Source organism: Ruegeria sp. BC1 (assembly GCF_056539305.1).
Genome location: NZ_JBQFUT010000002.1, coordinates 1 through 56,526 on the forward strand (window position 1 = coordinate 1; position 56,526 = coordinate 56,526).

Sequence of the window (56,526 nt, forward strand, 5' to 3'; positions counted from 1 at the left end):
GCATCATCGCCGAACCAATGATACCAAACGCATGTTCAATACCGTGCATCTGCAGAACCTTAACAAAGGCCTCTTCAGTCGTCATTTTCATAGTGGCGATTCCTTGTATACTAGCCGCTATAGCTTTGTTTAGTTAGAGTATTTCGTCTCTCAGGTAGTAGCCGACATAGGCCATACGCTGCCCCAATCTGCGGAACGGTGTCAGGATGCCGTGACTGGGCAGAGGTGAGGTGAAGATCGGCAGATCGAAGGCTTTGTCCTTTTGCCCTGCCACCAGTTGCGCCATGCGGCGCCCGGCCTGTGCCGAGTACATTACCCCATTGCCGCCATAGCCCATGGCGTAGAACACCTTTTGTTCCGGGTCAGGCTGGAAAATGCGCGGCATCATGTCATGACTGACATCCACCCACCCCCACCAGGAGTAGTCGAGATTAATATCTTCGAGCGCCGGGAATTTACGGGCGAGCCCCTTTTTTAGCAGCTCAAGGTGCTTGTCATTCTCGGCATCGCGCCCGGTTACTGCGCTGCGGCTGCCGATCTGCATCCGGTTGTCAGGCAGCAGACGATAGTAGTGGCGCAAGGTGCGGGTATCGGTCAGCGGAGATTTGGTCTGAATCCCGCACTCGTCCAACTCGGACTGCGTCAGCGGCCGCGTGACCAATGAATTCGACAGGATCGGCATCAGGCGATGTTTCGTGCGGCTGTTCAGCCCCGGAGGGGTATACCCTGCCGTAGCCAACGCCACGGTTTTTGCCCGAACGATGCCGCCCGGTGTGCGCAGATGGTGAATCCCGTTCTTGGTTTCCCACCCCATGACCGGGCTGCCGGTGTGGATTTTCGCACCCAGCCGCCGAGCCATATTGGCGTAACCAAAGGCCAGCTTACCGGCATGAATACAGGTTCCGTCTGGCTCCCACATGGCGCCAGCTGCCTCCATGTCGCGCACGTGGCTTTCGTGCAGCTCATCACGGTAAATGATACGTGAGCCATAGCCGAACACATCGTTCAGCAGTTTGCTCTCTTTCTTGAGCGACGGCATGACCTTTTCCCGGTGAGCAATATAGTAGTGCCCACCCGGCTGAGGATCACAGTCAATGTCATCCGACGCAATCAGGTCATTAAACAGCTCAAAGGCCTCGGTCACCTCAGAGTGCATCCCCTTAGCGACGTCAACGCCCCAGCGCTCAATCCACTGAGATCGCTTCAGCCGTCCGGATGAGATCTGGGCCTGCCCGCCATTACGGGTCGAGCAGCCCCAGGCCACGGTGTTTGCCTCAAGAACCACGGCCTGAATGCCGTGTTCCTTGGCCAGATGAATGGCAGTCGACATGCCGGTATAACCCGAACCAATAATGACTACGTCCGCATCCATGTCGGCGGACACGGGGCCGTCATCCACAGGCGGAGTGCCTGCGGTTCCAATCCAGTATGTTGGCGCATGGTCACGGTTGTGACCCGGACCCGCATCAATGATCGGGTCATATTTGGGATCGTAACTGGTCTTAGGCCAGTGACGCGGGATGCTGTTGTCCACCATTCTTGTTTTTCTCCAAAGGTGCGCGCAGGGCGGCGGATCAGGCTTTGAACATAGGGCGTGTCTTGCGAAGCGCCTGCTTTACGATGATTTTTCCGTCACGAACGGTGAACAGATCGGCGCCTTCGGCTTCGATCCGCATGCCGTTTGCATCAGTGCCGGAAAAGGTCCATTCGGACACGGCACGGTCACCATGCACAAAGTGGCTGTGGTGATCCCAGTGGGCATCTTTCATTCCAGCCCAAACGCCCGAGAACGCGGCAGCGATGGCTTCTGCGCCTTCGACCTTGTTGCCGTATTTCTCGTCGCCTGCGACAGTGTAGAACACGCAGTCATCAGCAAAGTGCGTCATGACACCGTCGATGTCATGGCGATTGAACGCGTCGAACGTGTCCGCCAGGTCCTGCGCGGTCAGAATTTTGGTCATTTTGTTAGTCCTTGTCTAAGTGAGGATCACGTCTCGCCCGGATTGGGAACGATAAGTGTCGGGATTTTGGACCGCCGCAGTACTCGTTTTGCGACAGTGCCAAGGAATGTGTGCGAAAAGCCGTGGTCATGAGCCCCCAGAACGATCAGGTCACAGCCCAGCTCGACCGAGCGTCGTAGGATCACCTCGGCCGGATGGCCATCGGTCACCTCGATCGAGGTAACCTGCTCACGAATCTTGGCGTCCTCGCCTTCGAAGCGAGCCCAGAACTTAGCCTGTCGTTCAGCCAGAACCTGACGCACCATTTCGTGGCGGCGCTGGATCGCTGTCTTCCGGGTTTCCTCGTTCAGGATGAACATCTCCATCGTGATCTTAGCGTCATCCGAAATCGGCTCATTGACGTGCAACACGTGAATCTGCGCCCCGGTGGCTTGCGCAATGCTGGCAGCATTGCGCAAGGCGTGACCCGAGTTTTCAGACAGGTCCGTCGCGAACAGGATGTTTGTCACCATTTGTTTCATGTCATCATCCTTTCAGGTCAGTAGCCCAGCAGTCTTGGCAGCCATAGCGACAGCTCTGGGAAGAACGCGATGATGAAAATCGCGATGGTATTGGCTGCAGCAAAGGGCAGTGCGCGCAACGAGATCTGTTCGATCGTGATGTTCGAGATACCCGAAGCGATGAACAGGTTCTCTCCCAGCGGCGGCGTTTGGAAACCGATACCCAGCGTACAAACCATCACCACACCAAAGTGGATCGGGTCGATGCCCACCGAATATGCCACTGGCAGCATCACCGGAACCAGGATCAGGATGGTGGCCAGCGTCTCCATGAACATGCCGACAAACAGCAGGAAAAAGATGATCAGCGCCCAGATCACATAAAGGTTGTCGGTAAAGCTGAGCATAGAGTCCGCGATGATCGCCGGGATCTGATTTTCAACCAGCAGACGTCCGAACACGGTTGCTGTGAACAGGATCAGCAGTACGCGGCCAGTCAGCCATGTAGTGGCCTCGAGTGACTGGAACAGCGACTGCCATGTCAGTTCGCGGTAAATCACCACGCCAACGACCAGAGTGTAGAAGATCGCGACAATTGCGGCCTCGGTCGGCGTGAAGAAGCCGGTGTAGATACCGCCCAGGATCACCAGCGGTGCCATCAGCGACCAGAAGCCACGGTACATTTCACACCCGACATGACGGAGCGACCAGCCCTCGGCCACGCCTTTATAGCCGCGCTTTTTCGACATGAAGAAGTTCAGGATCAGCAGGCTGGTGGCGATCAGGAAGGCAGGAACGAAACCTGCGATGAACAGTTTCGAGATCGAGACCGACTGGAAGGTACCGAATTTCTCGACCGCTTCGACCGGAGGCGCCATACCGAGCGCGGCAATGCCGAAGATCACCATCGGGATAGAGGGAGGAATAATAATCCCGAGACCACCAGAGGAGGCCGTGATTGCCGAGGCATAGCCGCGCTCATATCCGCGATCGATCATTGCGGGGATCATCAGCATCCCCACCGCCGCGGTTGTTGCCGGGCCCGAGCCCGAGATCGCGCCAAAGAACAAACAGGCCATGACCGTCGCAGCCGAAATACCGCCTGTAAACGGACCGGCCAGACTTTCAGCGACGTTAATAAGGCGCTTAGAGATGCCGGCCGCCTCCATCAGTGCCCCGGCAAGAATAAAGGCTGGCAGCGCCATCAGCGGGAACGCACCCACCGAGGTAAAGGCGATCTGCACGAATTTGATCGGGTTTTCGCCCAGATACAGGAACGAGAACAGCGAGGCCACGCCCAGCGCCACCGTGATCGGCGCGCCGATGAGCAGCAACAGTAGAAACGATCCAAACAGGATTGTGACGATTTCGGATTCCATGATTACCCCTCCCTACCTCAGTTGTCTTTTGCCGCTTCGGTGGCGGCTTTGATTTCGTCCAAATCAATTTGATCGGGATCGTGGATTTCCTCGCCTTTGACGAGGCGGCGATAGTTCACCTGAATGATGCGGAAGGTCATCAGTGCAAAAGCGATGGGCAGCACCATGTAGATGTACTTCATCTCGATGCCCAAAGTCTGGGATTTCCAGAACTTGTTCATCTTGTTGAAGACAAAATCCGTCGCCAGGTAGAGGAAATAGACGTTGAAAAAGAGCCAAAAGAGATCGGCAAAGGCCTCGATGTATTTGATCGCGCCATCGGGCAGGAATTTGAACTGGAATGTGACGCGGTTATGCGCACCTTTCAGGGCGGCGTAACTGGCACCGAAGTAAACGAACCAGACGAACATGTAGACCGAGAGTTCCTCGATCCAGCTGATCGAAAAGCCAAAGACTTCGCGCGCGACGATCTGTACGAACAAAAGGCAGACGAAACCGGATAGCAATATCCGGCATATTACACTTTCTATATTGTCCAGAAACTTCCAGAACATAAGGTTTCCCTCCTCCCTGAGATGAGAAGAGCGCCGAAGCGCTCTTCCCCGTATCGCTCTGTGGCGATTATTGCTGCACGGGTTCGCGGCCGATGGCCTCGAGAACAGTGTTCAGCTTTTCGACGCCACCGATCGACTCGTAGAACTGCGGCCATACGGCACCAGTTGCCAGTTCGATGAATTCGGCTTCGTCATTCTCGGGGTCGATGATCTCCATACCTTTGGCGGTCAGTTCTTCTTTGATCGCAGCCTCAGAGTCGCGCAGGAATTGGGCCGACGCCAGAGTGGCCTCTTGCCCTGCTTCCAAAATCATCTGCTGTTCTTCTGCGGACAGGTCCTGGAAAACAGCTTCCGAGATAATCAGGGGCTCGATCGAGAAGATGTAACGCAGGTTGGTTACGTGGTCCTGAACCTCGTAGAACTTCATTGCGTTGATTGTCAGGTACGGGTTGTCCTGACCGTCGACGACTTTGGTTTGAAGACCAGTGAAGGTTTCCGACCAGGCCATTGGGGTCGGGTTGATGCCCCACGCCTTGTAGGTTTCGATCATGATTTCGTTCTTGGGAACGCGGATAATCAGATCCTGCAGATCGGCTACCGAGCTGACAGGCTTTTTCGAGTTGGTAAGGCGACGGAAACCCGTATAGGTCCAGCCGATGATGCGAACACCAGCATCACGGATGGTGTTCTCCACCAGTTCCTGACCAATCGGGCCTTGGGTCAGTGTTTCGGCGTCTTCCAGGCTGAGGATAACATAGGGCAAGGTAAACACGCCAACGCTGGGCGAGAACGGCGTGATGTTGTTGATCGCCAAGAGAGACATGTCCAGAGTGCCGATTGCGGCCTCGTTGACAGTGTCCTGTTCAGAGCCCAACTGGCCATTCAGGAACAGGGTTGCAGTATGCTCACCGCCCGATTTTTCTTCGAGCGCTTTTACGAAAGCCAGACCCAGTGCTTCCTGCGCGCTTCCCGCACTGTCGCCTACCGCGATCTTGAAGTTTTTCGCATCTGCTGCGCCAGCTACCATCAGCGCGGCTACCGATACAGCAGCGGTAAAGGTGCCAAGCTTATTGAGAAATGACATGGATTTCCTCCCATTTGTCGTGGTTCGAGGTGCGCGCTGACCCGGGGAGATGGCCAGTCCGATTCTACCTCAGCGCGGTCAATCTAGCTTGTGAATAGTGTTTCGTTGTTGTTAAACTTTGCGCGAAAGGTTTCACAAATATCGAACTTGCGACATGAAGTTGGAAAAGCTGGCGACCCGCATCGGTGACACCGACATTCGGCTGTTACGAATCTTCAAAACCGTTGTTGAAAGCGGCGGTCTATCGGCAGCCGAGATTGAATTGAACATCGGCAAATCCACGATCTCAAAACACATCTCGGATTTGGAACTGCGCCTTGATCTGAAGCTCTGCAATCGGGGGCCCGCTGGCTTTTCGCTGACCGAGGATGGCGAAAAAGTGCTAAATGCGGCAGAAGATCTTTTGATTTCCGTTTCGCAGTTTCGAACTGAAGTTAATGAAATCAAACAGCAAATGGCCGGCAATATACGGGTGGCCCTGTTCGACCAGTGCACCACTAACCCCGAAGCCCGCTTGGCCCGCGCCATTCACAAATTCAACGAGGCCGCCCCCGCCGTTCAGATCGAACTGTCGCTCGAGCCGCCAAACGTGATTGAGACAATGGTTATTAGCGGCCAGTTGGACATTGGGATCATTGCCCTGCACAGGCCATCGGCTAGCCTTGAATACGCGCCCTTGTACGGTGAAAACATGTTTCTGTATTGCGGGCGCGAAAACCCCCTGTTCGAGCGTTCACGCGGCGATCTTGAGACTATCGATTTGCAAAAATACAATTATGCGGGCCTCAACCTGAACTCTCCCAACCTTATCGTGGGCCAACAACTGGGGTTTCGACGTGCCGCCAAGGTGCAAAGTGAACAAGCCCTGGCCATTCTGATCCTGTCTGGCCGCTATCTTGGCTTTCTTCCTGACCACCTGGCACAGGAATTTGTCCAGCAGGGCCTTATGAAAAAAGTCCTGCCCGAAAAGATACGGTACCGGACCAGATTTGCAGCAGTGTCCCGAAAACAGCCTGCGCCCACCCGCGTAGCCAAGTTGTTTCTTAACGTTCTGCGCGAAGTACACGGGGGCTCAACAGCTGCGAAATAAGCAGCGAAAAGGCGGGCGAATATTTGCCCTTGGTCAGGCCAAGGTTGCTGAAACGGCCTATCGCCGTCACAGTGCACTACAGGATTGCCAGTTTTAAGTAGCCCTGGGTGCACGCCGTTGAAACCAGCGATATCGCAAGAAACCCTCGCCAAATGGCAAAGGATTGTTGATCTGATTGCGCGCGTGGCCGACGTGCCGGCTAGCTTGGTTATGCGCACGCACCAGCCGCATCACTCGGTATATGTAACAAGCAAATCTGAAGGTAACCCATACGAAACCGGTCGCCGGTTCCGGTTAAACGAAAAGCTCTATTGTTACGGCGTCCTGCAACGCGACAGTGAATTGACCGTCGAGGATGCTACCTGTGAACCCGAGTGGCAGGACAATGACGATATGGAACACGGAATGCGTTTCTATATCGGCTACCCTCTGAAATGGCCCGATGGTTCGATATTCGGAACGATTTGCGTCCTCGACACGCGCCGCAACCGGCGCGCTCTGCTTTTTCGTGAAGGGTTGCAGGAATTCGCGCGAGTCATCGAAGCCGATCTGGAGTTGCTGATCGAAATCGAACGCCGCATTGCGCTGGAAACGGAATTGCAAGCCACATTGGACCAGTTAGAGCAACGTGTTGCAAACCGAACAGCAGATCTGGAAGAAGCGAACACAGCGCTGCGTGTCTTGCTCAATAACGTGGAAACCTCGCGCGAGGAGTATGACACCAGATTACTGCGCCAGATCAAAGCATTGGTTGTGCCCTATCTTGCAAAACTCCGCAGCAGGCTTGACAGTGATCCGACCGGGAAAGCCTATCTGGAACTGGCCGAGGAAAATCTGAAATCCATCACCTCGGAAATGAGCGGCCAGCTAACAACCGTATTTGAGGCGCTTACACCTGCGGAACAGGAAATCGCGCAAATGATCATGCGCGGCCAGACGACGAAGGATATCGCCCGCACACTGTCTCGCGAACCAAGTACGATCGAATTTCATCGCAACAACATCCGAACAAAGCTTGGCCTCAAGCGCAGTGGTCAGAACTTGCGCAGCCTCTTGCTGTCCATTCAGTAAAACATGGGGAATTTCCCCATGTTTCGCCCGTGTTTTTCCCATGCCGTGGTTTGCTGACCTGATTGCTACGCTCGTGGTGTCCGAGGCTGGCTCGGGCCATCAGACAGCAGGGAAAATATACAATGGAAAGAAAAGACCTGAATCTCAAACCAGCATTCGTGCGCGGGGATACAGACGATGACGCACCCGCCTTGTCACGCCGGTCATTTTTCATGGCCGCCGGTGCCGCCGGGTTGGGAAGTGCGACAACTCTTTTAAGCGGGACTTCAGCCCAAGCGCAGTCCACCGACTGGACACAGCCGGGCAACAACAATGGTGTGATCGAATTGCAGAAAACCACTGGCAATGCGGTCGAGGGCGCGGTTGGTGTCGACTACTACGGCCACTGCGCGATCAAGATAACATCGCCGGGTGGGGCAACGGTTCTGTTCGACCCCTGGCGGGATGACCCCTCGGGCGCATGGGGGCTGTGGTTCAAGAACGAGTTCCCCGAAACCCCGGTAGATATCTGCATGTCAACGCACACGCATTTCGACCACGACGCGATACACCGACCGGTGTCCACCATGGTTCTTGATCGCATGGTCGGCAATTTCGAGTTCGCAGATATCAAAATCACCGGGTTTGCCGACAAACATGTTTGCCGTGCTCCGGGCTGGTATGACTGGACCAACGCCCTTGCCGAATTCGGCGTACAAGCGTGTCCACCAGACAATGTCAGCCACATGGACATGGTCGTTTATCTGATCGAGACCGGAGGCATCAGGACGTTAATTTGGGGCGATAACCGCCACGACCCACCGCAGGAATTCTGGGATGCCATCGGCCAGGTGGATGTTCTGACCCTCCCCGTGGATGGGTCACAGCATATTCTGGACTACCAACAGGGCAACGACATCGTCGCCAAACTAAAGCCCAAGATCATCATCCCCACGCATTATCTGAATGAAACCACCAGCTATACACTGACAACGCTTCAGAATGCGGATGAATGGGTCAAATCTCAGAAAAGCTACAAGATGCTCGACAGTCCCAGCCTGTCACTGGAAGCCGGAGAAGTTGCGGGAATGAATCAGGAGTTCCTGTATTTCGGCCATAACGCCCATACAAGCTGATGACTTGTAAGGCGGGGCAATTGCAGCCCCGCCAATGCAAAGCAGGCCCAACGTCGGTCACATGTTCTTAGTTTCCTTTGGGCGGTGACCCGATTTAAGCGGGCGCCTCTGACGGGCGTGACGTATGTCCCCTTATCCAAGCAACATGACATTTCCCCGGACAAGTCGTCACTTACGCGGCTACGCAACTGATTTTGCAAAGAAACGGTAGGTCAGCGCAACAGCAGCCAATGCCAGTCCTGTGCCGTAACCAATCCAAACCCCATTTGGCCCAAATCCAAGTATAAAGCCCAAAGCATAACCAACAGGCAAGGCGACAACCCAGTAGGCAATCAGTGTAATGGCAACGGGGATATGATTATCCATCAAACCGCGAAACGCGCCCAGCATTGTCCCCTGCACCCCATCGGCGATCTGCATAGCCGCGATAACCAGGAACATTGATATTGCCAGCGACACAACCTCGGGGTCATCCGACAAACTGTTTGCCACTGCTCTCCGCCCCAACAGGATACCTGCGATTACGAGGGTCATCCAGCTGACGACGACCAGCAGCGATGCCAGCACAATCGATTTCAGCCGGTCACTTTCATCCGCTCCCATAGCCTGAGCCACACGTATTGAGATCGCAATCGAAACGCCCAATGGCACCATGTAAATAACGTCGCTAACCGACGAAACAATCTGATGAGCTGCAAGCGCAGCGGCGCTGAACCATCCCAGCATCAAGCCAGCGACCGCGTAAGCGGCCCCCTCGCCCAGATAACCGACCGAGATAATGAACCCTTCCCTGATCTGAACTTTCAGTTCTGACCAATCAAAACCAGTGCTTTGCGGAATGCTCCATTTCCGGCTCATGGCACCAAAAATAGCAAACGCAACGATCAGCGGCACCGTCTGGGACAGGAGGCTTGCAATTCCGGCCCCAACAAGGCCCAGCCCCGGCCAACCGGCGATGCCGTGAATCAGCACGTAATTCGCGGGGATGTTGAAACCCACGGCCAGAAACGCAAGACCAACCCCGATCCAGGGCCTGTTCATGGCGTCGAACAAGGCTTTCAACGTATAAAAAACTGTAAATGGAACCAAGAGAAGGCTCATCGCAATCCAGTAACCACCGAGCGACTTGATCACATCAGGCGGTTGGCCGATCCATGCCAGAGCAGGCTTCAGACTGACCATCAGTCCTGCACCGATAATCCCCGCGACCAGCGAAACCAACAGCCCGGCTCGCACGGCCATTAAAAGCCCTCCTTCACTCGCCTTGCCAAAGGCTTCAGCCATTCGCACACCGATTGCGGACACAAAGCCGTAAAGCGCAGAGTAAAAGATGATCAATACCGAGGCGGTTACTGAGACGGCCGCAAGCGGAAGCGTTCCCAACGGGGCCACCATCACCGTATCCACAACACCAATCAAAGCGGCCGCAGCCAATGAAATGACAATCGGGAGAGCAAGGCGCGCGAGATCACCGGCCTCGTGCATAACACTGATCCAAAGCGGGTGTGGCGGTCGCACCGTTTGAGCCTTCGTCATGCCGTGTGGCCCTTCAGCCAAAGATTTTCATTCCGTTTCGCCAGCGAATTTAGGCAGGCAGGCATCTGATGTCGTTGCCTTTGTCCTATTTCTGTTTGGGCTTTCCGTCGCTGGACGTCTGACACTATCAATACCCGTCCGTCAATGCATCCAGGTATATCGTGCTGAATAGCTTGAAAGATGCCATTCAATGGCAGTTCATATACCAAGCTCGGGTCGGACAGAACCAGTGCAAGAACCAACCTTGAACGAAGGGGACTTTGTTGGAATCCAAATAGTTCGCAGGTGCAAACTTGCTCTGGTGCGCCTTGTTCTTTTGGCGGCATTTCCGGCAACAATGCAACGACGCAGCCATTCCAGCAAACTACGGACCTGCCTTTCGTGCACCAGAATATCTACGCTGGTTGGCTGGTTAACAGCGGCGCTAAGGCAGCGCGTCGCCAGAACAATAAATTAGCTACGATCCTGGGTTGCCAAGTGCCGGGTCTGCATGCAATTTGCACCACCGAGAATCTCAGTTGACAGATTGTTCACATGGTCGAAAAAGTAATTCTTCATATTGGCACACAAAAGACCGGCAGCACCTCTATTCAGCATAGCTTGGCCAGTTATGATGATGGAAAGATTTTTATGGCCCGTTTTCCGGCCAAAAATCACGGTTTCCCACTCCACACCGCTTTTTCCGGGAATTATCAGGATTTCTACCAGTGGAAGCGCCAAGGCCTTAGCCAAAAACAGATCAAGGCCAAAAGAGACAAGTTCAGAGCCCAGTTCGACGAAGATCTAAGAAGACCAGACCGCAATGTATTAGTGGCCTCTGGGGAAAATATTGGGCTTATTGACGACGAAGGGAAAGAAGACCTCATTAGGTTCATTCAAGAACGCAATGTCAAAGTTGAGATTTTGTGCTATGTCCGCCCACCTATTCCATATGCTGCTTCGATCTTTCAGCAGTATATTCAAGGGGGTAGAGATACGGTTCCAGGCGCGATTGATCCCCAGTATCGGCGGTATTTAGATCAATTCAGCAGCCTTGTTGGTGTAGAAAACGTCCATGTAAGATCGTTTGAGCGAGCATCATTGGTCAATGGGGATGTCATTGACGATTTTTGCGCCTTTGTTGGAATAGACATCGCTAACGTCAACAAGCAGCGTGTGAATGAAGCGTTAAGCGTGTCGGCTCTTAAGTTACTATATGCATTTAATCGAATTTTCCCCTGCCAATCCTTCGACAACCCGCTTTGGCACGCCAGAGCAAAAACCATCGAAGAGCTGCGCAATCTATATCAGTCGGATAAAAAAGTTCCTTCGAACTACTTTGAGGAACTGGCCGACCTTTCCGAGTTGCAATTTCTTAAAGAAAGCTTCGGCATTGATTTTGAAGACAGCGCAACTCAAGAAACTCCTGCGGCACCACTAAATGAATGGCTTCAGGACTTTAGCGACGTCGATCTTTCCCTATTGGCCGAGAGGGTTTCTGCACCGGAGTCCAGATGCGAGGATGTGGAATGGTTGATATCGCGTTTGTTTTCAAAGATAATTTTTGACGCCAATCGGCTTTCCCAAGAACTTGAAGCAGTATCAAAAGAACGCGATTCACTTTTGCAGGATATCAATGCCAGAAAATCAAAGTTGGCAGATCATATCGACTATATTGATTTCAAAATACATGACCTATTGAGCCGAGCCCCGTTGACCACCGACAAATTCAAAAGACGGTTTAAACGAGGGGCAGAACTGCGATTTCGTAAATCGTACGGCCAAGTGGACTCTGATTAAGTTCATCCGGCCGTGCCTTTTGAACGCGGAACTACGACACAACCGCCAAAAACTCCGTGCCAAAGAAAAATTGATTGCACCCAAGGTCATCTCGGCTGAGCTGCGCTCTTCCCGATTCAGTCTTCCCCTAACCCACAAGGCGAGGCTTCGAGTGCTTCGTGTCTGCTTCAGCTCATTAATCTCTGTTGATCCGGCCGCCAACTTACGGGCGCGCATAAAACTGTTGTCGATTACACCCTGAACAAAATAACCTATGCCTAGATGGTAGTGGTTTGTTTTAGGAGGTTTCATTGCAGTTACGATGGTGGATAACTGGTGAAAGCCGAGCATTACGCCATCTGTTGCCACTGTGTGCAATGATCTTCATTTCCGGCTGCTACGAAAAAAAAGCGGACGAAACAGTTACCACCGCACCAAAGGTTGTCGTAGCCCAGGCAACGACAGGCGAGGTACCGCTTTTTCTTGAGTTGACCGGACGAACAGAGTCACCCAACACAGTGTCCGTTCGGTCGCGTGTCGATGGCCACGTTGAAGATCGCACATTCTCTGAGGGTACGGATATCGTCAAAGGCGATACCCTTTTCGTTATCGATAAACGTCCCTATGCAAGCGAACTTAGGCGCCTCGAAGGCGAGCGAGATAAAAACCAGGCCGGGTTTGAGTTCGCAACCAGAGAGAAAGAGCGTTTTTCCGCCCTGGCAAGTGACGGAACGGTCGCGCAGGAGCAGCTCGACAAATCAACCACCAACGCGGCGCAGGCCAAAGGCGATCTCGACAGCAGTCAGGGTGCTGTGGATTCGGCCCAAGTGAATCTGGATTATGCGACGGTCTCTGCCCCGATTGATGGGCGTATTGGGCGCGTCTATCAGGATGTCGGCAACGTGGTCTCGGCTAATGACACCGTCTTGGCAGAGCTGGTCCAAATGGACCCGCTGTACGTCTATGTTAGCCCAAGCGAAACGCAATTTCTGGAACTGGAAAAATACAAAACGGCGAACCCTGACCTGCCGGTGGCCATAACATTGGTTGATGGGAGCGAGCATCCACATTCGGGGGCGCTCGACTTTTCCGATCCGGGCATTGACCCAACGACCGGCACAATTGCCGTGCGCGCCGTTTTTCCCAACCCCGAAAAAACGCTGCGACCTGGTCAATATGCCAAAGTGAGTATCCAGCTTGCCGAGCAATCAGGTCAGATCACTGTACCTTCTGAAGCTATTACACAGGATCAAGCCGGTTTTTTTGTTTTTGTCGTCGACCAGAACGACAAGGCCGAAAGCCGCCGTGTATCTGTTGGCCGCAACTATGAGGGGCGCCGCATCGTAATGTCGGGGCTCAAAGACGGTGAGAAAGTGATCGTACAAGGGCAACAGCGCGTCCGATCCGGCATGGCCGTCGAGGTCAAGACGCCATCCACCGCTTCGGATGCTGGCAAGGCTGATGGCTGAATGCTGAGCCGGTTTTTCATCCTAAGGCCCGTCTTCGCTTCGGTTATCGCACTGGTCATCGTAATCGCAGGATTGATTTCGATCCCGTTGCTACCCGTTGGCGAATTCCCGGAAGTCGTCCCTCCAACAGTTGTGGTCAGCGCCACCTATACCGGCGGCAGCGCCGAAGTAGTCGAAGAGGCGGTGACCATCCCCCTAGAAGAGCAGATAAACGGCGTCCAGGGTATGGTTTACATGGCGTCGACCAGCTCCAACGACGGTACTTCGAATATAACTGTCACTTTCGAAGAAGGATACGACCTAAGCATTGCAGCCGTAGACACGCAAAATAGGGTATCCACGGCGATGGCACAGCTCCCGGATGAAGTTGTAGCTTCTGGCGTGACCGTCACAAAGGAGTCGGTTGACCTGACCATGGGCGTCAACCTTATTTCGCCAAACGGCGAGTTCGACGAAATTTTCATCTCAAACTATGCAGACATCCACATCACCGACCGCCTAAAGCGTATCCCAGGCGTTGGAACGGTGATGGTGTGGGGTGAAAGGGTCTACGCGATGCGGATCTGGCTTGATCCCGAAAAGATGGCAAGCCTGGGTCTGACCACGTCTGACGTATATGACGCGGTCACTGTGCAAAACCAGCAGGTTGCAGCCGGTGCTTTGGGAGCGCCGCCGATCGGCGACAGCCAGAAATTCCAACTGACCCTGACAGCAAAGGGTAGGCTGCAAAGCAAGGAAGAGTTTGAAGATATCGTTCTAGGCATTGGCGATGACAGTGCAGTCATCAGGCTGAAGGACGTGGCGCGCGTTGAACTGGGTGCCGAGGATTATTCTTTCAGTTCAACTCTGGACAGCAGTCCGACAGTGGGCCTTGGTGTCATGCAGCTGCCGGGTGCGAACGCCCTGCAACTGGCATCGCAAGTTCGCGAAACCATGGAGGAATTGTCCCAGGAATTCCCCGAGGGCCTTGAATACACAGTCATCTACGACACGACAAATTTCGATCGCGAAGCCATTCGGGATGTTCTTTTCACACTGGGGCAAGCAATCCTGCTTGTTGTTTTTGTCATTGTCATCTTCCTGCCCAACCTGCGCGCAGCGCTTATTCCGGTGATAACAATCCCAGTCTGTCTAATCGGCACCTTCGCGTTGATGTTGGCTCTGGGCTTTTCCATCAATCTCCTGACTTTGTTCGGCCTCGTACTGGCGGTCGGGCTGGTTGTTGATGACGCGATCGTCGTGGTCGAGAATGTGTCGAGGCACATTGAGAACGGTGAGACGGATGCAAAGGTCGCGGCCCGCCGTGCGATGGAAGAAGTCACCAGCCCGATTGTCGCCACCTCGCTGGTTCTCATGGCGGTTTTCATACCGGTTGCTTTGATGCCAGGGTTGACGGGAAAGCTATACCAGCAGTTCGCTCTGACGATTGCGTCAGCCGTTGCTATCTCAGCTATCAACGCCCTGACGCTCAGCCCGGCCCTGTGCGGTCTACTGCTGGGTGGAGCGCGTCCAAAAGCCAAAATAATCCAGAAATTCGACACTGGGTTCGCTTGGTTCACCAAGCGTTACGAGGCTGTTGTTGGCTGGTGCATTCGGGTTTGGCAACCAGTGGCACTGGGCTTCGCAGCATTGTTGGCGGGAACGGTCTACATGTTCACCGTCGTGCCCGCAGGGTTCATCCCAAACGAGGATCAGGGCTATTTCATCATCAGTTTGGAAACGCCGGAAGGCACGGCGCTAGGACAGACCCAGAAGGTTGTCGATGAGGCCTATGAAATTCTGCATGAACTGCCCGGCATCAAAGGCGTAATCACTTTCTCCGGCTTCAGCGTTTTGACCAACACGTCTGCCCCGAACCAGGGCAACCTGTTCGCAATTCTCGATCCTTGGGACAAGAGGAAGGGTTCCGGTGAAAGCGTAACTGAGATTATGGCCAAAGCGCAGGCGCAGTTTGACGAACTTCCTGGCGGCATACTTACCGCATTCAACCCACCTCCCATTTTCGGCCTTTCGCCGACCGGAGGGTTCCAATTCGAACTGCAGGACACCACCGGCGGTTCTCTACAGGATCTGGAACTGCTGACGCAGGAAATGGTGACGGCCGGAAACGCCCAACCTGCGTTGTCTGGCCTGTATAGCCCATTTTCGGCAAGCACACCGCAACTGCATATCGAACTTGACCGCACCAAGGCACTGACCGAGGGGATTTCAATCGGCGATGTATTTGATGCACTACAGACGTTTTTAGGCGGCGTTTACGTCAACGATTTCAACGTCTACGGCAGGGTGTACAAAGTCTATCTACAGGCCGATGTGGATGCCCGGAAAGCCGAAGAGGATATTGGCCGGCTTTACGTGCGCAACGACAAAGGCAGTATGGTGCCGTTGAGCGCCTTGGTGACGCTAAAGCCCCAAATCGGCGCGCGCACCATCAATCACTATAACCTGTTCCGCTCGACCAGCATCAGCGGCACCGCAGGAGATGGCCATAGTTCAAGCCAGGCGATTGCAGCCATGGACGCCCTGGCCAAACAAACGCTTCCCAGAGGTTATACCTTTGAGTGGACCGGGAACGCGTATCAGGAGATCAAAGCGGGGAACGTAGCTCCGATCCTGTTCGGGTTGGCGGTCATCTTTGCCTTTCTGTTTCTGGCCGCCCAGTATGAAAGCTTCGTTATGCCGCTGATGGTCCTATTTTCGGTTCCACTCGCGATTTTCGGAGCTTTAACGGCACAATGGTTTCGCGGTTATGACAACAACATCTATTGTCAGATTGGGCTCGTCATGCTGATCGGTCTTGCCAGCAAAGGAGCCATTCTGATCGTCGAGTTCGCCCGCCGCCGACGTCAAGACGGCCTTTCGATTGAGGAAGCGGCAATGGAAGCCGCGCGTATTAGAATAAGGCCATTGTTGATGACGGCTTTCGCCTTCATCCTTGGTGTTTTGCCGCTGGTAATTGCCAGCGGTGCCGGGTCCGCAGCACGACGTTCGCTTGGAACTGCCGTTTTTGGCGGTATGCTTGTGGCTACGGTTCTAAGCCTCGTGCTGGTTCCGGTTCTGTATGTTGTCATGGAACGGTTGCGAGAACGCGCTTCTGGCAAAAAACCGACCACCAGCTAAATTCCCAGCGCAAGGTCACATGATCAAGCGATAACGCTGGTCGGTCCATATAATGGCTGAAGTGGTGCTGCCAGACGAATTCTAACCAGTCTCCACAAGGACAGGATGGCTGCCCCTTTTGCCTCGCAGAGACCACGCCACTCAGAGAGAGCAGCAGCACGGTTCATCTTGAAGTTGGATCTGGAGGAGAGGCTGCGTTCCGAATTGAAAAGGTTGTAGATCGAGGCGTGGACTGCGGCGAATTTCTATAAACTTCGCATGGGCCTAAAACGGAGCATGGCCCGTTCTCGTCGTCGGAAAGGCAAGTGTGAATTATCTGCGCGGTTGTTCAGCCAGCGGCCTGTTTCCTGGCGATGGGCAGCGCCGATTTCTTTCATCGCAGCCCCGTACGACCTCAACATGTCCGTCACGATTATTTCCGGTCGCCCATGCTTGCGCATTGCTTTTCTTAGGAATTTCAGCGCAGCCTTCTTGTCCCGCGCCTTCGTGACATAGCTTTCGAACACCTCGCCTTCGTGGTCAACGGCACGCCAGAGATAGTGCCGTTCACCGTTGATCCTCACAAAAACCTCATCCAGGTGCCAACGCCCATGGCTAGACTTCATGCCCGCGATGCGTCGCTTTCTTACTTCGGATGCGAACATCGGGCCGAACCGATGCCACCTGTATCGAACGGCTTCATGGCTCACATCAACTCCGCGTTCGTGCAGCAAATCTTCCACATTTCGAAGCGATAGCGGGAACCGAACATACAACATCACAGACAGGCGGATGAACTCCGGGCTGGTCTTGAAGTATCGAAACGGGGATTTCTTTTTCATGTCCGGGCGCTAGATCGACGCCGTGCCCACCTCAAGCTGGTTTTGTCTGACAGTGCCCTTCGGTTTGATGGGTTGGGCTGGTGCTCTTTTCCTATTCTTGCGTGCCGTGGCCCGCCTTGTCGGAGGTTACTGCGGAGCAAAACTGGGCGGCCTGCCTCGCCGTCAGACCCGCTGGTACGGTCCCGCTTTGTTGCCACAGGCTGGTGTCGCGGTAGGTATGGCCCTTGTAGCTGGAGAACAATTTCCGCATTGGGCCGCGTCGATCATGGCCTTTACTCTAGCCAGTACTGTGGTCTTCGAGGTGTTAGGGCCGCCACTGACTCTCATGTCAATCAGACGCACGGCTGACACGGACTAGCAGATTGGTCAGTGACTATTCAGACTGGATCGATTCAAGAAAGGCGAGCAAATTTGCCAACGGCAGGCCTACCATCATCGGTTGCCCATTAGGTAGAGCCACTGCGATTTGTTGGTCTGTCTCAAACACCGCGCCAAAGATTGGCATTTCGCCCCCATGGGCGAGCAATTGTGAACGACCATCAATCTGCTCAGCTATGCGAATTATCGGAAACACACCGTCGTTTTCGCCTGCCAATTTGGTAAGGTCGGGTGTTCGAATAGCAAGCATCTCCGCCATTGGTCCGTCTCCGGTCGCTTCGAAACCGTGACACTGCCAACAATACGTCCGATACAAATCACTTCCCTCATCGACGCTGACGTCCTGAGCCAGAGCGGATCCCGTGACGAATAGTGCCAGTAAAATCCCGCGAAAAATCTGCATATGCTCCTCCAATTTGCAGCCCCGGAAGAAGATCTATTATAAGGCATCCTTAAGAAAGCACTTTGACCTTGCTCATTTCGGACGCTCCTGTACGAAGATTGGCGTTTCAGTCGAATAGCGTTGGTGTACGCGCCTAATTTATTCCGGCCGGCCTACAACTACGCCACCTCATCGTTGACCTCACCACCCTTGCGCGCAGACGGTGCTCCTTCCAATATGTTCATATGCCTGAGAATTCGCCAGAGGTGATAAGGCACGCGATGCAACCATCTGAGCGCATCCATCCGAGCCCAAGACTGGTAACAGGTTCCAAAGCGCCGCGAATTGCTTTCCACCCTAATTCTGAAACCGTCGAACATGTTTGCTTTGCCTTTAAGTCCGACGACAAACGACAGTTGGGTTGCGTACAGCCTCGCAGACCCGACGCCGCGAGTTGATTGACATGGATCAAAGCACCAACATAAATAACATAGTGAAATTCGAATGTTTCAACATATTCTACGTTCACCGTCCTGTCCCCAAGTAAACACAAAGGTGAACGGAATTTTGAAGGCGTGGAAGTTCCACTCACGGGGGCTCGGCAGGAGTGATGGCGAGCCCCCAGTTAGTTGATTGGCGCCCAATGCGCCCAGACGTTGAGACACAAGGCATTCGGTGCAGCTTAGACCAAAGGATTTAGCCGCTGCGCCAATCTAGAAAAAAGAGAAGGACGCCACTGACGACGTTCGGAATGGGCAGTTGGCGGAAATCACTTATGAACTCTGTTGATCCAAACGAACAGAAACTCAGACGGGCCCTTACTACCCCGTTGCTCGCGCTTTATGGCCTTGGGGTAACGGTCGGAGCGGGCATATACGTTTTAGTCGGTGCAACAGCAGACATTGCCGGACCGTTTGCGGCGTTGTCGTTCGTTGTAGCTGCGCTCGTCGTATCACTCACCGCGCTTTCGTATGCAGAACTCGCAACTCGATTTCCTGTCAGCGCAGGTGAAGCAGCCTATGTTGAGGCGGGATTTCGGAAAAACTGGATGGCGGTTTTCGTTGGGCTTGCGGTGGCTGCCTCGGGCGTTATCTCCGCTTCTGCCGTTGCAATTGGCGCAGCATCATACCTTCACGCTTTGACTGGTTTTGCGATCCCTATTTTGACTATCAGTGTTGTTTTGATCATGGGTCTAATCGCGCTTTGGGGGATCACTGAGTCGGTCTTTGTTGCGGCTGTCATCACTATCATCGAGATCGCAGGTCTTCTCTTTGTGATTGGCTGGGGCATGTCGATCCAAGATCCGCAGGGGTACGGGATCAGTTCGATGCTTCCCCAGCTTGAACTCGACGCGTGGAAAGGCATTTTCGCTGCATCACTTCTCGCCTTCTTTGCATTTGTTGGCTTCGAGGACATGGCCAATGTCGCGGAAGAGGTTAAAGACCCTGTGCGCACCATTCCAAAAGCGATTTTGCTAACGCTCGTTCTGGCGACCATGTTGTATCTAGGAACCTCAATGACGGTTCTATTTGTTGTTCCGATCGATGTTCTTTCGACGTCCGCAGCACCCCTCGCGCTTGTGTTTTCAAACGCCCCTGAGGTGATTAAACAGGGCTTTTCCGCGGTCGCGATTGTGGCGACGGTCAATGGAGTACTGATCCAGATGATTATGGCCTCGCGGGTGATCTACGGACTAGCTGACCGTGACCATTTGCCGAAGGTTCTGGCGATAGTCCCTAAAGCAACGCAGACACCAGTAGTTGCTACTTTGCTGGTCGTGGCGATCATCGTACTGCTGACTCAAACTATACCGATTGGTACTCTGGCAGAGCGCACATCCCAGATCGTTTTGGGCGTCTTTGTGCTTGTCAACATTTCGCTGATCCTGCTGAAGATGCAGCCGGACGAGGCCGCCAAGCACTTCCGCGTTCCTATTGTGGTACCGATCCTTGGGGTGATCACCAGTGCATTGCTTTTCGGATCTGGATTTCTCTAACTAGACAAAACGACCCAAAGGCTTCCACGAGCTACCACGGCATATGACGACTGACCAAACTTCCATAGGATCAAAACTCTCGGCCTGGTGGCATAGAACGTTTGTGGATCTGGTTCAGCAGCTGCATTGGTCCTATCTGCCGCCATTGATGGTCTATTTTGCGGCCGGCGTGTCCGGCCTGACCTCGGTCGTCGGCGCTTTTTTCCTGAAAGATTACCTCGATTTATCCGCCTCTTTCGTTGCAGGACTGGCATTTTGGGCCGGTATCCCTTGGATCCTAAAAATGCCGCTTGGTCATGTCGTGGACCTGTTCTGGCGCTGGAAGTCCCTGCTGATCCTGTTTGGCGCATCCCTGATCACATTGTCTTTGCTCACAATGTATGGGCTTGTGACCGCTCCCGTGCAAATGGCGTCCATTATGCCACTGGAAGACTGGTATGTCGTCGCTCTGCTGTTGGCGCCTTCGGGCTATGCCATTCAAGACGTAGTTGCCGACGCCATGACGGTCGAGGCGGTTCCAAAGGTCGATCAACACGGCCGCCCGTTTACACCCGAAGAAACCCGTGCACAGCACACAACAATGCAAACCTTGGGAAGAGTCGCGATCATTTCCGGGTTTGCGGCGGTTGCGGCTTTGAACATCTGGATTTTCTCTGGAGCCGAAGATCTGCAAAAATCCGAACGCCTCGCGCTCTATGGCCAAGTGTACTTGATAGCACTGGCCATCCCGGTGTTGTCCGTTAGTGGAGTCGTTCTTCACAGCTTGATCCAGCGTCAACGTGTCCAGCGGGGCCACCCCCCCCACACACCGGACGCAGTCACCGAAGTCAAATGGTCCATATTGCTCGGCGGCGTCGCATTCGTGGTGCTCAGCATCGTGCTGGGAACCGCTGATTTCGAATTTGCGCAGGAAACAGTTTTTGCGGTTTCCCTGACAGTAATCCTGTACCTCATGTCACGCCTGCTCAAAGAGCTGGAACCAGCCCAAGCCAAAGCCTTGATCGGGACAGCGACAATCATTTTTGTATTTCGTGCCGTTCCTCTGCCGGGACCAGGCCTGACTTGGTTTGAAATCGATGAACTGGAGTTCGATGAACAGTTCCTGGCAATTCTGGCTCTGTTAACTTCGCTGCTGGCGTTGCTGGGGTTAATCGTTCTTCGGCCGTTTATGGTCAATCGCTCTATTGCGCATGTGGTGGTATTGCTAACGATCGCCACGGGCGTTCTCGCACTGCCCAACCTTGCCCTCTACTACGGTGTGCATGAATGGACGGCGGCGCATACCGGCGGAGTTGTCGACGCAAGGTTCATTGCCATTCTTGATACAGCTGTTGAATCGCCGCTTGGGCAGATTGCCATGGTCCCGATGTTGGCTTGGATCGCACGCAATGCCCCAGTTCAGTTGAAAGCGACCTTTTTTGCGGTGATGGCATCGTTCACAAACATGGCATTGTCGGCCAGCAGCCTCAGCACCAAGTACCTCAACCAGACATACGTCGTCACACGCGCTGTCACCAACCCAGAGACCGGTGAGGTCACGTCGACTGCGGACTACAGTCAACTTGGATACCTGCTGATCTCCGTGGCCCTGATCTCAGTGATCGTTCCACTCGCTACAGTGTTCTTCGTTCAAAACTCGCGCTTCCGAACGAGCGAATGATCACTGGCTTTCCATTTCTCCCAGCAGAGCTCTGAGCTGCGAGACCGGAACGCCGATGTTTGAACCACCAAACTCGGGCAGGATCGCAGCATTGATGGCAACGACCTCACCCCTCCGATTCAATACTGGCCCCCCGCTCCCACCGGTCGTGGTCTCAGCGTCATAAACGATGGCGCTCTCACTTGTCCGCGCAACGATCCCCCGGCTTGCTAGCGGGTGAATCTTGCTTTGAACGGAAAGCCGGGACGCAATCGACCAAAAGTTCAACGTTCCTTCAGCTTCCAGTTCCTCTAGAAAGCCCGGACCAGCCTGCGCGATCAATGCTTTCAAACCCGTTGGATACCCCAACAGATAAAGCTCTTCACCTACGCGCGACGTGGCATCCGCCAACGGAATTCCGAGGTCCTGAACGAGGCTTGGCTCTACTGCCAAAATCGCCAAGTCTGCCGCTTCGCTGAACCGGACCAAACGCGCCTCTATTGGTTCCGTCTGATCAGGCAAATAGGCCAGCAGCCTCAACATTTCAGGCTTGAGACCCGCGTCGTTCAGCGCTTTTTCTCGTTTCCCCGAGGTCCAGGGCAAAGCGACATGGCGGTTGGTGGCCATCAACGGTGCCCCAGCAATCAAAAACCCGGTTCCGGTGAACTGAAATTCTGCGGGTTCGCCGGTTCCGTCCGGTTCGATCCAAGGCTGGCCAAACGGGGTTTTCAGGTTTTCCCCGTTCGGTCCCAAAACGTGCCGCAAAATCTTCCCGCTTTCTACGTGGCGCAGCCCGTAAGCCCCCTGAAGGAAAGCGACAGATCGAGTGGAGGCAGCTATCACCCGCGTGGGTGCCCCCGCCCGTTGTTCCAAAGTTCCAAGACGTTGTTCGGTCGACAAGACCTGGTTCTCAAAGGCGTCACGCAACGAAGCCAAATCATCAGGCGTAAGTGCGTCTTCTCGCGTTTGAGCGAGCATAACCGCAACCGCTTCGATCTTGCGGGACTCCTGTTCGATACTATCCGCCAAGCGCCGGTCGTTTTGGTAAAGTAGGTAACCAAACCCCGCGATCAAAAGAAGCGTTGCAAATACTGTGATCCTGAAAAGTATCGTGGTCTGAGACGCAAGCCGCCGCCCACTATCGCGCAGGGCACCAGACATCTTTTTGGCGAAGGGTCGACGGCTCGTTCGGGTGTAAGCATATGCGTCACTGAGAATATCTTCGACTGTGTGGTGTGCGGGAAATGAGTGATCGCACAACCTGTATCGAGACATAGGGCCCTTTTCGCCGAACTCGATCATGTCGCCGTGCCTCAGAGACACCGATGAAGCATTTTGCCCGTTTACCCATACATTGCGCCCTGCTGACGCAGTTACCGTGTAACCTTCGTCAGCCCATTGTAGGGTGGCTACATCGTTATCATGGGGAGGCAGGTCATCCCTAGGACGAAGGCTTAGCACCCTTTCATCGTCAACTGAAACAGTTAGGGTTTTATCGACAAGCCAGTTCACGTTTCCGCGCGATGGACCTGTCAGGCTCTCCAGAAATGCCCGCACCTCACCTTCACCACCATTCCGGGAGGATGTAATGCTACTCGCTTCTGGATTTCGCATTATGACCCCCTTTTCCAAACGCGTGAGGGCATTCTAACACGCTGCAACACCAAACCCATGGCCTGGTGCGAATGTACAAAAAAAAGCGCATTTATATAAACACTTGCGATGTCTGCCCGGATTCAACCAAAAAACATCTATCAGGCCGCAACTCAAAGAAGGCCGATCCATGATCGGCCCTCTACTTTGGCATTTTCAAGCCCCGTATCGAGCCAACAGACCGTCTATTTCGACGAAACCTTGATCTTACGGCTTGGATCCTGAGGCTCAGTCTTCGGCATTTCGATATGCAGAACGCCTTTGTCGAATGTTGCTGAAATCTTGTCGATTTCCACAGTGTCTGGCAGCGACATGGCTCTGGAAAAGCTGCCATAGCTTCTTTCGCTGACACGCAGGTCGCCCGTTTCATCATGCGCAATCTTCTTCTGACCGCGCAGGATTAGCCTGCGATCCTTGATTTCAATTTCCACGTCATCCTCTTCCAGCCCTGGCAATTCAGCCGTCAGGACAATCGCAGAATCCGTTTCTTGGACATCGATTGCCGGTGAAATCGCCCCCGTCATATCGAGAGACGGAAAACCCGTGCGTTGCGCAGCCGTTTCCATCGGTAGGAAGGGTGATCCTCCCCCCAAAAAACGCGACATCAACGTTTCCATTTCACGCCGAAAGTTGTCGGAGAGCGGATGCGTTCCAGTGAAAAGTTGCGGGGACTTTTTGTCTTCTAGCATTTTTTGAGCCTCCTCCTTTGGTCTGATTTCGCGCGCGCAACATTATGACAGAAAACGCGGTCAAAGACCTTGATCTTGCGCAAGCATGCAGCCTCAACTTTGGCCAGATCGCACGCACTGGCTGCACGAATGGAAACGGGAACCGTCGCCCAACAAACTTACAACGTCGTGCTGAAATTCAGACCAATCTCAGTACTAATGATCGGAGCCCCAGGTCAGCTTAGCGTTTATTCTGAATGAGCCCGAGTTGCCTACCTTTAGCACAGTGGAGCAAAACCGTATGAAATGGCCTTATCTGGCGCTGATTTACGTTTTGCTGATCTTGGCTCCGTTGGGTTGTTCTTGGTCTCTGGGATGGCCACCGCGATCGTTTCATCAAGAGCTCGCATCCGGGCTTGGAATGTTTGCGGTTTCAATAATCTTAGTCGAGTTCCTGCTGTCTGGGCGGTTCAGGTTCATCTCCTCCGGCTTAGGTATGGATGTGACCATGCTGGTGCATCAGTTGATGACGCGTACAGCACTCGGCTTTGCGCTGATACACACGCTTCTGTATCAGGGTACGCCTTCTGGCGGACGCCGACTGTGGGATGAAACAAACCAAATTACGATTTCGACCGACTGTTCAGCGCTGGTATCGGGCATCGGCGCTTAATTTTTTTTGTTCACTCTGGTCGCCTCGGCAATTGCGCGTAAATCCCTTGATTACAAGTACGAGACATGGCGCCTCTTACACGGGCTGGGAGCCTTGGTGATTGCGTGCCTGCTGTTGCACCACTCGGTCTATGCTGGGCGCTACGGTGGGCATCCGCTTGACGTGTCTCTGGCTTGCCCTGACCAGTGTTGCAGTTGGAACTTTGCTTTATGTCTATCTCGTTCGCCCTTTGTGTCACAGGAAAAGGCCGTGGCGCGTCACGTCTGTGTCTCGACTAACACCGAAACAATGGGAGTTGCGCCTCAAGCCCCATGGTCACAATGGTCTAACCTTCGAAGCAGGGCAGTTTGCCTGGCTAAACGTCGACCACAGTGCTTTCTCGCTGCACGAGAACCCATTCTCGATTAGTTCGGCACCAGCCGAAGGCCCCGAAATTTCATTTGTGATAAAGGAGCTTGGGGATTTCATATGCGGTCTCGGACAGATCGCTCCGCAAACCGCGGTCTATTTGGATGCCCCACACGGAAATCTGTCGATCAGCCACCGCCCTGAGAAATGCATCGTTCTGATCGCAGGTGGTGTGGGTATCGAGCCGATATTGAGCATTATGCGTCAAGTAAGGTTGAGCGGAACACAGCGCGATCTCAAGCTTATCTATGGCAACCGGGTGGAGAAGCAGATTGATTATCCCCGAGAGTTGTCCCAAAAAAAACCGTATTTTTTCTATCCGAACCGCCAAAGGATTGGCGCGGCGAAACAGGTTAGGCCGACGGTCCCCCGTTGGGCTGCAATTTATCTTCTAAGCAATTTGAGAGCTGGCTTTTTGTTCTCTGTGGCCCCTGCCATGATGGACGCCGTCGAAGATCATCTGATCGCTCAGGGCACCGCGTCACACCGGATTTTGTCTGAAAGGTTTGACTATGATCATATTGCTCAGAAACCTGCCCGCACGCCAACAAGTAAAGGTCACGGTGTAGTGCATCAGTTCTATAATCCTCGTCGCTGTCTTGGCCTTTTCTTTAAGGTAGCGAAACAAGCCATTTGGCCATGGCCAGTTTCAAAAATTGTCCGCCAAAAAGGCCGATTTGCATTGAGATGAAGGTCGTCGCGAACTTCCTAAAAATATATGCTCTGCGTGGACGGCAATAGCGTACCACAACTCTCCCGATACGCTCCCAAGTAACGACTTTGATGGAGATCAAGGGCAACGCAAGCCACTTATTCATAATCAGCAATCTATTCAGACCGATTTATGGGAGGGTCGGAATGACCGTACTCATCGCCTTCGCTACAGTAGAAGGCCAGACAGCAAAGATTGCGCGCTTCATCAGCAGTGTCGCGAAGAATGCCGGTTTTAACGCAAAGCTGATCAATACCGATGAAATGTCCAGCCACGTATCATTTGACGATGTGGTCAGGGTTGTTCTTCTGGCCCCTGTCCACGAGCGTAGGCATCCCGAGTCATTCGAGGCTTTTGTCGCTTCAAATAGAGATGCCCTAAGGAAACGAAAGTCTCTCGTGCTTTCCATCGGTCTAAAAGCTGCTTTCGCGTCAGGTCGAGAAGAAGCACGCGACTATCTCAACGAAATGCTAATGCGAACAGGTTTTGAACCAAATGCGACGGCGTTGGTCGCAGGCGCGGTGAGGCCGGAAAACTACGGATATTTTGAGAGGGAGATCCTTGAGCACGTTGTCTTGCTCGGTCGAAAAATCGATCCACGAGATGGGGCGCAGGAGTTCACTAACTGGGATGAACTGACGTCAATTATGATAGATTTTCTTGGCGGAACCGGTCCGGCAAATCAGCTTTAACCTCAAGCGAGCACCCATTAACAACTGGCTGCTCCCGTATTAACCGATGAACGTATAGTGCTACCTATCCCAACAAATCACTGTCGCCGGTTCTCTTCATCAGTGTCCGAACAGCACTGGCAACCTTGTCTGCTCCAACATTGCTTGCGTCGTTCCCCCAAATACCGACTGACGCAAATGGGAATGCCCGTAAGCGCCCATAACAACGAGGTCGGCCCCCAGTTCTCGTGCGCGTTCCTGAATGCAGTGTTCAATTGAATTCCCGCCGCACGGAAACTGCGACACGGTCACGGTGCAACCGTGATGGCTGAGCCATCCAGCTAGGTCAGTTCCGGGCACTTGGCCTTCTACGTCATCAGGCGACGGCAAATCAAAACACCCAATCACGACTTCGTTGGCCGCCAGAAGAATGGGTAAAGCTAAATGCGCAGCCCTAGACGCAGGCAGGCTATCATTCCATGCCATGAAAATGCAGTCGCGTTGGGCAAACGGATCTCCATTTATCATCAGGGCGACCGGTGAATGGAACAATACTCCGTACGCGATCTTCTGAAACAAATCGGGGTCTTTTCGCAACTCAGCGTCTAGAAAGGCGATATCAGTGCTATTGGCTTGACCAGCCACAAGATGCTGTAGCTCTGTTCCAGACCCCATAAAAGTAATTACATTTGCAGATACTCCCTGCCCGACCAGAAGCGCTTCAACTTCTGTGGCGCGGGACTTCAAGGCGGCATTTTTTCCGTCAAGAACATCCAACCAGTTTGAAGGAAGACCCGCCTCAACAAACCTGTTTGATCCATACTTTAGGTAAGGCAGGCTGGGTAAGTCCGCGATCAACACGCAATTCAAGTGACTGTTCTGGTTACGGGAAGTTTCAGCGCATTCCAAAATCGAAGCGTCGTCAGTATCGATTCCTACGTAATACGCCACTGATCTGTGTTGCATTCCCGACCTCCGTCCGGAATTTCAATTCGCTCAAGAGCTGTGCTAACGGATTAAACCAACGAAGAGACAATGTTGTTGGTCGCTTTTCTTACTTCGGCAGCATGAAGAACTCTTCCAGCACAATCTTGCCGTCCGCCACCGAATACACTGCGATCTCGCGCAGGGTCATACGCTCACCCGTGGCCTTCTGAATCACTTCAGCTCTGAAGCGCACTCCAAAGCGGTTGGGTGGGTGGACATAGGGGCCATCCACATCGAGTTCTTGGATTTCATGCGACGCCAACCAATCCTCTCTCTTTCCCTTGATGGCTTCTCGCCCCTTTGAAACTCGGAATTGTCGAACCGGAGGCACGACTGCTTCTATCGACTGTGCGTTTTCGGCATACATTTCATCAACACTTGCAAGGCCCCTGCGCTCACGCATGGTCTGGACGAAGGATCTACCGATTTCAATTAACTCTTCCATGAATCCCCCCTGAGTTACCATTGAGTGTACCACTTCTTGCCCACAAAAATTTGACAAGGATCAAAAAGCATATTGATGGATGCTGTGCGGCCGATTCGAACCAGTCCCAGTTAAGCCAGTGTAGCTGCCCTCTGTGCCGCACCAAGATCGCGCCACTCGGCGAGGGTGGCATTGCGAGTCAACTTGAAAGTGTCTCGACTGGGAAGAGATCGCCCCTGGTTGAAGTGATTGGAGACGGAGGAGTGAACGGCGGCGAGCTTCTGCAAACTTCGCATCCACCTTAACCGCTGCATCGTATGTCGCGAACGGCTGTTTTGTCCGCATTGCGGAACTACAGATAGTTTTCTTGAATGTCCATTTTCGGCAGGAAGCAGACGTTCGAGCCGACGAAATCGGGGCGATGCTGAGCGATGACTGCTGTCACCAGAACCGGACGTTCAGCAAAATCGTGTCTCTGTCAGAGTTGCGGGACAAATTGGTCGTTGGTTCAATGGTTGCTGAGGACTTGTCTCAGCACTAAGCAGACATGTCACTTCAACACGCGGGGCGGAAACCCACACCACGCGCAAAGGCCGACGGTTGCGCTATTATGTCTCCAATCGACTAATTTCGGGCGGCAAGGATACCTCCGGCTGGCGACTGCCCGGCCCGGCGCTGGAAAACGCAGTCATTGATGTCATCGTCAGACATCCGCAAGACGCCGCAATCACGCATTGAGCTCTGGCGCAGCCGGAGGCCGGGTCAGCGGAGGCGGTTCAGACTTCGGTTGCGGATTTGGTAACCCGGTTTCAACGCCAAGCCGGTCAGGTCGGCGCTGCTCTTCTGGCCAAAGGCAAAATTGCACGAGGACAGATCGACCTCGAATTTAACCCCAAAACTCTGGCAAGCGCACTTAGCATTGCTGCGGACCATCTGCACCCGAATCTCACCCACGTCACCGCATCTTTCGATCTGCGCCGCCGCGGCGTTGAGGCCAAGGTCATCGCTGGAGACATGGCACCCCATCCTGATCCCCACCTCCGGTCCATGCTGATCGGCGCCCGTGGCTGGGCCCGTGATCTGAAGGCCGGAGTTCAACTGATGGAAATTGCGCGCCGCGAAAACGTCCCTGGCGCTTTCATCCGCACCCGCGCCCAGCTCGCCTTTCTCTCACCGAAGATTCAGGCAGCGATTCTCGACGGCACCCAGCCGCCCGAACTCACACTCAAGCGTCTGGTCAGCGTGACCCACCCACTTGAATGGTCCGAACAGGAACGCCTGTTCGGCTTCTGATAGCTCCAGATCCTGCGTCTCTGATACAGGGTCGCCCTCCCTGATCCGATTAATCAATTCCCTGTTCCCACAAGACAATTCCCTGTTCCACCTTTTAGGGAATTTGCAACATAAGCCTCTGAAAAACATACAGTTCCGACAGGTGAAATGACGGAACTCAGACCTGTTTTGCAGAAATTCCCTGTAAATTGCCGCTTATCAGGGAAATCCAATCCAAAGCGACCCCGCCAAAATGCGGCACTGAGACTGGGGATTGTATTCTACTCAGAGCGTGCGGTTTGCTCCGTCTCCGATCGACAGCGCATGCGCCAACGAGCGGTAATTGCGACACAATTCTGGGCCAGAAAACACAACTGAAGTGAGACAAGTATGAGTGGCGGGGAGACAGGGATTCGAACCCTGGGAACGCTCTCACGTTCAACGGTTTTCAAGACCGCCGCATTCGACCACTCTGCCACCTCCCCGCGTAAAGGGGGGTCTACGGTGAACTTTAAACGGTGGCAAGAGCCAAATAGGGAAAACTTGCCGAAGCACGCGCAGCGGTCTTTCCATGCCCCCCCGCCCGCGTTATGCTTTTACAGGAAAGACCGTGAAAGTCCGGCAATACAGAACCGGTGATCGGCGGCGGGGCGGAAAATACGCCTCTACAGGCAAGGGATGACAAAATGATGCGAGCGACTGAGACCCGCGTAAAGCCGCGATCATTGGCGGTGCTGGCTTTGACGCTAACCTTAATGGCCGGGTGCGAAGAGGCGTTGTCACCGGACGGAGCCTCTGAAGAGGCCACAGATAACTCTGCTCAGAATGATGGCCCGACTGAACTGTTCCCCAATGTTCCGACAAACAAACGAGACGCGGTTGAAGCGCCCGAAGTTTTTGAGGTGACAGAGGCCGGTCTTTGGGACGGTCGTCCCTCTTTGGGCGGTATCTGGGTCGCACATCCCGATGTCACCCAGCCTGAACGCGTGGTGATCAAGAATCCGGGCAATAACAAAACCATTACTGGCGCCTTGTTCCGTCGCGAGAAAAACCTGCCGGGACCAGCGTTGCAGCTCTCGTCTGAAGCGGCACAGGAGCTTGGCATTCTGGCAGGTGCCCCGACCAAGGTTCAAGTCATCGCATTGCGGCGCAAACCGGTAGAAGAACCGAAGGCCGAGCCCGAAGAGACTCCCGCGACGGAAACGGCGAAAGACGACAAGACACCCGCCGCGCAAGAGACCAAGCCGCAGGACGATTCAACGGAAACAGCGGCAACCGAGACCGAAAAGCCTGCAAAGCGGAAGTGGTGGCAAAAGAAAGAACCCGCGGCAGCAGCGGGTGCAGCCGCTGCGGCGACAGCCGCCGCAACTGACGAGGCCGCCGAGGCAACCACCGAAGCGGCAGAGCAAGCCGTTGAAGCTGCGCCTCAGGCCGCGCCAACCGCGACGCTGTCCGATCCGACAGTCACACCCCCCGAGGAAAAACCGGCCAAACGCAAGTGGTGGCAAAAGAAGGATAAAAACGAAATCACAGAAACGCCGCTTGATCCCATCGCCGGTGCCGCCGCAGCTATTGAATCCGCTGACCCCACGCCTGTCAGCGCACCTGAGACTCCTGAAAAATCAACCTCGCGATCTTTGACCAAGCCCTATATTCAGGTCGGAACCTTCAATGTGGAAGCCAACGCCAAAAGTGCGGTCTCAAAAATTGAACGGAACGGGCTGACCGCCGACATACGCGAGTTGAAATCAGGTGAAAACACCGTCTGGCGTGTTCTGGTTGGCCCCGCTGCGACCCGCTCCGAACGAAATGCAATGCAGAGCGACGTTAAAGACCTTGGTTTTACCGACGCATTTACAGTCAAGAACTGAAACAAAGGAGGCCCCCGTGCTGTCCTCACTGCGATCATCTGTTTTGACCCTCGGGCTGGCGCTGTTTGCCCTGCCCGCCCATGCCTTTGATACAACCGCCCGTGCAGCGTATGTCATAGATCAGACCACGGGTACGGTGCTTCTGTCAAAAGAGGCTGATCAACCCCTGCCGCCTGCGTCCATGTCCAAGCTGATGACGCTCTACGTTGCGTTCGAAGCGCTGCGCGATGGCCGCCTTACATTGGATGAAACACTACCTGTTTCTGAACATGCCATGAGCTACGGCGGCTCGACCATGTTTCTGAATACCCAGGACCGTGTGCGGGTCGAAGACCTTTTGCGCGGCATCATTGTCCTGTCCGGCAATGATGCCTGCGTGGTTCTGGCCGAGGCGCTTAGCCCCGATGGGACCGAGGCCGGGTTTGCCCGCTACATGACCCAGCGCGCCAAACAGATGGGTATGGACAACTCGAACTTTGCCAATTCCAATGGCTGGCCCGCAGCTGGTCATATGATGTCGGTCCATGACCTTGCCGTTCTGGCCAATCGGCTGATTACGGATTTCCCGGAATACTACCCCCTATTTGCCGAGGAAGAGTTCGAATTTGACGGCCGTGCACCGTCAAACAAGCGCAATCGCAATCCGTTGCTGAAACTTGGGATCGGTGCCGACGGCCTGAAAACCGGCCACACGCAAGAGGCCGGGTATGGCCTTGTAGGGTCGGCCAAGCAAGGCGACCGTCGCGTTATCTTTGTGCTTACCGGCCTCGACAGCACCGGCAAACGGGCAGAGGAGGCTGAGGCCGTGGTTAACTGGTCGTTTCGAAATTTTGTCGAGAGGACAGTTGCCAACGCAGACACGCCAATAGCCGAAGCCAAAATCTGGATGGGTGCACAAAAGACCGTAGGTCTAGTCCCCGAAGAGGACCTGTCGCTGTTGTTCCCGGTATTGGGCGACAAGAATATCGAGGCCGAAGTGGTCTATGATGGCCCTGTCGACGCTCCGGTTGAAAAAGGCCAGCAATTGGCCGAGCTGGTCATCAAACCCGAGGGCTTACCAGAAATCCGGCGTCCGCTGGTTGCTTCGGAAAGCGTCCCGACCGGCGGCTTTGTCGTACGTATGATGACAGTGGGCGGCATTATACTGACCGAAGTCATCGGCAACCCACTGGACGCATTGTGACGGAATCCGGGTTGTTTCTGACCTTCGAAGGCATTGACGGATCAGGTAAATCCTCGCAAGCGCGCATGCTGGCCGAGCGTTTGCGCGACCTTGGTCACGAGGTCGTTCTGACACGCGAACCCGGCGGCTCTGCCGGGGCCGAAGAAATCCGCAGGTTGGTTCTTGAGGGCGATCCCGACCGCTGGTCGGCCGAAACGGAACTGCTGTTATTCACCGCAGCCCGCCGCGATCATCTGGAACGCACCATCGAACCGGCATTGGCCGAAGGCAAAGTGGTGATCTGCGACCGGTTTGCCGACAGCACCCGCATGTATCAGGGCCTGTCGCGCGGCGATCTGCGCGGAGTGGTCGATCAATTGCATAACCTAATGATCGGGCGTGAACCCGACCTGACCCTGCTGATCGATATGGACCCGCAAATCGGGCTGTCCCGTGCCAAGGGTCGTCAGGGCACCGAGGAACGGTTCGAGGATTTTGGCATCGACCTGCAACAAAAAATGCGCGATGGCTTTCTTGAGCTTGCAGATGAGTTTTCCGACCGGTTTCGCGTTATCAATGGTGACCGGGACATGGACAGTGTTGCCCGGGATGTGACAGAAATCGTCCTGCAAACCTTGCGATAGATGAGTGATGAGCGACGATACCCCGACCCCGGATCAGGCCCCCGGTGCCCCTCACCCGCGCGAAACCCAACAGCTGTTCGGGCAAAGCGCCGCTGAACAGGCATTTCTAGATGCCTATAACTTGGACCGCCTTCACCATGGCTGGCTTTTGACCGGCCCGCGTGGGGTGGGTAAGGCCACGCTGGCTTGGCGGATCGCACGGTTTCTGCTGGCAACTCCACCTGCGGATGACGGTGGTTTATTCGGGGCACCTCCGCCACCCGATACGCTGGAAATTGACGCGGATCATCCCGTCGCCCACCGCGTTCTGGCCGGCGCCGAACCGGGCCTAGCTGCGATTACCCGATCTGTGAACGACCAAGGGCGGCTGCGGAATGAAATCGTGGTGGATGACATTCGCAAGCTCGGCAAGTTTTTTGGCCTGTCTTCCGCCGATGGCGGACGGCGGGTCGTCATAGTGGACTCGGCGGACGAGATGAATGTCAGCGCGGCAAATGCGCTGCTGAAGATGCTTGAGGAACCCCCGGCGCGAACCACTTTGCTGCTGGTATCTCATCAACCTTCTCGGCTGCTGCCAACCATCCGATCCCGTTGCCGGACCCTGCGCCTATCGCCCTTGGGAGCCGAGGATATGCAGACGGCGCTGATACAGACCGGAGCGGAACTGCTCGGACAAACGGACCATTTGGCCGCGTTGGCAGCCGGATCAGTCGGAGATGCGGTGCGCCTTATCAATTTGGGTGGGCTTGAGATTTATGCCGAATTGATCGCCATCCTCGGCACCCTTCCCAGAATGGACCGTCAACGCGCGCTGGCTTTGGCCGAGGCCGCTGCACAGCGTGGTGCTGCCGAGCGGTTCGAGCTGTTGCTGACACTGATCGATGTTGCCCTATCCCGCCTCGCCCTGACCGGTGCAACGGGTGCGCCTCCCGCACCTGAAGCCGCACCAAACGAGGCCGAGATTCTGACCCGGCTGTCAGCCTCTCCGCAACAGGCGCGCCGCTGGGCTGAGGTTGCTGCAACCATCACGGTCCGCGCGCGTCACGGGCAGGCGGTGAACCTTGACCCCGCCGCTCTGGTCCTAGATACGGTGTTCAAGATACAGGAAACCGCCGGTCAGAGCAGATGAGCGATACCCCCCAGATTACCGATAGTCATTGCCATCTGGACTTCCCCGATTTCGATTGGCAGCTGGACCAGATCATAGCCAATGCCGCCGAGGCGGGCGTGACCCGCATGGTCACGATCTGCACGCGCCTGCGCAACGAACCCAACGTCCGCGCCATTGCCGAAGCCCACGCGCCCGTCTTCTATGCCGCCGGAACCCATCCCATGAGTGCCGCGGATGAGCCGATGGCAACAGTCGATGATTTAGTCGCCTTGTCCCGTCACCCTAAGTTTGTCGGCATCGGTGAAACCGGGTTGGATTATCATTACACCGCCGAGAGCGCCGAGGTGCAAAAGCAATCCCTGCGTGTGCATATCGAAGCCGCACAGCGCACCGGACTACCCCTCATCATACACGCGCGCGCCGCAGATGACGACATGGCCCGCATTCTGGCGGAAGAGCACCGCAACGCGCCGTTTAGCTGCGTGATGCACTGTTTCTCGTCTTCGGCAGAATTGGCTAAGGCCGCTCTTAATCTGGGGTTCTATCTATCCATGTCTGGCATCGCTGCCTTCCCCAAAAGCCAGGAATTGCGCGACATCTTTGCCAGCGCCCCGGTTGACCGAATTCTTGTCGAAACCGACGCCCCCTACCTAGCCCCGCCGCCCTATCGCGGCAAGCGCAACGAGCCTGCATATACCGCCCACACTGCCCGCAAAGGAGCTGAAGTGTTCGGGATGGATTACGCTGAATTCGCCGCGCAAACGCAGACCAACTTTGACCGGCTGTTCAGCAAAGCCGCAACTTATAAGGCCGCTGCATGACGGAATTGCGCTGTACGATCCTTGGCTGCGGCTCCTCCGGTGGCGTGCCCCGTTTGGGCGGACATTGGGGGGATTGCGATCCGCAAAACCCGAAAAATACCCGACGCCGCTGTTCAATGCTGGTAGAGCGCGACGGGCCGGACGGCACAACTTCGGTTCTGATCGACACGACACCTGACATGCGCAGCCAGCTGCTGGATAGCGGGACCGGGCGGCTGGATGGAGTGGTCTATACCCATTCGCACGCAGACCACGTCCATGGCATCGACGACTTGCGCATGATCGTGTTCAATATGCGCGAACGGATCCCTGTTTGGGCCGACGGCGATACACAGAACGCACTGCTGGGTCGGTTCGGATATGCCTTCATCCAGCCCGAAGGTTCACCCTATCCACCGATCCTGGACCTGAAGACCATAGATGGGCCGTTTGAAGTCAACGGCCCCGGCGGCCCGATCCCATTCCATCCGTTCAAGGTCAATCACGGTTCAATCGACTCGTTGGGATTCAAGATTGGCAATCTGGTCTACTTGCCGGATGTCGCCGAAATCTATGACGATGCCTGGGCCATGATGGAAGGTGCGGATTGCCTGATCATCGACGCATTGCGCCGCTCACCACATCCGACCCATGCCCACCTGGAAAAGACCCTGGGCTGGATCGAGCAGTTGCAACCTAAACGCGCAGTTCTGACCAACATGCACATCGACCTGGATTATGTGACAGTGGAGGCTGAGACCGCCGACCATATCACACCAGCGTTTGATGGCATGGTGATTCATCAGGCCCTATAAGGCGCTGCTTGTTCTGAGCGCGATATCACCGCCTGCGTAGGCAAGACCAACGGGGCGGTATAGTGCTTCAAAGCCTGATCAACGTCATTCTCCCAGTTTTCCTTGTGATCGGAGCAGGCTACGCCTCGACGCGGTTGGGGTATTTCAAGGAAATCCACATCGACGGGTTGATGAAGTTCACCCAGGGTTTTGCGATCCCTTGCCTGCTGTTTCTGGCGATCTCACATCTCGATTTGAGCGCCAGCTTCGACCTCCGTCTGCTGGCGAGCTTCTATTCAGCCGCAGCGCTGTGCTTTACAGCCGGTCTATTCGGTGCGCGCCTGATCTTTCGCCGCGACTGGGAAGATTGCGTTGCCATCGGGTTCTGTTGCCTCTTTTCCAACTCGGTTCTGCTGGGCTTGCCGATAACCGAACGCGCATATGGCCCCGAAAACCTCACCGGCAACTATGCGATCATCGCCTTTCACTCTCCGTTTTGCTACGCCGTTGGCATAACAGTCATGGAAGTTATCCGGAACCGAGGTCATGGCAGAAAGCGCATGGTCAGATCGGTACTGGTCGCCATGTTCCGCAATGCGTTGATCCTTGGCATCGCTCTGGGATTCGTTGTCAATCTGTCGGGTATCGCAATGCCCGCAATTGTGGACGAAGCGCTGGGACTGGTTACCGGCGCTGCCCTACCCGGCGGCCTGTTTGCGTTGGGCGGAGTGCTGGTCAAATACAGACCCGAGGGTGACCTGCGCACGATTGCTTACGTTTGCACCATCTCACTGATGCTGCACCCTGGCCTCATGTGGCTGTTCGGCACCTCGGCCGGATTGCCGACAGACCTGTTTCGTTCAGGTGTTCTGAACGCGGCCATGGCACCCGGTTTCAACGCCTATATATTCGCCAATATGTATGGTCGGGCCAAACGGGTCGCTGCCTCTTCGGTTTTAATCGGGACGGCGGCATCGATCCTGACTGTCTGGTTCTGGTTGACCCTACTAGGCTGACGCGTGCGCGGTAGGGATTGACATTAAAGCACCGCGCGACACCTATCGGAATATCACACAGGACCACTCACATGCCCCATGCTCTCATCGTTGCACATGGCCAGCCGTCAGATCCAGACCCGGCTGAGCATGCACTGGCCGCCTTCTCAGCCGAGGTGAGTGCATTTTGCTCTGGTGTTGAAGTTCGTTCCGCAACTTTGGCCGCCCCCGGAGCGTTCGAAAACTGCGTTTCGAAAATGCCCGATGATGCAGTGATTTACCCACTTTTCATGGCCAAGGGCTGGTTTGTCACAAGCGCCCTGCCCAAGCGTCTTGCCGGTCGAGACATACGCATTCTCAACCCGCTGGGTGTTGATCCCGAACTACCCGCTCTGGTCGCCGAAGCGTTGCGGGATAAGTTGAACAAAGACGATTGGAAATCACATGACACGGATTTGATTTTGGCGGCTCATGGGTCTGGCCGCAGCCGCAATCCGTCTTCGGTTGCCCGAAATTTCTCGGTAGAATTGGAACAGCGCATAACTTTTAAATCGGTTCGACTGGGATTTGTCGAAGAACTTCCTTCCATAGCTGATGCCGCGATGGGTGCGTCAGATCAGGCTCTTTGTCTGCCTTACTTTGCCTGTACCGGTGGACATGTTCTTGATGATGTTCCGCAAGAGTTGGAAAAGGCTGCCTTCACAGGTCAGGTCATGCCTGTGGTTGGTGAGCTTCCACGGATAAAGCGCCACATCGCGACCACGCTGACACAGGTGTTCGAATAAACTAATCAAAGGTGCGACGCGCTGGCGAAACCACGTCATAGGCTCACTTTGTCAACTACTCAACAATCCGATCATACCATCACCTAACCCGCTTTACCGTCAATTCGGCGCTGCACCAGATGCTGTACGTCCTTGCGGCAGGCTCACAAGAGCTGAATAGAGGCGATGACGGGATCTGCCCTTCCTCTTAGCCTCATATAATGCCTGATCCGCGGCATGCAGAACCTCGGCTGCTTTTGGTGACGAAAATTGCGACGACAACGCTGTTCCGATGCTTGCCGAAATCTGACAATTGTTGCCTTCAAATACCATCGGCTCCTGTAACCTGTTGATCAGGCGCGCCGCGGTTGATGATAGAGTGTCTTCATCTGAAAGGTTTTTGAAAATAATAACGAACTCATCACCGCCTATGCGAATCACTGTGTCGTCACTGCGGGTTTCCTCGATCATTATCCGGGCTGCTTGTTGCAATACGTAATCGCCCGCCGCATGCCCGTACCGATCGTTGACGGATTTGAAGAAGTCCAAATCCAGATGCATAAGCGCAAACTGCGAATTACCGGATATCAAGTGCCCTAGAACAACTTCCATAGCCCGGCGGTTCTTTAATCCGGTCAGCATATCGGTAAAGGCTTGCTCTTCCGCTGCCAACATTGCCCCCTGAAGGCGTAGGTTCAATGATCTTGAGGCCTCCATCGCGGCGGATTTGGCTTCGACCAGATACAGCAGTTCAATCGCCAGATCGGTGCCCGAGAAATCAGCGCTAGTCAGTGCGTAATCGCGCACAGCATCCAGAATGGAAATCCCGAAAGACAGGTTGATAACCGCACCCTTTCCTTTCGGCAGAGGCGCGATCAATCCTTTGAGTGCTGTGCGCGGCGTATCAAGGAGTTTCAGATGCAGTTTTGCTCCGGCCAGGGGTAAGATTCCCGATATAGTCTTCACAGCGCGCGGGCGCACCAGTTCAAATACGTCGAGAAACGCTTTTCCTGCCATTGGCTGATCAGGGCGCAGTTTCTGCAATGTTGGACCAACCCGTACGATCCGCCCATCTGCATCCACCAGAACGAACATCGGACAAAGCGTTTCCAGCAGAGCCCCTAATTCACTGGTTCCCATCATGACTTGCGCGCCCCCAGATCAAAATGCCGTCCCTCTGAAAATGCGCTTTCGACAAGGACAATCGAAATGACTTCCGCCTGGCCCTCATCCCCGTCATGCGACAACATCGCCAGGGCACCGTAATCGTCAGCCATTGCGCGCAGAACTCCGACCATGACGCTTGAAAAGCCGGGCAGCCCCGGATGACAGATTAGCTGATACTCCGTGGGCGATGACTCTCGCAGTTCCAGCGTTGGAAGATCAAGGTCAGATACTGCCAACCGGACCCGGTCGGACAAGTCGTCCAAAGAGTGCAGAAATTCTACATAGGTGGCGCCGCCAAACCGCAACAGTCGGCGCAAATCCTCCATTTTGGGGTGCGAGACCAGATAGGTCCCCAAATCCTCAAGAATTTCAGCGTGAGGCCGGTTCAACTGGGTGCACAGGGCGTCCAGAACCCGGTTGGTCATATCATCATCATAGACAAGCATGGCCTCGAACTCGACAAAGCCCAGATCGGCCACTTCGGTTACGCGCAGCCAGCAGGATTGTCCGTAGGTCGCACATACAAACGACTGTACCGCCCGATTGATCAGACCATGCATGAAATGCCCCAGATTGATTTCATCCTCAATCTGGACTGAAAATCCTTAACAAACTCCCAAAAACTCCGAAATACGCGAACAATACAGGAAAGGCGCGCGGTGGAACCCCTTGCGAATAAATTAGAAATCCGTAGGAGCCCCGCCCTCAGATTTGCGGCGAGCCACAAAGTCGGCAAGCTCGTCGCGAACCCCATCATCCATCGCCGGAGGTTCAAAGCTGGTGATGACCTCTTTGAACATGTGATGGGCGCGTTCCGCCGTCCAGATACCGCCTGCCACGCTCCAACCTTCGAAGTTTTTCCAATCGCTCAGAAAAGGTTGATAGAACGCGGTCGTATAGCGATCCTGTGTGTGCTGAATGCCAAAGAAATGGCCCTCGTTTCCTACCGAACGGATTGCATCCAGCGCGATTTCATCAGGCCCAGTTTCCGTTATCTCAGGCTGCATATAGCGCTGAATCTGCTGTAGGATTTCGCAATCCATGATGAATTTTTCGGGGCTTGCGATCAGCCCACCTTCAAGCCATCCGGCGGCGTGATAGACCATGTTCGTACCCGACTGAACGGATGCCCACAGAGAGTTCGATGTCTCCCACACTGACTGCCCATCCGGAACATTGGCAGCGCAAACCCCTGACGACCGCATCGGCAACCCGTAGAACCGCGCCATCTGCCCGGTCATCTGGGTCGAGCGCATATATTCGGGCGTCCCAAACGCCGGAGCACCAGATTTCATGTCCACGTTTGATGTAAACGTCCCGATCACGCAGGGTATCCCTGGGCGCACATATTGAAACAACGCAATCGCACAAAGCGCTTCGGCCAACGATTGCGCCACCGCACCGGCCATTGTCACCGGTGCCATTGCACCGGCCAGCGTGAATGGCGTCACCACGATCGCCTGTCCGCGCCGTGCCAACCGTAAACAGCCGTCGATCATCGGGTGGTCATGTTTCAGCGGCGAGGTCGAATTGATGTTGGAATACATCCGAGGCGTCGCCTCGAATTCCTCATGGGTCAGGCCGCCGGCAATGCGGACCATCTCCATGACGTCTTCGACCCTTTCCTTGCCAAGGCAATAGGCGTGCATCGCCTTGTCGGTTAGGGTCAACTTGTCATAAAGCACGTCCAGATGCCGAATGCTGGCATGGATATCGACCGGCTCGACCGGATAACCTCCGGCAAAGTGGATACAGTTGAAATATTGGGTGAGTTTCAACAGGTTCCGGCACATCTCACGATTTCCGGGAACCTTGGTACCTATTTCCATGTCCCAGTAATTCGGCGGAGACGACACATTGCCGAACACCATGTTCTTTCCGCCGATCTCGATCGTACGGTCTGTGTTGCGTGGGGTAAGCGTGAACTTTGACGGTGCTTTGCCAACCATCTCCATGACAAAGTCCCGGCCCATGCGAACATTGTCACCCTCTACCGTGCAACCTGCCTCGCGTAGAATGCCTTTGGCTTCTTCGTTGTAGAACTCGATCCCGATCTCTTCGAGGATACGCATGGCCCCCTCGTGGATTGCCTCGATGCCGGCCTGATCCAGCGGTTCGGTCGGATGATCGATGTTGACCGGAGGGTCCCAGGGCATTTGGTCGATGACTGCACTGCCCCGTCGCTCGGCTGCACCTGCACGTCCACCCCCACGACGCCTGCGCGTTTTAGTCTCTGCCATTTGATCCTCCGGAGCTTGCCTTTCCTCATGCAAGCCCCGAAGCGAGGTGTCTGGCCGCTCTGTCTGCGACAGTCTATGTCGGTTTTTTATTCCGAACCGCCGAAATCGGTGCCTTTTAGGTCAGGCCTTCGCCAACCAGTCCGGGATATGGCCGATATCCGGTAATACAACATCTGCAAAAGGCGCAAGGGCCTCGGCCGGGGCCGGCCCGGTCAATACGGCAATCGTGGTCATCCCTGCCGCACGCCCGGCTTGCAGATCGTGCAAGCTGTCACCGACCATCGCCACTTGTTCTGGCGGCACACCGACATGTGCCGCAAATGCAAGCAACTGGCCCGGGCCTGGCTTGAAGCCGTGTCCGCTGTCATAGCCTGCGACAAAGTCGAAATGATCGCGGATTCCCACCGAGGCGAGATGTTTATTAGCGGGCATTTCACCATCATTTGTCGCCACGCCCAACTTTAACCCGGCCTGCCGCAATCCATCCAGAAATGGCACCAACGGCACAGCTTGCGCCTGCGGAGCGGCCGCTGATTCAGCGTTCAGCACGTCGATCAGTTCATTCTGCGACATATCCGGAAGGTGATCGTCCAGAACTTGCGCGATTTCCTCAACGGTTCCAGCAATAACAACACTGTCCTCGGCATAGGTGACTTGGTCCAGATCAAAGCCAATGACGCGCCCCAGTTCATGCGCACGCGCGTAGTCTCCGCCAGCCAGGCGCATCACCATATTGCGCCCGAATGCACCCCAGGTATTGGCAAAGTCAAACAAGGTACCATCCTTGTCGAACAGGATCGCGTCGATAGGCATTTTATGCTCCTGCAGGTTTGTCAGATCAGGTCCAGTGGACGTCGGCACCACCGGACAAAATCGCGCGGGCCTGAACGGGCAGTTCATATGGCACGGAATTCGCATCACAGAAGGCGACCACCCACGAATCGTCAAGCAAAAGAAACTCCAGCACCGAACCCAGAAACTCCGGCTCAGCCGCCCTGTTCCGCAAATCCTGAGCCGATGCCCCGGTAGAGCCCAGAAAAACGGGTAAAAGTTCGTCGTTTCCGGCAAGCCAGCCCAAAACGTTAAGCGCCAGCGTTTCAGCGGATTGGGTAGAGATCGGCATAATCAGGGTCAGGAACAGTTCTTGGAAAGGGTTTGTTAACCAGACTCATAAAGACTTTGGCAACACATGCAATCAATGGTGATTCAAATGTCCGTGCAGGGAACCATCCTTGTCCTCGACGGGACCTCTACCAATCGCATCATGCTGAAGGTTCAGCTGACCGCGGCATGGTATCACGTCGTTCAGGGCGAAAGGCTTCAGGGCCTCGCCGGTCTATTGCAGCGTGCCAGGCCAGATTTGGTGCTGACCTCTCAGACCTTACCGGATGGTACGGCAGCAGATGTGAAAAAGCTGATTATGACACTTCCTGATCTGGCAGACGTTCCAGTGATTGCGATTTCCGCGCAAAACGACAAGGCTGCCCGATTAAAGGCGCTGGAAGACGGGTTGGACGACGTCTTGGCTCATCCATTTAAGGACACATTCCTAATGGCCCGGGTGCGCAGCCTGTTGCGTGCACGGGCCGAGACGCAGGACTTGCGGGTCGAAACCAGTTCACACCCGATTGGGTTTGCCGAACCCGAAGCCACGCTGATCACAGACCCCCCAAACGCGCGGGTGGCCGTTCTGGCCCAATCGTCGCGCACCAGTGCGTTGTGGCAAAAAACCTTGTCACTTCACACACGGCATACGCTGTCCGCGCATACATCATCCAATCTCCAAGGAATCTTATACGGGCCAGTCCCGGATGCCGTCATCTTTGAGATAAGCCCAGACTCGTCAGATCTGAATCTGCTGGCTGACCTGAAGTCACGCGGGACCACGCGCCACACCGTGCTGATCGGTATTCAGCAGAATGAGGATGCCGGACTGGCCGCAGAAGCGCTCGACCGAGGGGCCGATGCGGTTTGTATGGGTCGTTTCTGCCCCAAGGAGACCTTGTTGCGTCTGGAAAGCCAGATCGCCCGAAAGGTCCGACTGGATCATATGCGCGCTTCATTGCGGCGAGGGGTGGTCGACTCGTGGATCGACCCTCTGACGGGACTACACAATCGTCGCTTTGCAATGCGCGCGATGGACCGGATTGCACAAAACTCTGCCAAGACGGCACAGGGCTTTGCGGTAATGTTGGCCGATTTGGATCACTTCAAGGCCATCAACGACAAGTTCGGTCACGCCAGTGGCGATAAAGTGCTATCCGAAGCAGCGACCCGAATGGAACGAACCGTCGGATCGGCGGGATTTACCGCCCGCATCGGAGGAGAAGAGTTCATGATCGGCCTCTCGGGCACCACGCAGGCCGAAGCCCTGGAATTGGCCCGCAGATTATGCCACTGCATCCGAGAGAAACCCTTCGACCTGCCAGACGCCCCAACTGCAATTTCGGTCACGATCAGCATCGGGTTGATCACCATTCAGCCCGATACCTTGTCGCCCTTTAACCTGTCTTCCAGGGTCGACGGGTTAATCAAGTTAGCCGACACAGCGTTGTACGCCGCAAAAACAGCAGGGCGCAATCAGGTTCGCGTGCGTCAGAGCGCGGCCTGAAACATCAGTCTTTGTGCTTATGCCGACTAGGTTTGCGCTTTATCACCTCTTGTAACCGATCCGCGTATGCCTGACGCTCTGCATCCGTCATTGCGGTGATGCGGACAAGCCATTCCTCCTGCAACGCGCCTTGCATTGCGGCCATAGCCTGTGCCTGCTGTTGCAGCAGGACCTGAACCGCCTCGGGATCGAAAGGTTCCGCACGCAGTGCTTCATCCAACGCTGCAAAATCCTGTGACCGAAGCTTTGATCCCTTCAGGTGCCGTTCGGATAACTCACCGCGCAGTGCTTTCCGGTCCTCTTTCGGCAAAGCGCGATACAGCGCTGGCCCAAAACCGGGGGGCGCTTTCCCATGATCACCGCCCTTGATCCGGTAAAACGTACCTAGCGCAACGCCGGCAACCAACAGGTTCAACGCCAGCGATATGGTCAGCAGAACCGACACCCACCGTCTTTTGGGCTTGGCATTATCGCTCATTCGGCGTCCTCCAGAAATGATGTATCCAGACCAAGATCGGCAACCACAAAACTGGTATCTTGCGAATAGAAATACGTTGCCGGGTCGGGCAGAAAGTCAGGTGCCGTCAAGCCGACCCATATCCCCGCCGCACTGGCCGCGACCAGCCCACCCATACTCTGCCATCCTCCGATACCCTCCAGCATTCGGGTCCAGAGAGACCGGCGCGGTGCCGCAGGTTTAACCCGGTCAAGGCGAACCGCCTCGGCATCCGCCAGAATTCGCACAGCCAGATCGTCCGGCAATTCGGGCCGTTCTTGCCGCGCCTGGGCAAACAACTGATCCAGTTCCATATCGTCTTCAGCCATCATCGTACCCCAGTTCATCCTGCCGGCCGGCCAGTGTCGCCGCCAAGGCTCGCTTTCCACGAGCGGTCAGGCTTTCCACCGCTTCGGTTGAAACGCCCATGATCCCGGCAATCTCGGGATTGGGCAATTCTTCGAGATGTCGCAAGATCACAGCCTGCCGTTGGCGCTCGGGCAATTGTGAAAGCGCCGCCTGCAATGCGTCCTTGCGCGCTGCGTCTTGTAAATGTTCTGCCGCGCTACGCTGTTCATCTTCGGGCTCTGGCACGTCCTCCAGCCGGTCCGGTCGTTTCCTGCGCCGCAAGTCCACGCACAGATTCAGCGTCACCCGGTACAGCCAGGTCGACACCTTGGCCTGCCCGGCCACCCAGTTTGGGGCCATCTGCCACAAGCGCATCATGGCCTCCTGCGTTACGTCCTCGGCCTCGGCCCGGTTGCCTAGCATCCGCAAGGCGACCGAAAAACTGCGTGGCCCCAGCCTATCAGTCAACACGCGGGCTGCCACTGTGCTCCCTTCGGCAAATTGCCGTAACAACGCATCGTCGCCCGATGCGTCCGCGGCGTCCGGAACGCCGCGAGCTTCGTGCAGAGGGGAGGTCAGATCCTCCATCCTTCATCAGCTGTCGTCAGAGACCGCCTTGCCGTGCTTTCTATGCTTCCGGCCCATCCGCTCTTTCGCATCGGCAAATTCCTGTTCCGAGATCGTTCCGCTGTTATCCGCGTCGATACGGTCAAACATCTTGCCAGCACGACCCGGCTTGGGCAACTCATCCTCGCTCAGAAAACCGTCCTGATTGGCGTCGTACTTTTCAAACATCTTTGAAACACGGTCACTAGAGCGTTTTTGGGCCGCAGCCTGCATTTCCTCAACACTCAGCTGACCATCGCCATCGGTATCGGCTTTGGTGAATCGCTCGGCCCGATGAGCCTGCATCTCTTCCTTCGTCAGTTGACCGTCACCGTTGGCGTCCAGTTCCTGAAAGCTAACCGGATCACGATCATTCGGTCCTGCTGCCAGAACCGATGTGCCTGTGATTGCAATGGCCGAGATTACGATGGCCGGAATGAATTTGGCGCTTTTCATGTCGATTTCCCTTTGTTTTGCGGCCCCATCGCCGCTGCTCACATAAGTTCAAACGGGCTGGCCAGCCGGTTCCGTCGCAAAAATTCAACTTTTTTGACTCAGCCAAGGAACCGCCCAAAGACACAAAGCGACGCACCCCCCTTTCCTGAACGTCAAAACAAGCGCATATTCCGCACATTCGAACGCGCGAGTTTCAAAATGACAGATCAGACGATCGACACCACACCCGAGAATGACCGGCCGACCTGGCCTGCCCTGATCAAAGGGTTCCGTTGCCGCTGCCCCAAATGCGGGGAAGGGAAGCTGCTGCATGGCTACCTGAAGGTCAACGACAGCTGCAGCAAATGCGGTCAGGAGCTGTTTCATCATCGAGCGGATGATGGCCCGGCCTATCTGACCATCCTGTTGGTCGGCCACCTGCTGGCCCCCGCCTTGCATGTGACTTATGTAGAGTGGCGCCCCGAACCGCTGACGATGTTCCTGATCTTTGCAATCGGCTGTACTGCCTTGTCGCTGTTTCTGCTGCCCCGGCTGAAAGGAGCGGTGGTCGCCTATCAATGGGCGCGACGCATGCACGGGTTCGAAAAAACTTGATGGTCCTACAATCGGGCTAGATCACGCGTGACAACAGACAAATCAGCGATACGGGATGCGGCAACAGTCATCGTTCTACGCAACCGCTTTACCGCCCCATCTATCCTGATGGGTCAGCGCGGTGCAAAAGCAGTTTTTTTGCCGAACAAGTTTGTGTTTCCCGGAGGCGCAGTCGATCCGGCGGATAGTGAAGTGCCGCTGGCCACTGACCTGCCGCCCCTCTGCCACGAGCGTTTGGCGGAAAAATCCGCAACTGGGCTGCAAGACGCTTTGGCCGCAGCCGCAATCCGCGAGTTGTGGGAAGAAACCGGACTGATCCTTGGGGAACCGGGCGTCTGGAATGACACTGTTCCCGAGGATTGGCGCAGCTTTGCAGAAATGGGGTTTCGGCCCTCAGCCGGGGCGCTTCAGTTTGTGTTTCGCGCTGTCACACCTCCGGGTCGACCCCGCCGGTTCGACGCGCGGTTCTTTTTGGTGGACGCCGAGGCCATACAGGGCGATCCGGACGACTTCAGCTGTGCGTCAGATGAGCTGTCCCATCTGCAATGGGTACCCCTGCACCGGGCGCGCGATCTGGATTTGCCGTTTATTACAGAGGTGGTGCTGGCCGAAATAACGGCCCGGGCTTCAAATCCCGAGCCGCCAACCGCCGTGCCAATGTACCTGCATTCCGAGGAACAAAGCCTGTTCCTGCAACTCAAAGGCTATCCGATGCCCGAGGAGGACTGAGGGTTACCTCATTCGGCTGATCACCGCAGTCACTTCGGGCTTTTTGCCAATTTCCGCCTTTGCGGTCTGACGTACGATACGACGGAGGGCCTCCTCCAGTTTGTCATCATCGCGAAGGGTCTTGGCCTCTGCCCGCATGAGGAACTGGTTCAGGTCCTCTTCCAGAACTTCAATCAACCCTGCACGGGACGTTCCGATCTCGGGCAGGCCCATCGTGTCACACCAGGGTTCGCCCAGCGGCTCGTCTTCTTCATCGAGAATGACCGTCACCGTTACATGCCCGTTCAAGGCCATGCGGATACGGTCGCGTACAACGCCGTCCAGTGCACCTACCTTGACGGTGCCGTCCAGGTAAGTGCGGCCAGTTTCGACATAGTCCACGACTTTCGGCGCGTTTCCTGTCAGATCCAGCATCGTACCATTGACGGCCAAAATTCCGCTGCGCCCACCGGCCTCGGCCAGTTTAACGTGCTCCCGCAAATGACGATGCTCCCCATGCATAGGAATGACCATCTGCGGGTCGATCAGCCCGTGCACCTTTTCAAGGTCCGGGCGATTGGCGTGGCCGGAAACGTGATACAGCCCCGAGCTGTCATCCACCACGTCCACGCCCTTTTCGCTGAGCTGGTTAATGATGAAGATCACCCCGCGTTCATTGCCGGGAATGGTTTTGGATGAGAACAGGAACAGATCGCCCTCTTTCAACTCGATCCCCCGGTACTTGCCACGGGCCAATTGAGCGCTGGCGGCGCGGCGTTCGCCCTGACTTCCGGTGACAATCAACATCAGGTTCTGGCGCGGCAGGTCCACGGCCTCTTCGGCGCTGACAACTTTAGGGAAATCCGACAGGATGCCCGTTTCCGTTGCCGCTTCGATCATCCGACGCATCGCACGACCCAGCAGAACGACGGACCGCCCTGCCTTCTGGCCCGCTTCGGCCAGAGTTTTAACCCGCGCGACATTCGACGCAAAGGTTGTGGCGACCACCATGCCTTCGGCGCTCTCGACCAGTTTGGTAATCTCAGGCCCGACCTCCGATTCCGAGCGTCCAGGGTGAGGCGAAAACACATTGGTGCTGTCACAGACCAGCGCCTTGACACCCTGGCCCGCCACTTCGGCCCAAAGCTCCGGGTTGAACGGCTCACCCACAACCGGGTTTGCGTCCAGTTTGAAATCGCCCGAATGCACGATCCGTCCGGCGGGAGTGTCTATCACCAGCGCTGCACTTTCCGGGATCGAGTGTGACACCGGCAGGAATCCAACGGTGAATGGCCCCACTGATATCTGTTCAGGCCAAGCAGAAACTGTCTGTACCGCGTCCTCGGGGTGGCCATGTTCTTCCATCTTTCGGCGCGCAATATTTGCTGTGAATGCCCGCGCGTAGATGGGCGCACCCAGCGCGTCATAGCAATGTGCCACAGCGCCCACGTGATCTTCGTGCGCGTGCGTCACAAAAACGGCATCCAGCCGGTCGGCGCGCTCTTGCAACCACGAAATATCTGCGTGGATCAGATCGACACCAGGCGTCGTGTCCATGTCGGGGAAGGTCACCCCCAGATCCACGAGGATCAGCCGCTCTTGCCCTGGCTTGCCATAGCCATACACATAGGCGTTCATTCCAATTTCGCCTGCACCGCCCAGCGGCAGATAAATCAGTCGTTCACTGCTCATGTTGAGCCATTATCCTTGTTATAGCGATGTATCACGGTCAGACCGTGCATCGTCAAATCGTCTTCGATCGCGTCAAACCCGACATCTGCCTGATCGAACAGAGGCGCAAGCCCCCCAGTCCCGACAACTTTCATCGGCATTCCATATTCCGCTTTGATCCGGGAAATCAGCCCCTCGATCAACCCGGAATAGCCCCAATATACGCCCGATTGAATACAGCCAACCGTATTCGTACCAATCACTTTTTCCGGTCGGGTAATATCGATGTGCGGCAACGCAGCCGCACCCTGATGCAGCGCCTCAAGGCTGAGGTTCACCCCCGGAGCGATGATGCCGCCAACGTAAGCCCCGTCCGATGCCACGACATCGAAATTCGTTGCCGTTCCAAAGTCCACAACCACCACGTCGCCCCCATGGCGATCAAACGCCCCAACGGCATTTGCCAGACGATCCGGGCCGGGAATAGTCCCTTCATCGATGCGCGGCGCGACCGGCAGCAGGCATTCCGGCTTGCCAACAACCAGCGGTCGACAACCAAAGAAACGGTCGGCGAAGATGCGCAGGTTGAACACCACGCGCGGTACCGTCGAAGCGATAACCACATCGGTGATGTCTGCTTCGATTCCGTAATGCTTCACCAGCGTCGAATACCAGGTGAAATACGCGTCCGCCGTACGGGAATGGTGGGTCGAGGTGCGCAGGGTGCACAGAAACTGCTCGCCGTCCCAGATCGAGAAAACGGTGTTTGTGTTTCCGCAGTCGATTGCAAGAAGCATCTAAGACTCCTTCAGAAATACACATCCGCCGCAGGAATACTGACGCGGCCTTTAGCGGTCTTTAGGACAAGGTTGCCGTTCACGTCCACGGTTTCAAACGTGCCCACTGTCTCAGAGGTTGAGGTCCGCGCCGTGATGACTTCTCCTAACCTGGCGGCACGCGACAACCATGCTGTCCGTATCGGTTCGAACCCATAGGTTACAAACTGAAGCTCGTATCGTGCATACGCTGCAGCAAGTTCAGTCAGAAAGTCCTCAGGGATCACCGCTGCGCCTGTTTCTGACAACAGCGAGACTGGGCGCACGGCGCTTTGTTCCACGGCATAAGCTGGTGGCGCTTCGGACAGGTTTACGCCGATCCCAATGGCCAGATGAGACAATCCCCGCCCTTGCCCGGTGCTTTCCAACAATATACCTGCCAGTTTACCGCCATTCAGCAACACGTCGTTGGGCCATTTCAAAGACAACCCGTCCGCACGACCCGTCACGGCGACGCATGCGTCAAACAAGGCCAGCGCGGCCACAAAACTGCGTAGGGCGGCCTGTTCAGGGTTGCCTTGCGGTCGAAGCAACAGGGTCGCTGCGAGGTTTCCCTTGGGGTTTGCCCATACCCTGCCACGACGCCCCCGTGCAGCCGTCTGATGGTGCGCCATAATCCAAACCGGACCCTGCGCCGTTGAGGCCAGCCGAGCAGCTTCGTTGAGGGTGCTGTCGACCTCCTGCACGATGTGCAGCCCATATCCCTGCGGCCAATCGGTCATGTCAAAAAGGCCCGGTCTGCCGACCGAGCCCCCTGTAACTGGATGTTATGCATGTCAGTTAACAAGCGTCGCTGCCGCAGCTGCCGCTGCGCCTTCGACACCGAACTGATAGAACACACCAACCAACATCAACGCAGCCGATCCCATAAGAGCGACCCACAATACCGGAGAAGAGTGCGTTTCAATGGGGTCTTCGTTCTCCTCGCCGAAATACATGTAGAACACGATCCGCAGATAATAGAACGCACCGATTACAGACGAGATGGCAGAAACAATTACCAGACCGGTCAGGCCCGCGCCAACACCGGCCTGCCAGACACCGAACTTGGCAAAGAAACCCAGCATCGGTGGCACGCCCGCAAGCGAGAACATCAGGATCAGAACAGCCAGGGCCTTACCCGGGTCGCGCTTGGAATACTGACGAAGTGCATCGATATCGGTGACGGGTTTGCCGTCACGCTCCATCATCAGGATGAATGCGAAGGTGCCGATATTCATGGTCACATAAATCGCCAGATACATCAGCATCGCCTTGATGCCCATCTCTGTCCCCGCAGCCAGACCGATAAGCGCATACCCCATATGGGCAATCGAAGAAAACGCCATCAGTCGTTTGATGTCGCGCTGGCCAATGGCGGCCACAGCCCCCAGCAGCATCGACAGCACCGAGAGCAGAACGATCACCTGCTGCCAGTCTTTGACTACTCCGCCGAACGCGTCATGCAGCAACCGCGCGAACAAAGCCATGGCCGCCACTTTCGGCGCGGTGGCAAAGAAGGCGGTGATAGGCGTAGGCGATCCTTCGTACACATCCGGCGTCCACATGTGGAACGGAACCGCCGAGACCTTGAACGCCAGACCCGAGATCAGGAAGATCAGGCCGAACAGCAACCCGACCGAGACATCGCCGTGATGCACCGTCTGGATAATGCCCGAGAACAGCGTGGTACCAGTAAATCCATAAACCAGAGATGCACCATACAGCAGAAGGCCCGAGCTAAGCGCGCCCAACACGAAGTACTTCAGACCCGCTTCGGTCGATTTCGCACTGTCCCGGCGCAGCGCGGCGACGACGTATAGGGACAGCGACTGAAGCTCCAGCCCCATATACAAAGACATCAGGTCTCCGGCGCTGACCATCATCATCATGCCCACGGCGGCCAGAGCCACCAGCAATGGATACTCAAACCGCAACAGGCCTCGACGCGTCATGTATTCCTGGCTCATCACCAGCACCGCAGCCGCCGACAGCAGGATCGCGACCTTGGCAAAGCGCGAGAAACCGTCATCCACGAACATACCGTTGAACGCGATGTTGGTGCCGTCGCCATTGGTGGCGATCCAGAAGGACAACAGCGCCATCAGGCCCGCCGTCGTCCAGACCAGAACCGGCGCTAGTCCGTCTTTCGTCGTGTAGACAGCCCCGATCAAAGCGGCCATCGCATATACAGCCAGAACGATCTCCGGCAAGATGATTGTCAGATCAGCCTGGATCATGTCTCCAAAGCCTCCTTAATGCGATGCAGCCGTCTGGGTCGCAGCCTGAGCTGCGGCCAGAGCCGTGTCATAGTTCGAAATCAGCGCCGCAGTCGAGTTTCCGATCACATCGGTCACCAGCGACGGGTAAACGCCCAGCAGGATGGTCATCACGATCAGCGGCGCAAAGATCAACCGCTCGCGCGAGCTCATGTCAGTCATAGCCTTCAGGCTTTCCTTGATCAGGTCGCCAAACACCACGCGACGATACAGCCATAACGCATAAGCGGCCGAGAAGATCACGCCGGTCGCGGCCACAGCCGTCACCCAGGTATTGACTTGGAATGCCCCCATCAGCGTCAGGAATTCCCCGATGAACCCGCTGGTCCCCGGCAGACCGACATTGGCCATTGTGAACAGCATGAAGACCAGCGCGTAAGCAGGCATACGGATCACCAGACCGCCATAGGCTTCGATATCGCGCGTATGCATCCGGTCATAAATCACACCAACACACAGGAAGAGCGCAGCCGAGATAAACCCGTGGCTGAGCATCTGGAAAATCGCGCCATCAACGCCTTGCTGGTTCGCCGCGAAAATCCCCATGGTCACAAAACCCATATGCGCGACCGAGGAATAAGCGATCAGCTTTTTCATATCTTCTTGCACCAGCGCCACCAGCGAGGTGTAGACAACCGCGATGGCCGACATCCATAGAACCAGATCGGTCATCACCGCAGAACCCACCGGGAACATCGGCAAGCTGAACCGCAGGAAGCCATAGCCACCCATCTTCAGCAAAATCGCCGCCAGCACCACCGACCCGGCGGTCGGAGCTTGCACGTGTGCATCCGGCAACCAGGTGTGAACCGGCCACATCGGCATCTTCACCGCGAAAGACGCAAAGAACGCTAAGAACAACAGCGTCTGCATGCCACCAACGATGTGAACGCCTGCAATGCTAAAGGATTCATAGCTGAACTGGTGGGTCAGCAGGCTGTTGTCACATGCTCCGATACACGTGGTCTGCGCGTCCACATACATCGCCACCATGGCCACCAGCATCAGGACTGAGCCGAGGAAGGTATAAAGGAAGAATTTGAAGCTGGCGTAAATCCGGTCTTTGCCGCCCCAGATACCAATGATCAGGAACATTGGGATCAGACCGGCCTCGAAGAACAGGTAGAACAGCACCAAATCCAGCGCCATGAACACGCCCAGCATCAGCGTTTCCAGCAGCAAGAAGGCGATCATATATTCCTTGACCCGGTCCGTGACCTGCCAGCTGGCTAGAATGGTCAACGGCATGATGAACGTGGTCAGCAGAACGAACAGAACGCTGATCCCGTCCACACCCATACGGTAGTTCAGTCCCATCAGCCACTCGCTCTCTTCCACCATCTGGAAGCCGGTGTTTGACGGGTCGAAACCTGTGTAAATGCCGATCGAGACAAGGAACGTCACCGTGGTCGCAACCAACGCAACCCACTTGGCGTTACGCTGTGCCGCCGCGTCCTCACCATGCAGGAACAGGGCCAGAATGCCTGCCGCCACAGCGGGGATGAAGGTGACGATGGAGAGGATATTATCCATTAGTGTGCGCCTCCGCCGATCGACATCCAGGTGACCAGGGCCGCGATACCCAGGACCATCCAGAAGGCGTAAGTAAAGATGTAGCCCGTCTGCGCCTTGCCTGCGAGGCGGGTGAAGAACGGAACAACGCCCATGGCAACACCGTTCAGGAAGCCGTCGATGGTGTTACCATCGCCCCGCTTCCACAGGAACCGGCCAATTGCGATCGTGGGTTTGACGAAGACAGCATCGTAGATCTCGTCAAAGTACCACTTGTTCAGCAGGAACAGATACAGCGGCCGCTGGTTTGCAGCCAGACGCGCCGGCAGCGAAGTGTTCACGATGTAGAACCAGTAGGCCACGATAAAACCAAGGACCATCGCGACGAACGGCGACACCTTGACCCATTTCGGGGCCGCATGCGCATCGTCCAGAACATGATTGTCCGGTGCGATAAAGATGGCGCCCTCACCCGGCTTGCCAGCAAAGGCATAGTGATGGTCACCACCATGAGCATCCTTGTCGCCATGAGCAGCCTCTTCGCCGTGGCCTTCTTCCGCATGGCTGTCTGCCGCATGGCCATCATCTGCATGGGAGGTATCCGCATGAGCTTCCTCGCCATGCGCATCGGTCTGATCGTGATCATCCGCCTCTGCATGTTCCGAGGCTTCCGCGACAGGAATGCCATAGAATTTCCCGACCTTGTCCGCGTGGCCAAAGAAGTTGCTGTACCAAATCATCCCAGCAAAGACGGCGCCCAGCGACAACACGCCCAGCGGCACCAGCATGACCATGGGGCTTTCATGCGCATGATCATGCGTATGCTTGTCGCCGCGCGGTTCGCCATAGAAGGTCAGGAAGATCAGGCGCCAGCTATAGAACGAGGTGAACGCAGCCGCGATGACCAACAACCAGAAACCATAGCCCGAACCGCCGGCGTAAGCGCTCTCGATAATGGCATCTTTCGACAGGAACCCGGCAAACCCGATTGTAGTCAGCGGAATGCCCACACCGGTAATAGCCAGCGTACCGATCATCATCGCCCAGAACGTATAAGGGATTTTCTTCCGCAGGCCGCCGTATTCAGTCATTTCCTGCTCGTGATGCATGGCGTGAATTACGGAACCCGCGCCAAGGAATAGCAGCGCTTTGAAGAATGCGTGCGTGAACAGGTGGAACATCGCGGCGGAATACATGCCGACGCCGGCGGCAACAAACATATAGCCCAGCTGCGAACAGGTCGAATACGCGATAACGCGTTTAATATCCGTCTGCACCAGACCAACAGTCGCAGCAAAGAACGCGGTCGAGGCACCCAGCACGGTGATGAACCCAGTCGCGCCCGGCGCGAACTCCATCAGCGGTGACATGCGGCAGACCAGGAAAACACCCGCCGTCACCATGGTCGCGGCGTGGATCAGCGCCGACACAGGCGTCGGGCCTTCCATCGCGTCCGGCAACCAGGTGTGCAGGATTAACTGCGCCGATTTACCCATCGCGCCGATGAACAGAAGCACGCAGATCACTTCGATGGCGTTCCACTCACCCCAAAGGAAATGCAGCTGGGTTTCCGCCAGTTCGGGGGCCGAAGCGAATACGTCCGAAAAGTTGATGCTGTCGGTCAGGAAGAACAGCGCGAAGATCCCCAGCGCAAAACCAAAGTCGCCTACCCGGTTGACCACAAAGGCCTTGATTGCAGCAGCATTTGCGGACGGTTTGCGATAGTAGAACCCGATCAGCAGGTATGAGGCTACGCCCACGCCTTCCCAGCCAAAGAACATCTGCACGAGGTTATCCGCTGTCACCAGCGCCAACATGGCGAAGGTGAAGAACGACAGATAGGCAAAGAAGCGCGGCTTATAGCTTTCGCCCTCACGCCATTGAGGGTCGTGATCCATGTAGCCAAAGGAATACAGGTGCACGAGCGCCGAAACGGTCGTTACCACAATCAGCATGATTGCGGTCAGCCGGTCCAGCCGGATCGCCCATTCGGTCGATAACGACCCGCTTTCGATGAAGCGCAGAACCGGCACCGAATAGGACCCGCCAGGATAAGCCGAGGGATCAAAGCTGAAGAAGACCAGCCACGACAGAACACAGGCCAGAAACAGCAGGCCCGTGGCTGTCCACATGGCGGCTTTCTCACCAATGAACTTCCAGCCGAACCCGCAAAGGATAGCGCCCACCAGCGGGGCAAAGAGGATGGTGGTTTCCATGTTCTCTTACCCCTTCATCATATTGACGTCTTCAACCGCGATGGTGCCACGGTTGCGGAAGAAGCAGACCAGAATGGCCAGACCAATCGCCGCCTCAGCCGCCGCCACGGTCAGAACGAACAGCGTAAACACCTGCCCGACCAGATCGCCGAGGAAACTGGAAAACGCCACGAGGTTGATATTCACCGCCAACAGCATCAGTTCGATGCTCATCAGCAGGATGATGACGTTCTTGCGGTTCAGGAAGAGACCGAAGATGCCGATGACGAACAGCGTCGCCGCGACCGTAAGATAGTGTTCAAGTCCGATCATAGCTTCGCTCCTGGCGAGTCGGGGTAGTAGAGTTTGCAGCCGCAGGCGTAGTCGATGCGCTTGTGGTTTTTGGTTCGGGCAAAGAACTTCTTGATATCCGCCGTGAACGAATAGCGGTTTTCGGATGCAATCTGCTTCAGTTCGGCTACGGTTGTCTCTGTAGTCAGCCCGATTGGGCCTTTCGGTTTCTGTATCAGATCAATGGAACTAGGCACGTAACCGGCGATGTTGGTCGGCCAATGCTCTCCATCGATAACGATACCTTCTCCGCTAGTGCAGTTTTGAAAGAACAGGCTTTGTTTCGGGCTACAGCCGTCTCCGGTGTTCACACGCTGTCCGATACGACCATTGCCAATATCAACCACGGCTTCCCCAGAGAACGTTTCGAACTGCCCCCTGCCACCATTTGCAAAGCTGCAATCTGAATTCACCCGTTTCAGCTTATAGCCTTCATTTTGCGTTGCGCTTTCACAGGCCAACAGCGCCGCCGGAACCAGCGTGAGACAAGCCGTTACGGCTAAAGTTTTTGAAGTTCTGCCTCTCACAACCCCTGCCCCGGTTTCACGTCCTTCAGCTCCATCGCCTTGGCCGGGTCGCGCATCATCTGGCCGACGATGTCCTGACGCTTGATGTCCTTGCGGTGGCGCAACGTCAGCACGATAGCGCCAATCATCGCCACCAGCAGGATCAGGCCCGCCAGTTGGAACAGAAGGAAGTATTGATCATAAAGGATGACACCTAGCGCCTCGGTGTTGTGACGGTCTGCCGGAACCGGCTGCGCCAGATTGGCCTCAACGCCCTGCGCGCTGTCCCATGCCCCGAAAGCCATCACGAACTGCATCAGGATGACCAGACCGATCAACAAGGCCAGCGGCATATAGCGCGCCATCTCGGCCTTCAGCTCGGCAAAGTCCACATCCAGCATCATCACCACGAACAGGAACAGCACCGCGACCGCGCCCACATAGACGATGATCAGCAGCATCGCCACGAACTCAGCCCCCAGAAGAACGAAAAGCCCCGCCGCCGACAG

The 56,526-nt window shown here is 55.5% G+C and carries 53 protein-coding genes, 1 tRNA gene and 2 pseudogenes (1 of these 56 only partly in view); 23 read left to right on the plus strand and 33 right to left on the minus strand.

The features are described 5' to 3' along the window. Positions 1-133 precede the first annotated feature (133 nt). The 6 genes from ACR0IY_RS05690 to ACR0IY_RS05715 all read right to left on the minus strand — a co-directional run bounded on the left by ACR0IY_RS05690 (position 134) and on the right by ACR0IY_RS05715 (position 5,478). Positions 134-1,537, minus strand: coding sequence for an NAD(P)/FAD-dependent oxidoreductase (locus tag ACR0IY_RS05690; RefSeq protein ID WP_480671167.1), 1,404 nt, complete (start codon positions 1,535-1,537; stop codon positions 134-136). Between the two features lie 37 nt (positions 1,538-1,574). Continuing rightward, positions 1,575-1,961 carry a nuclear transport factor 2 family protein gene (locus ACR0IY_RS05695; RefSeq protein ID WP_480671169.1) on the minus strand — a complete coding sequence of 129 codons (387 nt, stop codon included), beginning with the start codon at positions 1,959-1,961 and terminating at the stop codon, positions 1,575-1,577. A 26-nt stretch (positions 1,962-1,987) separates the two neighbouring features. Next, positions 1,988-2,482, minus strand: coding sequence for a universal stress protein (locus ACR0IY_RS05700; RefSeq protein ID WP_480671171.1), 495 nt, complete (start codon positions 2,480-2,482; stop codon positions 1,988-1,990). Positions 2,483-2,499: 17 nt separating this feature from the next. Further along, positions 2,500-3,840 carry a TRAP transporter large permease gene (locus ACR0IY_RS05705; protein WP_480671173.1) on the minus strand — a complete coding sequence of 447 codons (1,341 nt, stop codon included), beginning with the start codon at positions 3,838-3,840 and terminating at the stop codon, positions 2,500-2,502. A gap of 17 nt (positions 3,841-3,857) precedes the next feature. Continuing rightward, a complete protein-coding gene (locus ACR0IY_RS05710; RefSeq protein WP_480671175.1) occupies positions 3,858-4,394 on the minus strand; it encodes a TRAP transporter small permease in 537 nt (178 codons plus the stop codon). A gap of 67 nt (positions 4,395-4,461) precedes the next feature. Beyond that, positions 4,462-5,478: a TRAP transporter substrate-binding protein gene (locus ACR0IY_RS05715; RefSeq protein ID WP_480671177.1), complete on the minus strand. Its 1,017-nt coding sequence runs from the start codon at positions 5,476-5,478 to the stop codon at positions 4,462-4,464. A 154-nt stretch (positions 5,479-5,632) separates the two neighbouring features. On the opposite strand from ACR0IY_RS05715, the gene ACR0IY_RS05720 reads away from it, so the two are divergent. The 3 genes from ACR0IY_RS05720 to ACR0IY_RS05730 all read left to right on the plus strand — a co-directional run bounded on the left by ACR0IY_RS05720 (position 5,633) and on the right by ACR0IY_RS05730 (position 8,754). After that, complete coding sequence (locus tag ACR0IY_RS05720) at positions 5,633-6,568, plus strand: LysR family transcriptional regulator (RefSeq protein WP_480671179.1); 936 nt, start codon at positions 5,633-5,635, stop codon at positions 6,566-6,568. A 117-nt stretch (positions 6,569-6,685) separates the two neighbouring features. Further along, the gene (locus ACR0IY_RS05725; RefSeq protein ID WP_480671181.1) at positions 6,686-7,639 is read left to right on the plus strand and encodes a LuxR C-terminal-related transcriptional regulator; all 954 of its coding nucleotides are present in this window, start codon (positions 6,686-6,688) and stop codon (positions 7,637-7,639) included. Positions 7,640-7,761: 122 nt separating this feature from the next. Beyond that, positions 7,762-8,754, plus strand: coding sequence for an MBL fold metallo-hydrolase (locus ACR0IY_RS05730; protein ID WP_480671183.1), 993 nt, complete (start codon positions 7,762-7,764; stop codon positions 8,752-8,754). A gap of 180 nt (positions 8,755-8,934) precedes the next feature. Here ACR0IY_RS05730 and ACR0IY_RS05735 read toward each other — a convergent pair whose 3' ends face one another. Further along, positions 8,935-10,290, minus strand: coding sequence for an MATE family efflux transporter (locus tag ACR0IY_RS05735; protein ID WP_480671185.1), 1,356 nt, complete (start codon positions 10,288-10,290; stop codon positions 8,935-8,937). 534 nt (positions 10,291-10,824) lie between these two features. Between ACR0IY_RS05735 and ACR0IY_RS05740 the strand changes: the two genes are divergently transcribed. From ACR0IY_RS05740 to ACR0IY_RS05750, 3 genes are all read left to right on the plus strand, one after another. Further along, positions 10,825-12,069, plus strand: coding sequence for a hypothetical protein (locus ACR0IY_RS05740; protein ID WP_480671187.1), 1,245 nt, complete (start codon positions 10,825-10,827; stop codon positions 12,067-12,069). 290 nt (positions 12,070-12,359) lie between these two features. After that, the gene (locus ACR0IY_RS05745; RefSeq protein ID WP_480671189.1) at positions 12,360-13,517 is read left to right on the plus strand and encodes an efflux RND transporter periplasmic adaptor subunit; all 1,158 of its coding nucleotides are present in this window, start codon (positions 12,360-12,362) and stop codon (positions 13,515-13,517) included. Then, the gene (locus tag ACR0IY_RS05750) at positions 13,518-16,637 is read left to right on the plus strand and encodes an efflux RND transporter permease subunit (protein WP_480671191.1); all 3,120 of its coding nucleotides are present in this window, start codon (positions 13,518-13,520) and stop codon (positions 16,635-16,637) included. Positions 16,638-16,756: 119 nt separating this feature from the next. Here the strand turns inward: ACR0IY_RS05750 and ACR0IY_RS05755 are convergent. Next, positions 16,757-17,458 (minus strand): annotated as a pseudogene (locus ACR0IY_RS05755) (IS6 family transposase); the annotation flags it as partial. Positions 17,459-17,831: 373 nt separating this feature from the next. Beyond that, complete coding sequence (locus tag ACR0IY_RS05760; RefSeq protein WP_480671193.1) at positions 17,832-18,239, minus strand: c-type cytochrome; 408 nt, start codon at positions 18,237-18,239, stop codon at positions 17,832-17,834. A 754-nt stretch (positions 18,240-18,993) separates the two neighbouring features. On the opposite strand from ACR0IY_RS05760, the gene ACR0IY_RS05765 reads away from it, so the two are divergent. Further along, the gene (locus tag ACR0IY_RS05765; protein WP_480671195.1) at positions 18,994-20,214 is read left to right on the plus strand and encodes an APC family permease; all 1,221 of its coding nucleotides are present in this window, start codon (positions 18,994-18,996) and stop codon (positions 20,212-20,214) included. 43 nt (positions 20,215-20,257) lie between these two features. Next, the gene (locus ACR0IY_RS05770; protein WP_480671197.1) at positions 20,258-21,874 is read left to right on the plus strand and encodes an MFS transporter; all 1,617 of its coding nucleotides are present in this window, start codon (positions 20,258-20,260) and stop codon (positions 21,872-21,874) included. Here ACR0IY_RS05770 and ACR0IY_RS05775 read toward each other — a convergent pair whose 3' ends face one another. Then, on the minus strand, positions 21,875-23,467 hold the full coding sequence (locus ACR0IY_RS05775; protein ID WP_480671199.1) for a trypsin-like peptidase domain-containing protein: 1,593 nt from the start codon (positions 23,465-23,467) through the stop codon (positions 21,875-21,877). It lies immediately after the preceding gene. Between the two features lie 224 nt (positions 23,468-23,691). Next, positions 23,692-24,111 carry an Hsp20/alpha crystallin family protein gene (locus tag ACR0IY_RS05780; RefSeq protein WP_172677933.1) on the minus strand — a complete coding sequence of 140 codons (420 nt, stop codon included), beginning with the start codon at positions 24,109-24,111 and terminating at the stop codon, positions 23,692-23,694. A gap of 364 nt (positions 24,112-24,475) precedes the next feature. Between ACR0IY_RS05780 and ACR0IY_RS05785 the strand changes: the two genes are divergently transcribed. The 3 genes from ACR0IY_RS05785 to ACR0IY_RS05795 all read left to right on the plus strand — a co-directional run bounded on the left by ACR0IY_RS05785 (position 24,476) and on the right by ACR0IY_RS05795 (position 26,659). Next, the gene (locus ACR0IY_RS05785; protein WP_480671201.1) at positions 24,476-24,847 is read left to right on the plus strand and encodes a ferric reductase-like transmembrane domain-containing protein; all 372 of its coding nucleotides are present in this window, start codon (positions 24,476-24,478) and stop codon (positions 24,845-24,847) included. A gap of 145 nt (positions 24,848-24,992) precedes the next feature. Further along, complete coding sequence (locus tag ACR0IY_RS05790; protein WP_480671203.1) at positions 24,993-25,946, plus strand: ferric reductase-like transmembrane domain-containing protein; 954 nt, start codon at positions 24,993-24,995, stop codon at positions 25,944-25,946. 167 nt (positions 25,947-26,113) lie between these two features. After that, positions 26,114-26,659, plus strand: coding sequence for a flavodoxin domain-containing protein (locus ACR0IY_RS05795; protein WP_480671205.1), 546 nt, complete (start codon positions 26,114-26,116; stop codon positions 26,657-26,659). Positions 26,660-26,758: 99 nt separating this feature from the next. Here ACR0IY_RS05795 and ACR0IY_RS05800 read toward each other — a convergent pair whose 3' ends face one another. The 3 genes and pseudogenes from ACR0IY_RS05800 to ACR0IY_RS05810 all read right to left on the minus strand — a co-directional run. Continuing rightward, a complete protein-coding gene (locus ACR0IY_RS05800; RefSeq protein WP_480671207.1) occupies positions 26,759-27,589 on the minus strand; it encodes a universal stress protein in 831 nt (276 codons plus the stop codon). Positions 27,590-27,692: 103 nt separating this feature from the next. Next, positions 27,693-28,070, minus strand: coding sequence for a SnoaL-like domain-containing protein (locus tag ACR0IY_RS05805; protein WP_480671209.1), 378 nt, complete (start codon positions 28,068-28,070; stop codon positions 27,693-27,695). 110 nt (positions 28,071-28,180) lie between these two features. Further along, positions 28,181-28,378, minus strand: a pseudogene (locus ACR0IY_RS05810) (hypothetical protein); the annotation flags it as partial. 466 nt (positions 28,379-28,844) lie between these two features. On the opposite strand from ACR0IY_RS05810, the gene ACR0IY_RS05815 reads away from it, so the two are divergent. Next, positions 28,845-29,342, plus strand: coding sequence for a hypothetical protein (locus ACR0IY_RS05815; RefSeq protein ID WP_480671211.1), 498 nt, complete (start codon positions 28,845-28,847; stop codon positions 29,340-29,342). A 374-nt stretch (positions 29,343-29,716) separates the two neighbouring features. On the opposite strand, the gene ACR0IY_RS05820 is transcribed toward ACR0IY_RS05815, so the two are convergent. Beyond that, positions 29,717-29,806: transfer RNA gene (locus ACR0IY_RS05820), tRNA-Ser, on the minus strand. Between the two features lie 201 nt (positions 29,807-30,007). On the opposite strand from ACR0IY_RS05820, the gene ACR0IY_RS05825 reads away from it, so the two are divergent. From ACR0IY_RS05825 to ACR0IY_RS05860, 8 genes are all read left to right on the plus strand, one after another. Continuing rightward, on the plus strand, positions 30,008-31,192 hold the full coding sequence (locus ACR0IY_RS05825) for an SPOR domain-containing protein (protein ID WP_480671213.1): 1,185 nt from the start codon (positions 30,008-30,010) through the stop codon (positions 31,190-31,192). Between the two features lie 16 nt (positions 31,193-31,208). Beyond that, positions 31,209-32,375, plus strand: coding sequence for a D-alanyl-D-alanine carboxypeptidase family protein (locus ACR0IY_RS05830; protein ID WP_480671215.1), 1,167 nt, complete (start codon positions 31,209-31,211; stop codon positions 32,373-32,375). Further along, positions 32,372-32,998 carry a dTMP kinase gene (gene tmk, locus ACR0IY_RS05835; protein WP_480671217.1) on the plus strand — a complete coding sequence of 209 codons (627 nt, stop codon included), beginning with the start codon at positions 32,372-32,374 and terminating at the stop codon, positions 32,996-32,998. Before ACR0IY_RS05830 ends, tmk begins: the two co-directional genes overlap by 4 nt. Positions 32,999-33,005: 7 nt before the next feature. Next, complete coding sequence (locus tag ACR0IY_RS05840) at positions 33,006-34,127, plus strand: DNA polymerase III subunit delta' (RefSeq protein ID WP_480671218.1); 1,122 nt, start codon at positions 33,006-33,008, stop codon at positions 34,125-34,127. Further along, a complete protein-coding gene (locus ACR0IY_RS05845; protein ID WP_480671220.1) occupies positions 34,124-34,930 on the plus strand; it encodes a TatD family hydrolase in 807 nt (268 codons plus the stop codon). Before ACR0IY_RS05840 ends, ACR0IY_RS05845 begins: the two co-directional genes overlap by 4 nt. Further along, complete coding sequence (locus ACR0IY_RS05850; protein WP_480671222.1) at positions 34,927-35,724, plus strand: MBL fold metallo-hydrolase; 798 nt, start codon at positions 34,927-34,929, stop codon at positions 35,722-35,724. The genes ACR0IY_RS05845 and ACR0IY_RS05850 overlap by 4 nt, the downstream gene beginning before the upstream one ends. Before the next feature lie 62 nt (positions 35,725-35,786). Further along, positions 35,787-36,719, plus strand: coding sequence for an AEC family transporter (locus ACR0IY_RS05855; protein ID WP_480671224.1), 933 nt, complete (start codon positions 35,787-35,789; stop codon positions 36,717-36,719). Between the two features lie 71 nt (positions 36,720-36,790). Then, entirely contained in the window at positions 36,791-37,483 is a 693-nt protein-coding gene (locus ACR0IY_RS05860) for a sirohydrochlorin chelatase (RefSeq protein ID WP_480671226.1), read from the plus strand. Between the two features lie 99 nt (positions 37,484-37,582). On the opposite strand, the gene ACR0IY_RS05865 is transcribed toward ACR0IY_RS05860, so the two are convergent. From ACR0IY_RS05865 to ACR0IY_RS05885, 5 genes are all read right to left on the minus strand, one after another. Next, positions 37,583-38,605: a diguanylate cyclase domain-containing protein gene (locus tag ACR0IY_RS05865; protein WP_480671228.1), complete on the minus strand. Its 1,023-nt coding sequence runs from the start codon at positions 38,603-38,605 to the stop codon at positions 37,583-37,585. After that, positions 38,602-39,189 (minus strand): heme NO-binding domain-containing protein, encoded by a 588-nt coding sequence (locus ACR0IY_RS05870; RefSeq protein ID WP_480671230.1) that lies wholly within the window; start codon positions 39,187-39,189, stop codon positions 38,602-38,604. The genes ACR0IY_RS05865 and ACR0IY_RS05870 overlap by 4 nt, the downstream gene beginning before the upstream one ends. A 120-nt stretch (positions 39,190-39,309) precedes the next feature. Continuing rightward, entirely contained in the window at positions 39,310-40,869 is a 1,560-nt protein-coding gene (locus tag ACR0IY_RS05875) for a trimethylamine methyltransferase family protein (protein WP_480671232.1), read from the minus strand. A 120-nt stretch (positions 40,870-40,989) separates the two neighbouring features. Next, positions 40,990-41,682: an HAD family hydrolase gene (locus ACR0IY_RS05880; protein WP_480671234.1), complete on the minus strand. Its 693-nt coding sequence runs from the start codon at positions 41,680-41,682 to the stop codon at positions 40,990-40,992. Positions 41,683-41,707: 25 nt separating this feature from the next. Next, complete coding sequence (locus ACR0IY_RS05885; RefSeq protein WP_480671236.1) at positions 41,708-41,992, minus strand: DUF3572 domain-containing protein; 285 nt, start codon at positions 41,990-41,992, stop codon at positions 41,708-41,710. 87 nt (positions 41,993-42,079) lie between these two features. On the opposite strand from ACR0IY_RS05885, the gene ACR0IY_RS05890 reads away from it, so the two are divergent. Further along, complete coding sequence (locus ACR0IY_RS05890; RefSeq protein ID WP_480671238.1) at positions 42,080-43,480, plus strand: diguanylate cyclase; 1,401 nt, start codon at positions 42,080-42,082, stop codon at positions 43,478-43,480. A gap of 4 nt (positions 43,481-43,484) precedes the next feature. Here ACR0IY_RS05890 and ACR0IY_RS05895 read toward each other — a convergent pair whose 3' ends face one another. The 4 genes from ACR0IY_RS05895 to ACR0IY_RS05910 are packed head-to-tail and all read right to left on the minus strand — an operon-like array spanning position 43,485 to position 45,386. After that, a complete protein-coding gene (locus ACR0IY_RS05895; protein WP_480671240.1) occupies positions 43,485-43,958 on the minus strand; it encodes a periplasmic heavy metal sensor in 474 nt (157 codons plus the stop codon). After that, positions 43,955-44,305 (minus strand): hypothetical protein, encoded by a 351-nt coding sequence (locus tag ACR0IY_RS05900; RefSeq protein WP_480671242.1) that lies wholly within the window; start codon positions 44,303-44,305, stop codon positions 43,955-43,957. Before ACR0IY_RS05900 ends, ACR0IY_RS05895 begins: the two co-directional genes overlap by 4 nt. Then, positions 44,298-44,912 (minus strand): RNA polymerase sigma factor, encoded by a 615-nt coding sequence (locus tag ACR0IY_RS05905; protein WP_480671244.1) that lies wholly within the window; start codon positions 44,910-44,912, stop codon positions 44,298-44,300. The genes ACR0IY_RS05900 and ACR0IY_RS05905 overlap by 8 nt, the downstream gene beginning before the upstream one ends. A 6-nt stretch (positions 44,913-44,918) precedes the next feature. Next, positions 44,919-45,386 (minus strand): EF-hand domain-containing protein, encoded by a 468-nt coding sequence (locus tag ACR0IY_RS05910; protein WP_480671246.1) that lies wholly within the window; start codon positions 45,384-45,386, stop codon positions 44,919-44,921. 198 nt (positions 45,387-45,584) lie between these two features. Between ACR0IY_RS05910 and ACR0IY_RS05915 the strand changes: the two genes are divergently transcribed. Together ACR0IY_RS05915 and ACR0IY_RS05920 are read left to right on the plus strand one after the other, a co-directional pair. Then, positions 45,585-45,980 (plus strand): DUF983 domain-containing protein, encoded by a 396-nt coding sequence (locus ACR0IY_RS05915; RefSeq protein WP_480671248.1) that lies wholly within the window; start codon positions 45,585-45,587, stop codon positions 45,978-45,980. A 27-nt stretch (positions 45,981-46,007) separates the two neighbouring features. After that, positions 46,008-46,709 carry an NUDIX hydrolase gene (locus tag ACR0IY_RS05920; protein WP_480671250.1) on the plus strand — a complete coding sequence of 234 codons (702 nt, stop codon included), beginning with the start codon at positions 46,008-46,010 and terminating at the stop codon, positions 46,707-46,709. Between the two features lie 3 nt (positions 46,710-46,712). On the opposite strand, the gene ACR0IY_RS05925 is transcribed toward ACR0IY_RS05920, so the two are convergent. The 9 genes in view from ACR0IY_RS05925 to ACR0IY_RS05965 are tightly spaced (at most 54 nt apart) and all read right to left on the minus strand, a layout consistent with a single transcriptional unit that may run on beyond the window. After that, positions 46,713-48,380: a ribonuclease J gene (locus ACR0IY_RS05925; RefSeq protein ID WP_480671252.1), complete on the minus strand. Its 1,668-nt coding sequence runs from the start codon at positions 48,378-48,380 to the stop codon at positions 46,713-46,715. Beyond that, positions 48,377-49,156, minus strand: coding sequence for a type III pantothenate kinase (locus ACR0IY_RS05930; RefSeq protein WP_480671254.1), 780 nt, complete (start codon positions 49,154-49,156; stop codon positions 48,377-48,379). Before ACR0IY_RS05930 ends, ACR0IY_RS05925 begins: the two co-directional genes overlap by 4 nt. An 11-nt stretch (positions 49,157-49,167) precedes the next feature. Beyond that, positions 49,168-49,917 carry a biotin--[acetyl-CoA-carboxylase] ligase gene (locus tag ACR0IY_RS05935; RefSeq protein ID WP_480671256.1) on the minus strand — a complete coding sequence of 250 codons (750 nt, stop codon included), beginning with the start codon at positions 49,915-49,917 and terminating at the stop codon, positions 49,168-49,170. Positions 49,918-49,971: 54 nt separating this feature from the next. Further along, on the minus strand, positions 49,972-51,414 hold the full coding sequence (gene nuoN / locus ACR0IY_RS05940; protein ID WP_480671258.1) for an NADH-quinone oxidoreductase subunit NuoN: 1,443 nt from the start codon (positions 51,412-51,414) through the stop codon (positions 49,972-49,974). Between the two features lie 15 nt (positions 51,415-51,429). Beyond that, positions 51,430-52,986 (minus strand): NADH-quinone oxidoreductase subunit M, encoded by a 1,557-nt coding sequence (locus tag ACR0IY_RS05945; protein WP_480671260.1) that lies wholly within the window; start codon positions 52,984-52,986, stop codon positions 51,430-51,432. After that, positions 52,986-55,181, minus strand: a complete 2,196-nt coding sequence (gene nuoL / locus ACR0IY_RS05950; RefSeq protein WP_480671262.1) for an NADH-quinone oxidoreductase subunit L — start codon at positions 55,179-55,181, stop codon at positions 52,986-52,988. Before nuoL ends, ACR0IY_RS05945 begins: the two co-directional genes overlap by 1 nt. Positions 55,182-55,187: 6 nt before the next feature. Further along, positions 55,188-55,493 carry an NADH-quinone oxidoreductase subunit NuoK gene (nuoK, locus tag ACR0IY_RS05955; protein ID WP_005984024.1) on the minus strand — a complete coding sequence of 102 codons (306 nt, stop codon included), beginning with the start codon at positions 55,491-55,493 and terminating at the stop codon, positions 55,188-55,190. Further along, positions 55,490-56,038 (minus strand): hypothetical protein, encoded by a 549-nt coding sequence (locus tag ACR0IY_RS05960; RefSeq protein WP_480671264.1) that lies wholly within the window; start codon positions 56,036-56,038, stop codon positions 55,490-55,492. Before ACR0IY_RS05960 ends, nuoK begins: the two co-directional genes overlap by 4 nt. Continuing rightward, positions 56,035-56,526, minus strand: partial view of an NADH-quinone oxidoreductase subunit J gene (locus ACR0IY_RS05965; protein ID WP_480671266.1) — the 3' portion only. 111 nt of this gene lie beyond the right edge of the window; only the last 492 of its 603 coding nucleotides appear in the window; the start codon falls outside the window, past its right edge — the gene reads right to left on this strand; its stop codon occupies positions 56,035-56,037. The genes ACR0IY_RS05960 and ACR0IY_RS05965 overlap by 4 nt, the downstream gene beginning before the upstream one ends.

What these genes read in the sequence shown, in the direction of transcription:
- ACR0IY_RS05740 (WP_480671187.1), top strand. Translation starts at nt 10,825, where the DNA reads ATGGTCGAAAAAGTAATTCTTCATATTGGCACACAAAAGACCGGCAGC.
- ACR0IY_RS05710 (WP_480671175.1), bottom strand. Translation starts at nt 4,394, where the DNA reads ATGTTCTGGAAGTTTCTGGACAATATAGAAAGTGTAATATGCCGGATA.
- ACR0IY_RS05735 (WP_480671185.1), bottom strand. Translation starts at nt 10,290, where the DNA reads ATGACGAAGGCTCAAACGGTGCGACCGCCACACCCGCTTTGGATCAGT.
- ACR0IY_RS05850 (WP_480671222.1), top strand. Translation starts at nt 34,927, where the DNA reads ATGACGGAATTGCGCTGTACGATCCTTGGCTGCGGCTCCTCCGGTGGC.
- ACR0IY_RS05865 (WP_480671228.1), bottom strand. Translation starts at nt 38,605, where the DNA reads ATGATGGGAACCAGTGAATTAGGGGCTCTGCTGGAAACGCTTTGTCCG.
- ACR0IY_RS05840 (WP_480671218.1), top strand. Translation starts at nt 33,006, where the DNA reads ATGAGCGACGATACCCCGACCCCGGATCAGGCCCCCGGTGCCCCTCAC.
- ACR0IY_RS05805 (WP_480671209.1), bottom strand. Translation starts at nt 28,070, where the DNA reads ATGGAAGAGTTAATTGAAATCGGTAGATCCTTCGTCCAGACCATGCGT.
- ACR0IY_RS05870 (WP_480671230.1), bottom strand. Translation starts at nt 39,189, where the DNA reads ATGCATGGTCTGATCAATCGGGCGGTACAGTCGTTTGTATGTGCGACC.
- ACR0IY_RS05915 (WP_480671248.1), top strand. Translation starts at nt 45,585, where the DNA reads ATGACAGATCAGACGATCGACACCACACCCGAGAATGACCGGCCGACC.
- nuoL (WP_480671262.1), bottom strand. Translation starts at nt 55,181, where the DNA reads ATGGAAACCACCATCCTCTTTGCCCCGCTGGTGGGCGCTATCCTTTGC.
- nuoN (WP_480671258.1), bottom strand. Translation starts at nt 51,414, where the DNA reads ATGATCCAGGCTGATCTGACAATCATCTTGCCGGAGATCGTTCTGGCT.
- ACR0IY_RS05795 (WP_480671205.1), top strand. Translation starts at nt 26,114, where the DNA reads ATGACCGTACTCATCGCCTTCGCTACAGTAGAAGGCCAGACAGCAAAG.
- ACR0IY_RS05895 (WP_480671240.1), bottom strand. Translation starts at nt 43,958, where the DNA reads ATGAGCGATAATGCCAAGCCCAAAAGACGGTGGGTGTCGGTTCTGCTG.
- ACR0IY_RS05905 (WP_480671244.1), bottom strand. Translation starts at nt 44,912, where the DNA reads ATGGAGGATCTGACCTCCCCTCTGCACGAAGCTCGCGGCGTTCCGGAC.
- ACR0IY_RS05720 (WP_480671179.1), top strand. Translation starts at nt 5,633, where the DNA reads ATGAAGTTGGAAAAGCTGGCGACCCGCATCGGTGACACCGACATTCGG.
- ACR0IY_RS05785 (WP_480671201.1), top strand. Translation starts at nt 24,476, where the DNA reads ATGAAATGGCCTTATCTGGCGCTGATTTACGTTTTGCTGATCTTGGCT.
- ACR0IY_RS05930 (WP_480671254.1), bottom strand. Translation starts at nt 49,156, where the DNA reads ATGCTTCTTGCAATCGACTGCGGAAACACAAACACCGTTTTCTCGATC.
- ACR0IY_RS05715 (WP_480671177.1), bottom strand. Translation starts at nt 5,478, where the DNA reads ATGTCATTTCTCAATAAGCTTGGCACCTTTACCGCTGCTGTATCGGTA.
- ACR0IY_RS05765 (WP_480671195.1), top strand. Translation starts at nt 18,994, where the DNA reads ATGAACTCTGTTGATCCAAACGAACAGAAACTCAGACGGGCCCTTACT.
- ACR0IY_RS05925 (WP_480671252.1), bottom strand. Translation starts at nt 48,380, where the DNA reads ATGAGCAGTGAACGACTGATTTATCTGCCGCTGGGCGGTGCAGGCGAA.
- ACR0IY_RS05880 (WP_480671234.1), bottom strand. Translation starts at nt 41,682, where the DNA reads ATGCCTATCGACGCGATCCTGTTCGACAAGGATGGTACCTTGTTTGAC.
- ACR0IY_RS05825 (WP_480671213.1), top strand. Translation starts at nt 30,008, where the DNA reads ATGATGCGAGCGACTGAGACCCGCGTAAAGCCGCGATCATTGGCGGTG.
- ACR0IY_RS05730 (WP_480671183.1), top strand. Translation starts at nt 7,762, where the DNA reads ATGGAAAGAAAAGACCTGAATCTCAAACCAGCATTCGTGCGCGGGGAT.
- nuoK (WP_005984024.1), bottom strand. Translation starts at nt 55,493, where the DNA reads ATGATCGGACTTGAACACTATCTTACGGTCGCGGCGACGCTGTTCGTC.
- ACR0IY_RS05760 (WP_480671193.1), bottom strand. Translation starts at nt 18,239, where the DNA reads ATGCAGATTTTTCGCGGGATTTTACTGGCACTATTCGTCACGGGATCC.
- ACR0IY_RS05845 (WP_480671220.1), top strand. Translation starts at nt 34,124, where the DNA reads ATGAGCGATACCCCCCAGATTACCGATAGTCATTGCCATCTGGACTTC.
- ACR0IY_RS05890 (WP_480671238.1), top strand. Translation starts at nt 42,080, where the DNA reads ATGTCCGTGCAGGGAACCATCCTTGTCCTCGACGGGACCTCTACCAAT.
- ACR0IY_RS05860 (WP_480671226.1), top strand. Translation starts at nt 36,791, where the DNA reads ATGCCCCATGCTCTCATCGTTGCACATGGCCAGCCGTCAGATCCAGAC.
- ACR0IY_RS05875 (WP_480671232.1), bottom strand. Translation starts at nt 40,869, where the DNA reads ATGGCAGAGACTAAAACGCGCAGGCGTCGTGGGGGTGGACGTGCAGGT.
- ACR0IY_RS05885 (WP_480671236.1), bottom strand. Translation starts at nt 41,992, where the DNA reads ATGCCGATCTCTACCCAATCCGCTGAAACGCTGGCGCTTAACGTTTTG.
- ACR0IY_RS05780 (WP_172677933.1), bottom strand. Translation starts at nt 24,111, where the DNA reads ATGTCGCGTTTTTTGGGGGGAGGATCACCCTTCCTACCGATGGAAACG.
- ACR0IY_RS05700 (WP_480671171.1), bottom strand. Translation starts at nt 2,482, where the DNA reads ATGAAACAAATGGTGACAAACATCCTGTTCGCGACGGACCTGTCTGAA.
- ACR0IY_RS05910 (WP_480671246.1), bottom strand. Translation starts at nt 45,386, where the DNA reads ATGAAAAGCGCCAAATTCATTCCGGCCATCGTAATCTCGGCCATTGCA.
- ACR0IY_RS05690 (WP_480671167.1), bottom strand. Translation starts at nt 1,537, where the DNA reads ATGGTGGACAACAGCATCCCGCGTCACTGGCCTAAGACCAGTTACGAT.
- ACR0IY_RS05935 (WP_480671256.1), bottom strand. Translation starts at nt 49,917, where the DNA reads ATGACCGATTGGCCGCAGGGATATGGGCTGCACATCGTGCAGGAGGTC.
- ACR0IY_RS05705 (WP_480671173.1), bottom strand. Translation starts at nt 3,840, where the DNA reads ATGGAATCCGAAATCGTCACAATCCTGTTTGGATCGTTTCTACTGTTG.
- ACR0IY_RS05750 (WP_480671191.1), top strand. Translation starts at nt 13,518, where the DNA reads ATGCTGAGCCGGTTTTTCATCCTAAGGCCCGTCTTCGCTTCGGTTATC.
- ACR0IY_RS05945 (WP_480671260.1), bottom strand. Translation starts at nt 52,986, where the DNA reads ATGGATAATATCCTCTCCATCGTCACCTTCATCCCCGCTGTGGCGGCA.
- ACR0IY_RS05775 (WP_480671199.1), bottom strand. Translation starts at nt 23,467, where the DNA reads ATGCGAAATCCAGAAGCGAGTAGCATTACATCCTCCCGGAATGGTGGT.
- ACR0IY_RS05770 (WP_480671197.1), top strand. Translation starts at nt 20,258, where the DNA reads ATGACGACTGACCAAACTTCCATAGGATCAAAACTCTCGGCCTGGTGG.
- ACR0IY_RS05695 (WP_480671169.1), bottom strand. Translation starts at nt 1,961, where the DNA reads ATGACCAAAATTCTGACCGCGCAGGACCTGGCGGACACGTTCGACGCG.
- ACR0IY_RS05900 (WP_480671242.1), bottom strand. Translation starts at nt 44,305, where the DNA reads ATGGCTGAAGACGATATGGAACTGGATCAGTTGTTTGCCCAGGCGCGG.